This is a genomic window from Halomonas urmiana (assembly GCF_005780185.1).
GTDB lineage: Bacteria > Pseudomonadota > Gammaproteobacteria > Pseudomonadales > Halomonadaceae > Halomonas > Halomonas urmiana.
Genome location: NZ_VBUI01000015.1, coordinates 1 through 54,197 on the forward strand (window position 1 = coordinate 1; position 54,197 = coordinate 54,197).

The 54,197-nt window shown below is 68.7% G+C and carries 58 protein-coding genes and 1 other RNA gene (1 of these 59 running past the window's edge); 37 read left to right on the top strand and 22 right to left on the bottom strand.

Annotated features, from left to right (window positions below; all coding sequences use genetic code 11):
* Together FEI13_RS10535 and FEI13_RS10540 are read left to right on the top strand one after the other, a co-directional pair.
* On the top strand, positions 1-642 hold a 642-nt coding region (locus tag FEI13_RS10535; protein WP_138181498.1), incomplete at its 5' end, for an aldehyde dehydrogenase family protein.
* Between the two features lie 155 nt (positions 643-797).
* Positions 798-968: a DUF6435 family protein gene (locus tag FEI13_RS10540; RefSeq protein WP_138181499.1), complete on the top strand. Its 171-nt coding sequence runs from the start codon at positions 798-800 to the stop codon at positions 966-968.
* A 9-nt stretch (positions 969-977) separates the two neighbouring features.
* On the opposite strand, the gene FEI13_RS10545 is transcribed toward FEI13_RS10540, so the two are convergent.
* From FEI13_RS10545 to gatC, 4 genes are read right to left on the bottom strand one after another with little or no spacing between them, the layout of a single operon-like run.
* Positions 978-1,529, bottom strand: coding sequence for a cupin domain-containing protein (locus FEI13_RS10545; RefSeq protein ID WP_138181500.1), 552 nt, complete (start codon positions 1,527-1,529; stop codon positions 978-980).
* Positions 1,530-1,577: 48 nt separating this feature from the next.
* Positions 1,578-3,032: an Asp-tRNA(Asn)/Glu-tRNA(Gln) amidotransferase subunit GatB gene (gene gatB, locus FEI13_RS10550; RefSeq protein WP_138181501.1), complete on the bottom strand. Its 1,455-nt coding sequence runs from the start codon at positions 3,030-3,032 to the stop codon at positions 1,578-1,580.
* Entirely contained in the window at positions 3,032-4,507 is a 1,476-nt protein-coding gene (gatA, locus tag FEI13_RS10555) for an Asp-tRNA(Asn)/Glu-tRNA(Gln) amidotransferase subunit GatA (RefSeq protein ID WP_138181502.1), read from the bottom strand. Before gatA ends, gatB begins: the two co-directional genes overlap by 1 nt.
* 51 nt (positions 4,508-4,558) lie before the next feature.
* Complete coding sequence (gene gatC, locus FEI13_RS10560; RefSeq protein ID WP_138181503.1) at positions 4,559-4,846, bottom strand: Asp-tRNA(Asn)/Glu-tRNA(Gln) amidotransferase subunit GatC; 288 nt, start codon at positions 4,844-4,846, stop codon at positions 4,559-4,561.
* A gap of 182 nt (positions 4,847-5,028) precedes the next feature.
* Here gatC and FEI13_RS10565 point away from each other — a divergent pair, with 182 nt between their 5' ends.
* The 7 genes from FEI13_RS10565 to tldD all read left to right on the top strand — a co-directional run bounded on the left by FEI13_RS10565 (position 5,029) and on the right by tldD (position 14,975).
* Positions 5,029-6,066 carry a rod shape-determining protein gene (locus tag FEI13_RS10565; protein ID WP_138181504.1) on the top strand — a complete coding sequence of 346 codons (1,038 nt, stop codon included), beginning with the start codon at positions 5,029-5,031 and terminating at the stop codon, positions 6,064-6,066.
* A gap of 74 nt (positions 6,067-6,140) precedes the next feature.
* Entirely contained in the window at positions 6,141-7,013 is an 873-nt protein-coding gene (gene mreC, locus FEI13_RS10570; protein ID WP_138181505.1) for a rod shape-determining protein MreC, read from the top strand.
* Complete coding sequence (gene mreD / locus FEI13_RS10575) at positions 7,013-7,501, top strand: rod shape-determining protein MreD (RefSeq protein ID WP_138181506.1); 489 nt, start codon at positions 7,013-7,015, stop codon at positions 7,499-7,501. Before mreC ends, mreD begins: the two co-directional genes overlap by 1 nt.
* Positions 7,502-7,542: 41 nt before the next feature.
* Positions 7,543-8,127, top strand: coding sequence for a Maf family protein (locus FEI13_RS10580; RefSeq protein ID WP_138181507.1), 585 nt, complete (start codon positions 7,543-7,545; stop codon positions 8,125-8,127).
* 83 nt (positions 8,128-8,210) lie between these two features.
* Positions 8,211-9,674, top strand: coding sequence for a ribonuclease G (gene rng, locus FEI13_RS10585; RefSeq protein ID WP_138181508.1), 1,464 nt, complete (start codon positions 8,211-8,213; stop codon positions 9,672-9,674).
* Positions 9,675-9,678: 4 nt separating this feature from the next.
* Complete coding sequence (locus FEI13_RS10590) at positions 9,679-13,524, top strand: YhdP family phospholipid transporter (protein WP_138181509.1); 3,846 nt, start codon at positions 9,679-9,681, stop codon at positions 13,522-13,524.
* Positions 13,521-14,975, top strand: a complete 1,455-nt coding sequence (gene tldD / locus FEI13_RS10595) for a metalloprotease TldD (RefSeq protein ID WP_138181510.1) — start codon at positions 13,521-13,523, stop codon at positions 14,973-14,975. The genes FEI13_RS10590 and tldD overlap by 4 nt, the downstream gene beginning before the upstream one ends.
* Before the next feature lie 89 nt (positions 14,976-15,064).
* On the opposite strand, the gene yjgA is transcribed toward tldD, so the two are convergent.
* Positions 15,065-15,571, bottom strand: a complete 507-nt coding sequence (gene yjgA / locus FEI13_RS10600; RefSeq protein ID WP_138181511.1) for a ribosome biogenesis factor YjgA — start codon at positions 15,569-15,571, stop codon at positions 15,065-15,067.
* A 118-nt stretch (positions 15,572-15,689) separates the two neighbouring features.
* On the opposite strand from yjgA, the gene pmbA reads away from it, so the two are divergent.
* Entirely contained in the window at positions 15,690-17,030 is a 1,341-nt protein-coding gene (gene pmbA / locus FEI13_RS10605; RefSeq protein ID WP_138181512.1) for a metalloprotease PmbA, read from the top strand.
* Between the two features lie 190 nt (positions 17,031-17,220).
* On the opposite strand, the gene FEI13_RS10610 is transcribed toward pmbA, so the two are convergent.
* The 11 genes from FEI13_RS10610 to FEI13_RS10660 all read right to left on the bottom strand — a co-directional run bounded on the left by FEI13_RS10610 (position 17,221) and on the right by FEI13_RS10660 (position 25,434).
* Positions 17,221-17,490 (bottom strand): HPr family phosphocarrier protein, encoded by a 270-nt coding sequence (locus FEI13_RS10610; RefSeq protein WP_138181513.1) that lies wholly within the window; start codon positions 17,488-17,490, stop codon positions 17,221-17,223.
* A 3-nt stretch (positions 17,491-17,493) separates the two neighbouring features.
* Positions 17,494-18,414: an RNase adapter RapZ gene (rapZ, locus tag FEI13_RS10615; protein ID WP_138181514.1), complete on the bottom strand. Its 921-nt coding sequence runs from the start codon at positions 18,412-18,414 to the stop codon at positions 17,494-17,496.
* A gap of 48 nt (positions 18,415-18,462) precedes the next feature.
* Positions 18,463-18,948, bottom strand: coding sequence for a PTS sugar transporter subunit IIA (locus tag FEI13_RS10620; protein WP_138181515.1), 486 nt, complete (start codon positions 18,946-18,948; stop codon positions 18,463-18,465).
* A gap of 7 nt (positions 18,949-18,955) precedes the next feature.
* Positions 18,956-19,264, bottom strand: a complete 309-nt coding sequence (gene hpf / locus FEI13_RS10625) for a ribosome hibernation-promoting factor, HPF/YfiA family (protein ID WP_138181516.1) — start codon at positions 19,262-19,264, stop codon at positions 18,956-18,958.
* Between the two features lie 169 nt (positions 19,265-19,433).
* Positions 19,434-20,849 carry an RNA polymerase factor sigma-54 gene (locus tag FEI13_RS10630; protein ID WP_138181517.1) on the bottom strand — a complete coding sequence of 472 codons (1,416 nt, stop codon included), beginning with the start codon at positions 20,847-20,849 and terminating at the stop codon, positions 19,434-19,436.
* 154 nt (positions 20,850-21,003) lie between these two features.
* Positions 21,004-21,729, bottom strand: coding sequence for an LPS export ABC transporter ATP-binding protein (gene lptB, locus FEI13_RS10635; RefSeq protein ID WP_138181518.1), 726 nt, complete (start codon positions 21,727-21,729; stop codon positions 21,004-21,006).
* The gene (gene lptA / locus FEI13_RS10640) at positions 21,729-22,256 is read right to left on the bottom strand and encodes a lipopolysaccharide transport periplasmic protein LptA (protein WP_138181595.1); all 528 of its coding nucleotides are present in this window, start codon (positions 22,254-22,256) and stop codon (positions 21,729-21,731) included. The genes lptB and lptA overlap by 1 nt, the downstream gene beginning before the upstream one ends.
* Positions 22,256-22,840, bottom strand: a complete 585-nt coding sequence (gene lptC / locus FEI13_RS10645; RefSeq protein WP_138181519.1) for an LPS export ABC transporter periplasmic protein LptC — start codon at positions 22,838-22,840, stop codon at positions 22,256-22,258. Before lptC ends, lptA begins: the two co-directional genes overlap by 1 nt.
* Positions 22,841-22,843: 3 nt before the next feature.
* Positions 22,844-23,401, bottom strand: coding sequence for a KdsC family phosphatase (locus FEI13_RS10650; protein ID WP_138181520.1), 558 nt, complete (start codon positions 23,399-23,401; stop codon positions 22,844-22,846).
* A gap of 46 nt (positions 23,402-23,447) precedes the next feature.
* Entirely contained in the window at positions 23,448-24,443 is a 996-nt protein-coding gene (locus FEI13_RS10655; RefSeq protein ID WP_138181521.1) for a KpsF/GutQ family sugar-phosphate isomerase, read from the bottom strand.
* 40 nt (positions 24,444-24,483) lie between these two features.
* Positions 24,484-25,434, bottom strand: a complete 951-nt coding sequence (locus FEI13_RS10660; protein WP_138181522.1) for a calcium/sodium antiporter — start codon at positions 25,432-25,434, stop codon at positions 24,484-24,486.
* A gap of 157 nt (positions 25,435-25,591) precedes the next feature.
* Here FEI13_RS10660 and FEI13_RS10665 point away from each other — a divergent pair, with 157 nt between their 5' ends.
* The 9 genes from FEI13_RS10665 to hisD all read left to right on the top strand — a co-directional run bounded on the left by FEI13_RS10665 (position 25,592) and on the right by hisD (position 32,437).
* The gene (locus tag FEI13_RS10665; protein ID WP_138181523.1) at positions 25,592-26,404 is read left to right on the top strand and encodes an ABC transporter ATP-binding protein; all 813 of its coding nucleotides are present in this window, start codon (positions 25,592-25,594) and stop codon (positions 26,402-26,404) included.
* Positions 26,401-27,183: a lipid asymmetry maintenance ABC transporter permease subunit MlaE gene (mlaE, locus tag FEI13_RS10670; protein ID WP_138181524.1), complete on the top strand. Its 783-nt coding sequence runs from the start codon at positions 26,401-26,403 to the stop codon at positions 27,181-27,183. Before FEI13_RS10665 ends, mlaE begins: the two co-directional genes overlap by 4 nt.
* Positions 27,184-27,199: 16 nt before the next feature.
* A complete protein-coding gene (mlaD, locus tag FEI13_RS10675) occupies positions 27,200-27,664 on the top strand; it encodes an outer membrane lipid asymmetry maintenance protein MlaD (RefSeq protein WP_138181525.1) in 465 nt (154 codons plus the stop codon).
* Between the two features lie 13 nt (positions 27,665-27,677).
* Positions 27,678-28,319 carry an MlaC/ttg2D family ABC transporter substrate-binding protein gene (locus FEI13_RS10680; RefSeq protein ID WP_138181596.1) on the top strand — a complete coding sequence of 214 codons (642 nt, stop codon included), beginning with the start codon at positions 27,678-27,680 and terminating at the stop codon, positions 28,317-28,319.
* The gene (locus tag FEI13_RS10685) at positions 28,316-28,654 is read left to right on the top strand and encodes an STAS domain-containing protein (protein ID WP_138181526.1); all 339 of its coding nucleotides are present in this window, start codon (positions 28,316-28,318) and stop codon (positions 28,652-28,654) included. Before FEI13_RS10680 ends, FEI13_RS10685 begins: the two co-directional genes overlap by 4 nt.
* 150 nt (positions 28,655-28,804) lie before the next feature.
* Entirely contained in the window at positions 28,805-29,059 is a 255-nt protein-coding gene (locus FEI13_RS10690) for a BolA family protein (RefSeq protein WP_138181527.1), read from the top strand.
* Between the two features lie 12 nt (positions 29,060-29,071).
* Complete coding sequence (murA, locus tag FEI13_RS10695) at positions 29,072-30,334, top strand: UDP-N-acetylglucosamine 1-carboxyvinyltransferase (protein WP_138181528.1); 1,263 nt, start codon at positions 29,072-29,074, stop codon at positions 30,332-30,334.
* A 20-nt stretch (positions 30,335-30,354) separates the two neighbouring features.
* A complete protein-coding gene (gene hisG / locus FEI13_RS10700; protein ID WP_138181529.1) occupies positions 30,355-31,017 on the top strand; it encodes an ATP phosphoribosyltransferase in 663 nt (220 codons plus the stop codon).
* A gap of 97 nt (positions 31,018-31,114) precedes the next feature.
* Positions 31,115-32,437, top strand: a complete 1,323-nt coding sequence (gene hisD / locus FEI13_RS10705; RefSeq protein ID WP_138181530.1) for a histidinol dehydrogenase — start codon at positions 31,115-31,117, stop codon at positions 32,435-32,437.
* Positions 32,438-32,546: 109 nt separating this feature from the next.
* Here the strand turns inward: hisD and FEI13_RS10710 are convergent, their stop codons facing one another.
* Positions 32,547-33,767 (bottom strand): S1C family serine protease, encoded by a 1,221-nt coding sequence (locus FEI13_RS10710; RefSeq protein ID WP_138181531.1) that lies wholly within the window; start codon positions 33,765-33,767, stop codon positions 32,547-32,549.
* A 103-nt stretch (positions 33,768-33,870) separates the two neighbouring features.
* Here FEI13_RS10710 and FEI13_RS10715 point away from each other — a divergent pair, with 103 nt between their 5' ends.
* On the top strand, positions 33,871-34,632 hold the full coding sequence (locus FEI13_RS10715) for a Nif3-like dinuclear metal center hexameric protein (protein ID WP_138181532.1): 762 nt from the start codon (positions 33,871-33,873) through the stop codon (positions 34,630-34,632).
* 65 nt (positions 34,633-34,697) lie between these two features.
* Here FEI13_RS10715 and FEI13_RS10720 read toward each other — a convergent pair whose 3' ends face one another.
* A complete protein-coding gene (locus FEI13_RS10720) occupies positions 34,698-35,141 on the bottom strand; it encodes a Z-ring associated ZapG family protein (protein ID WP_158294540.1) in 444 nt (147 codons plus the stop codon).
* Between the two features lie 197 nt (positions 35,142-35,338).
* Here FEI13_RS10720 and zapE point away from each other — a divergent pair, with 197 nt between their 5' ends.
* The 8 genes from zapE to FEI13_RS10760 all read left to right on the top strand — a co-directional run bounded on the left by zapE (position 35,339) and on the right by FEI13_RS10760 (position 41,649).
* A complete protein-coding gene (gene zapE, locus FEI13_RS10725; protein ID WP_138181534.1) occupies positions 35,339-36,529 on the top strand; it encodes a cell division protein ZapE in 1,191 nt (396 codons plus the stop codon).
* Between the two features lie 154 nt (positions 36,530-36,683).
* Positions 36,684-37,112 carry a 50S ribosomal protein L13 gene (gene rplM, locus FEI13_RS10730; RefSeq protein WP_138181535.1) on the top strand — a complete coding sequence of 143 codons (429 nt, stop codon included), beginning with the start codon at positions 36,684-36,686 and terminating at the stop codon, positions 37,110-37,112.
* Between the two features lie 13 nt (positions 37,113-37,125).
* Positions 37,126-37,515: a 30S ribosomal protein S9 gene (gene rpsI, locus FEI13_RS10735; protein ID WP_138181536.1), complete on the top strand. Its 390-nt coding sequence runs from the start codon at positions 37,126-37,128 to the stop codon at positions 37,513-37,515.
* Between the two features lie 218 nt (positions 37,516-37,733).
* The gene (petA, locus tag FEI13_RS10740; RefSeq protein WP_138181537.1) at positions 37,734-38,327 is read left to right on the top strand and encodes a ubiquinol-cytochrome c reductase iron-sulfur subunit; all 594 of its coding nucleotides are present in this window, start codon (positions 37,734-37,736) and stop codon (positions 38,325-38,327) included.
* On the top strand, positions 38,327-39,586 hold the full coding sequence (locus tag FEI13_RS10745; RefSeq protein ID WP_138181538.1) for a cytochrome b: 1,260 nt from the start codon (positions 38,327-38,329) through the stop codon (positions 39,584-39,586). The genes petA and FEI13_RS10745 overlap by 1 nt, the downstream gene beginning before the upstream one ends.
* Positions 39,586-40,356: a cytochrome c1 gene (locus tag FEI13_RS10750; protein ID WP_138181539.1), complete on the top strand. Its 771-nt coding sequence runs from the start codon at positions 39,586-39,588 to the stop codon at positions 40,354-40,356. Before FEI13_RS10745 ends, FEI13_RS10750 begins: the two co-directional genes overlap by 1 nt.
* Before the next feature lie 145 nt (positions 40,357-40,501).
* Positions 40,502-41,128, top strand: a complete 627-nt coding sequence (sspA, locus tag FEI13_RS10755) for a stringent starvation protein SspA (RefSeq protein ID WP_138181540.1) — start codon at positions 40,502-40,504, stop codon at positions 41,126-41,128.
* A 53-nt stretch (positions 41,129-41,181) separates the two neighbouring features.
* Positions 41,182-41,649 carry a ClpXP protease specificity-enhancing factor gene (locus FEI13_RS10760; RefSeq protein WP_138181541.1) on the top strand — a complete coding sequence of 156 codons (468 nt, stop codon included), beginning with the start codon at positions 41,182-41,184 and terminating at the stop codon, positions 41,647-41,649.
* 152 nt (positions 41,650-41,801) lie between these two features.
* On the opposite strand, the gene FEI13_RS10765 is transcribed toward FEI13_RS10760, so the two are convergent.
* The 4 genes from FEI13_RS10765 to FEI13_RS10780 are packed head-to-tail and all read right to left on the bottom strand — an operon-like array spanning position 41,802 to position 45,119.
* On the bottom strand, positions 41,802-42,380 hold the full coding sequence (locus FEI13_RS10765; protein WP_138181542.1) for a BON domain-containing protein: 579 nt from the start codon (positions 42,378-42,380) through the stop codon (positions 41,802-41,804).
* Positions 42,381-42,384: 4 nt separating this feature from the next.
* On the bottom strand, positions 42,385-42,978 hold the full coding sequence (locus FEI13_RS10770) for a phosphoheptose isomerase (protein ID WP_071941788.1): 594 nt from the start codon (positions 42,976-42,978) through the stop codon (positions 42,385-42,387).
* Positions 42,979-43,015: 37 nt separating this feature from the next.
* Entirely contained in the window at positions 43,016-43,384 is a 369-nt protein-coding gene (locus tag FEI13_RS10775; protein WP_138181543.1) for a YraN family protein, read from the bottom strand.
* Positions 43,368-45,119, bottom strand: coding sequence for a penicillin-binding protein activator (locus FEI13_RS10780; RefSeq protein WP_138181544.1), 1,752 nt, complete (start codon positions 45,117-45,119; stop codon positions 43,368-43,370). The genes FEI13_RS10775 and FEI13_RS10780 overlap by 17 nt, the downstream gene beginning before the upstream one ends.
* A 54-nt stretch (positions 45,120-45,173) precedes the next feature.
* Between FEI13_RS10780 and rsmI the strand changes: the two genes are divergently transcribed.
* The 9 genes from rsmI to murD all read left to right on the top strand — a co-directional run.
* Positions 45,174-46,031: a 16S rRNA (cytidine(1402)-2'-O)-methyltransferase gene (rsmI, locus tag FEI13_RS10785; RefSeq protein ID WP_138181545.1), complete on the top strand. Its 858-nt coding sequence runs from the start codon at positions 45,174-45,176 to the stop codon at positions 46,029-46,031.
* A 32-nt stretch (positions 46,032-46,063) separates the two neighbouring features.
* An RNA gene (gene rnpB, locus FEI13_RS10790) (RNase P RNA component class A) lies at positions 46,064-46,429 on the top strand.
* A 52-nt stretch (positions 46,430-46,481) separates the two neighbouring features.
* The gene (gene rsmH, locus FEI13_RS10795; protein ID WP_138181546.1) at positions 46,482-47,438 is read left to right on the top strand and encodes a 16S rRNA (cytosine(1402)-N(4))-methyltransferase RsmH; all 957 of its coding nucleotides are present in this window, start codon (positions 46,482-46,484) and stop codon (positions 47,436-47,438) included.
* An 8-nt stretch (positions 47,439-47,446) separates the two neighbouring features.
* Positions 47,447-47,773 carry a cell division protein FtsL gene (gene ftsL / locus FEI13_RS10800; RefSeq protein ID WP_138181547.1) on the top strand — a complete coding sequence of 109 codons (327 nt, stop codon included), beginning with the start codon at positions 47,447-47,449 and terminating at the stop codon, positions 47,771-47,773.
* Positions 47,770-49,485, top strand: coding sequence for a peptidoglycan D,D-transpeptidase FtsI family protein (locus tag FEI13_RS10805; protein ID WP_138181548.1), 1,716 nt, complete (start codon positions 47,770-47,772; stop codon positions 49,483-49,485). Before ftsL ends, FEI13_RS10805 begins: the two co-directional genes overlap by 4 nt.
* A 22-nt stretch (positions 49,486-49,507) precedes the next feature.
* Positions 49,508-51,016 carry a UDP-N-acetylmuramoyl-L-alanyl-D-glutamate--2,6-diaminopimelate ligase gene (locus FEI13_RS10810; RefSeq protein WP_138181549.1) on the top strand — a complete coding sequence of 503 codons (1,509 nt, stop codon included), beginning with the start codon at positions 49,508-49,510 and terminating at the stop codon, positions 51,014-51,016.
* Entirely contained in the window at positions 51,013-52,380 is a 1,368-nt protein-coding gene (locus FEI13_RS10815) for a UDP-N-acetylmuramoyl-tripeptide--D-alanyl-D-alanine ligase (RefSeq protein ID WP_138181550.1), read from the top strand. The genes FEI13_RS10810 and FEI13_RS10815 overlap by 4 nt, the downstream gene beginning before the upstream one ends.
* 9 nt (positions 52,381-52,389) lie before the next feature.
* Entirely contained in the window at positions 52,390-53,472 is a 1,083-nt protein-coding gene (mraY, locus tag FEI13_RS10820; protein ID WP_138181551.1) for a phospho-N-acetylmuramoyl-pentapeptide-transferase, read from the top strand.
* Positions 53,473-53,509: 37 nt separating this feature from the next.
* Positions 53,510-54,197, top strand: the 5' portion of a protein-coding gene (murD, locus tag FEI13_RS10825; RefSeq protein WP_138181552.1) for a UDP-N-acetylmuramoyl-L-alanine--D-glutamate ligase. It continues 689 nt past the right edge of the window; 688 of the gene's 1,377 nt are visible here — the first part of the coding sequence; the start codon lies at positions 53,510-53,512; the stop codon falls past the right edge of the window.

A 54,197-nucleotide genomic window follows, 5' to 3' on the forward strand; every position in this document is an offset into this window, starting at 1 on the left:
GCCCAGCACGCCGCCGCGGCGATCTTCCACAACCAGGGCGAGGTGTGCATCGCCGGCTCCCGGCTGCTGGTCGAGAATTCGATCCGCGAGGCCTTCGTCGATAAGGTGCTGGCCGCCGCCGAGGCCATGCAGCCCGGCGACCCGCTGGACCCGAACAGCTTCATGGGCGCCATGGTCGATCGCGCCCAGTACGAGCGGGTGCTCGACTACATCCGTCGCGGCGTGGAGGAGGGCGCGACCCTGCGCACCGGGGGTGAGGCGACCGAGGTCGAGGGCAAGGGGCTCTTTATCCCGCCGACGGTGTTCGACGGCGTCACCGAGACCATGGCCATCGGCCGCGAGGAGATCTTCGGCCCGGTGCTCGCGGTGTTCGGCTTCGATAGCGAAGAAGAGGCCGTGCGGCTCGCCAACGCCAGCGACTACGGCCTGGCCGCCGGGCTGTGGAGCCAGGACATCGATCGCATCATGCGCGTCACGCGCCGGCTGCGCTCGGGCCAGGTGTTCGTCAACAACTGGGCGGACATGGACCAGACGGTGCCCTTCGGCGGGGTCAAGCAGTCGGGCAACGGCCGTGACAAGTCCCACCACTCGCTGGAGGAGTACTCCGACCTGAAGAGCGTATGGATGACGCTTTCGATCTGATCCGCTTTCCTCTGCACGACAGCAGCGAGGTCGGCCCCAGGGGTGTCGGCCTCGCTATTATCATTTACGAACATTTCTATATGTAAAGCTTTTGTATAGCTATTTTGCGTCAGGGGGGGTAGCCTGAAGAGACATTCCTGGCAGGAGAAAGGCACATGTTCGGACTCTTCAAGACCGACCCGCAGAAGAAACTGCAGAAGCAGTACGAGCAGAAGCTCGAGCAGGCGATGCTGGCCGCCCGCAATGGCGACATGCGCGCCAACGCCTCGCTGACCGAGGAGGCGGAGACGCTGCGTGAGGAGATCGAGAAGCTGAAGAACGCTTGAGCCGGCGGCTCAGAAGGTCCGCGCTGGGGTGGCGCAGCTGACCAGGCGACAGGGCTCGCTGCCGGGATTACGGAAGCGATGGGGCACGTTGGTGTCGAAGTAGTAGGCCTCGCCGACCGTGAGCAGGCGTGTCTCGGCGCCGATGGTGATCTCGATCTGCCCCTCCAGTACCACACCGGCTTCCTCGCCCTGGTGGGCGATCATCTCGCGGCCGGTGTCGGCGTCGGGCGGGTAGGTCTCGATCATGAAGGCCAGCGCGCGACTGGCGCGGTTGGCGCCCACCAGCTTGTAGATGACATCCCCGGTGCCCACGTCGGCCAGCTCGTCGGTCGAATAGAACACCTGGTTGCGGCTCTCCAGGTCCATGGTGAAGAAGTCCCCGACGCTCATCGGAATGGCGTCGAGGATCTTCTTCAGCGAGCTCACCGAGGGCGAGACCTTGCCCTGCTCGATCAGTGACAGGCTGGAGTGGGTGACCCCGCAGCGCTTGGCCAGCTCGCGCTGGGAAATGCCTCTCAGGGTGCGCAGGGCACGCAGGCGCGCGCCGACATCATCTGCCATGGGTCGTCCTCTGAAATCGAGGGGTGGGCGCGAGGCCCGCCCCGGTGCTCAGCACAGGGCGTCGAGCTTTTCCTTGAGCAGGCCGTTGACCTGCTGGGGGTTGGCGGTGCCCCGCGAGGCCTTCATCACCTGGCCGACGAAGTAGCCGATCATCTTGCCGCGCTTGTCGGGCTCGGCGTCACGGTACTGGGCCACCTGGGCGGGGCTGTCGGCGATCACCTGGTCGATCATCGCCTCGATGGCGCCGGTGTCGGTGACCTGCTTGAGTCCCTTGGCCTCGATCACCTCGTCGGCGCTGCCGCCCTCGCCGTTCCACAGTGCCTGGAAGACCTGCTTGGCGGCCTTGCCGTTGATGGTGTCATCGATGACCCGGGCAACCAATTCGCCGAGTTGAGGCGCCGAGACCGGGCTGTTCTGGATCGGCAGGCCCTCGCGGTTCAGGGCGCCTGCGAGTTCGCCCTGCACCCAGTTGGCGGCCTGCTTGGCATCGCCGCAGACGTCCTTGACCTGCTCGAAGAACTCGGCCATCTCGCGGCTCGCCGAGAGCACGCCGGCGTCATAGGCCGAGAGGCCCAGTGCCTTCTGGAAGCGGGCGCGCTTGTCGGCGGGCAGCTCCGGGAGGTTGTCACGCAGGTGGTCGACGTAGGCCTGGTCGAGCATCACCGGCAGCAGGTCGGGGCAGGGGAAGTAGCGGTAGTCGTTGGCCTGCTCCTTGGTGCGCATGCTGCGGGTCTCGTCGCGCTCGGGATCGAACAGGCGCGTCTCCTGGACCACTTCGCCGCCGTCCTCGAGCAGTTCGACCTGGCGCTCCACCTCGAAGGCGATGGCGCGCTCGACGAAGCGAAAGGAGTTGACGTTCTTGATCTCGGCGCGGGTGCCGAAGGCCTCCTGACCCTTGGGGCGCACCGAGACGTTGACGTCGCAGCGCATCGAGCCCTCGGCCATGTTGCCGTCGCTGATGCCGAGGTAGGTGACGATGGAGTGGATCGCCTTGAGGTAGGCCGCGGCCTCTTTGGCCGAGCGCATGTCCGGCTCGGAGACGATCTCCAGCAGCGGCGTGCCGGCACGGTTCAGGTCGATGCCGGTCATGCCGTGGAAATCCTCGTGGAGCGACTTGCCGGCGTCCTCCTCGAGGTGGGCGTGATGCACCCGAATGGCCTTGATGCTGCCGTCGTCCAGGGTGATCTCCACCTCGCCGGGGCCGACGATGGGGTGATACATCTGGCTGGTCTGGTAGCCCTTGGGCAGATCAGGATAGAAGTAGTTCTTGCGGTCGAACACCGAGACCTCGGGGATCTCGGCGTGGATGCCCAGGCCGAACTGAACGGCCATGGCCACGGCGGCCTCGTTGAGCACCGGCAGCACGCCGGGCATGCCCAGGTCGACGGCGCAGGCCTGGCTGTTGGGTTCGGCGCCGAAGGCGGTCGAGGCGCCGGAGAAGATCTTAGAGCGGGTGGCGAGCTGGACGTGGACCTCCAGCCCGATCACGGTTTCCCATTGCATCACAGGGACTCCTCGGCGAGAGCGGGACGACGCAGGTGCCAGTCGGTGGCCTGCTGGAACTGGTGGGCGACGTTGAGCAGTCGCGCCTCGGCGAAGTGGGTGCCGAGGATCTGCAGGCCCACGGGGCGGCCTTCCGCGGGGCGGCCGCCGACGATGCCGGCCGGCACGCTGATGCCGGGGATGCCCGCCAAGTTGATGGCGATGGTGTAGATGTCCTGCAGGTACATTGAGACCGGATCCTTCTTCGCCCCCAGGTCGAAGGCCGGGGTCGGCGAGGCCGGGCCCATCAGCACGTCGACCTCGTCGAAGGCGTCGAGGAAGTCCTGGCGAATCAGTCGGCGGACCTGCTGGGCCTTCTTATAGTAGGCATCGAAGAAGCCCTCAGAGAGGGTGTGGGTGCCCATCAGGATGCGTCGCTGGACCTCCTCGCCGAAGCCCTCGGCGCGGCTGCGCTTGTAGAGGTCGGTCAGGTCGGCGGGGGCGTCGCAGCGATGGCCGAAGCGCACGCCGTCATAGCGGGCCAGGTTGGAGGAGGCTTCCGCCGGGGCGATGACGTAGTAGGCCGGGATGGCGTAGTGGGTGTGCGGCAGGCTCACCTCGCGCACCGTGGCGCCCAGCGACTCGTAGACGCGGATCGCCTCGCGTACGGCCCGCTCCACGTCGGGGTCGAGGCCCTCGCCGAAGTACTCCTTCGGCAGGCCGATCTTGAGGCCGGAGAGCGGCGCCTCGAGCTCGGCGGTGTAGTCCGGCACGCCGCGCGCCACGCTGGTGGAATCGCGCAGGTCGTGGCCGGCGATGGCGCCGAGCAGGTGGGCGCAGTCGGCGGCCGTGCGTGCCATGGGGCCGGCCTGGTCGAGGCTCGAGGCGTAGGCGATGATGCCGTAGCGCGAGACGCGGCCGTAGGTGGGTTTCAGGCCGGTGATGCCGCAGAAGGCGGCCGGCTGGCGGATCGAGCCGCCGGTATCGGTGCCCATGGCGGCGGGCACCAGGCCCGCGGCTACGGCGGCGGCGCTGCCGCCGGAGGAGCCTCCGGGCACGGCGGCGCCGTCCCAGGGGTTCTTCACCGGGCCATAGAAGCTGTTCTCGTTGGACGAGCCCATGGCGAACTCGTCCATGTTGGTCTTGCCCAGGCTCACGGTACCGGCGGCCTGGAGCTTCTCGACCACGGTGGCGTCGTAGGGGGCCACGAAGTTGTCGAGCATCTTCGAGCCGGCGCTGGTCCTGACGCCGGTGGTGCAGAAGATGTCCTTGAGCGCCAGCGGCAGGCCGGTGAGCGGACCGGCCTCACCCCGGGCGCGGGCGGCGTCGGCGGCGTCGGCGGCGGCCAGCGCCTGCTCCGGCGTCACGGTGATGAAGCTGTTGAGGTCGCCGTCGAGGCGCTCGATGCGCGCGAGCAGGCTCTCGGTGAGCTCGCGGCTGGAGAACTCGCCGGCCGCGAGGCCGGCGGCGAGCTCTGTCAGTGTCTTGTCATGCATGGGCCCTGGGCTCCGTGATGGCTTGCCGGTAACGGATGGGGGGGACGCGGATCATTCGACGACCCGGGGGACCAGGTAGAGCCCCTGTTCCACGGCGGGGGCGCAGCGCTGGAAGGTCTCGCGCCGGTCGGGCTCGGTGACCTCGTCGGCGCGCAGCCGTTGGGTAGTTTCCAGGGGGTGGGCCAGGGGGGCGACGCCCTCGGTGTCCAGGGTCTGGAGCTGGTCGACCATCGCCAGGATGCGGCCGAGGTCGTCCAGATAGTGGGCGGCCTCGTCGTCGTTCAGGCCGAGCCGTGCCAGATGGGCGGCCCTGAGAACGTCTGCGTGTTCAAGCGCCATGATCGGATGTCCTCGAGAGGGGGTGGGTCATGGAAATGACCGCAGAAGGTACCACATCCGCCGCCCGGCTGGCAGGCCCAAGAAAGCCGGGGCACGCGGGGGGTTCCGCTTGCTGCTGGGGGGGCTCGGTGATACCGTTTGCGTCCGCACAGGGTTCCCGGACTGCACTAGGTAACGACTCCATGTTCAAACGCTTGAGGGGGCTGTTTTCCAGCGATCTATCGATCGACTTGGGGACGGCCAATACGCTGATTTATGTCCGCGGCCGCGGCATCGTGCTCGATGAACCGTCGGTGGTGGCGATTCGCCAGTCCGGCAACATGCGCAGCGTGGCGGCGGTGGGTGCCGATGCCAAGCGCATGCTGGGTCGGACCCCCGGCAACATCACCGCCATTCGCCCGATGAAGGACGGCGTCATCGCCGACTTCACCGTCACCGAGCAGATGCTGCAGTACTTCATCCGCAAGGTCCATCAGAGCACTTTCCTGACGCCGAGCCCCCGCGTGCTGGTCTGCGTGCCTTGCATGTCGACCCAGGTCGAGCGGCGCGCCATCAAGGAGTCCGCCGAGGGCGCCGGGGCCCGCGAGGTGTTCCTGATCGAGGAGCCCATGGCCGCGGCCATCGGCGCCGGCCTGCCGGTGGAGGAAGCCCAGGGCTCCATGGTGGTCGACATCGGCGGCGGCACCAGCGAGATCGCCATCATCTCGCTCAACGGCGTGGTCTACTCCGAATCCATCCGCGTCGGCGGCGACCGCTTCGACGAGGCGATCACCGCCTACGTGCGCCGCCACTACGGCAGCCTGATCGGCGAGGCCACTGCCGAGCGCATCAAGGAAGAGATCGGCTGCGCCTACCCCGGCGGCGAGCTGCGCGAGATCGACGTGCGCGGCCGCAACCTGGCCGAGGGCATCCCGCGCAGCTTCACGCTGAATTCCCACGAGATCCTCGATGCCCTCCAGGAGACCCTGAGCTCCATCGTCGCCGCGGTGAAGAGCGCCCTGGAACAGTCGCCCCCCGAGCTCGCCTCCGACATCGCCGAGCGCGGCCTGGTGCTGACCGGTGGCGGTGCGCTGCTGCGCGACCTCGACAAGCTGATCGCCGAGGAGACCGGCCTGCCGGTGATCGTCGCCGAGGACCCGCTGACTTGCGTGGCCCGGGGCGGCGGCAAGGCCCTGGAAATGATCGACCAGCACACCTTCGAGCTGCTCTCCAGCGACTGACGGAGGCGCTGGCCTGATGCAGGGGGTCGCTCATTAAACCGCTGTTCTCGCACGGACCGCTTCCGGGCTATCGCATGGTGCTGTGTGCGATGCTGGCCGCGGCGCTGATGTACGCCGATGCGCGCTTTACTCGCATGGAACCCGTGCGGGCCCAGCTGTCGACCCTGGTGGCGCCGATCCAGTGGGTGGTCAGCCTGCCCAGCGACGTCCTCAACTGGGGGGCGCTGGCGCTCTCCGAACAGCGCGCCCTGGTGGACGAGAATCGTCGCCTGCGCGAGCAGATCCTGACGCTCTCGCACCGGGTGCAGCGCATGGCCAGCCTGACGGCCGAGAACGTGAGGCTTCGCGAGTTGCTGGCGGCCACCCGCGAGCGCGACATTCCCTACATCACCGCCGAGCTGCTGTCGCTGGATCCCGATCCCTTCACCCATCAGATGGTGATCGATCGTGGCCGCCGCGACGGCGCCTACGTGGGTCAGCCGGTGCTGGACGCCTCGGGACTGGTCGGCCAGGTCACCGCGATCTCGGCCTACTCCAGCCGGGTGCTGCTGCTGGCCGATGCCAGCCATGCCCTGCCGGTGCAGATCAACCGCAACGGGCTGCGCTTCGTCGTCCAGGGGGTGGGTAGCTACGAGGCCCTCAACGTCCAGCACGCCCCCGACACGGCCGATATCCGCGAGGGCGACCTGCTGACCACCTCGGGGCTTGGCGGTCGCTTCCCGCCGGGCTACCCGGTGGCGCGGGTCTCGTCGGTGATCCACGATCCGGGCGAGCCCTTCGCTCGGGTCACCGCCGCGCCGGTGGCTCAGCTGCAGCGCTCGCGCCACTTCCTGCTGCTCTTTCCCCCCGCCATGCCCATCGCCCCGCCGGAGGGTGAGCTGGCCGCCCCGGCCCTCGAGGCGGCCCGGGCCGTGAGCGGTGCCTTGGTCAACGAGGAGACGCGCTGATGGCCAGGTCCTCGCCCGCCAACCTGCTGTGGGTCTGGTTCACCCTGCTGCTGGCGCTGTGCCTGCAGGTGATGCCGCTGGCCGACGGCTGGCAGGTCTGGCGCCCCGATTGGCTCGGCCTGATGCTGATCTACTGGTGCATGCGCGACCCGCTGCGGGTCGGTGTCCTGCACGGCTTCGTGCTGGGGCTGCTGGTGGATCTCATCGAGGGCGCGCCGCTGGGACAGAACGCGCTGCTGCTGTCGCTGCTGGCCTTCCTCTGCGCGCTGGTCTACTCACGCTTCCGGGCCTACTCGCTGGTCCAGCAGGCGGTGCTGATCTTCGTGCTGCTGGGCATGGTCCAGCTGGCCGAGCAGTGGCTGCGCACCCTGTTCGGGCCCTTCCAGATGCACCTCTCCTTCTTGGTGCCGGCGCTGATCGGGGCGCTGCTATGGCCTTGGCTCACCACCCTGTTCGAGGCGCTGGGCCGGCGACACGCCCGCGACTGATCCTTCTTCACTCGCCCTCTGTCCCTTGCTCTGGAGCTGCCATGACCCACGACCCCGTGCTCTGCCTGGCCTCGGCCTCCCCGCGCCGTCGCGACCTGCTGGCCTCGATCGGCGTGACGGTGGACGTGCGTCCGGTGGACATCAACGAGACGCCAAGGCCCGAGGAGTCGGCGGACGACTATGTGGTGCGCCTGGCGCGAGAGAAGGCCTTGGCCGGCGCGCGGCTGAGCACACTGCCGACCCTGGGCTCGGATACCGCCGTGGTGCGAGACGGCGAGATCCTCGGCAAGCCGGCGAGCCGCGAGCAGGCCGCGGCCATGCTGCGCTCGCTCTCCGGCCGGTGCCACGAGGTCCTCACCGGGGTGGCGGTCACCGGTCCCGCCGGCGTGCTGAGCGCCTGCGTGACCACCCGGGTCTTCATGCGTGAGCTCGAGGAGCAGGAACTCGCCTCCTACTGGGCCACCGGCGAACCCGCCGACAAGGCCGGCGGCTACGCCATCCAGGGGCTGGCCGCGGTGTTCGTCGAGCACATCGAGGGCAGCCACTCGGCGGTGGTGGGCCTGCCGCTCTTCGAAACCGCGGCGCTGCTGGCGCGCCAGGGCGTGCCGCTGTGGTACACGGCCTAGCCCCGGGACGTTGACCGCGGCGCAGGACGGCGTGGCGCGCTATGTCATAATGGCGCCAGATCTTTCCGGACAAGGATATCCGCATGAGCGGTGAAGTACTCATCAACCTGACACCGATGGAGACCCGCGTCGCCGTCGTCGAGAACGGCGTGCTGCAGGAGGCCTTCATCGAGCGGGCACGGCGACGCGGCATCGTCGGCAATATCTACAAGGGCAAGGTAGTGCGGGTGCTGCCGGGCATGCAGGCGGCCTTCATCGACATCGGCCTCGACCGCGCCGCCTTCATTCATGCCCACGAGGTGATGCCGCCGGGCACGCCGGCCGACGAGCAGGTCTCCATCGCCCAGCTGCTCCACGAGGGACAGGCGTTGGTAGTGCAGGTCACCAAGGATCCCATCGGCTCCAAGGGGGCGCGGCTGACCACCCATCTCTCGGTGCCCTCGCGCTATCTGGTCTACATGCCCGACTCGCCCCATCACGGGGTCTCCCAACGCATCGAGGACGAGACCGAGCGCGAGCGGCTGCGCGGCTTGGTCGAGGCGGCTGCAGGCGAGCAGCAGCTGGAGGTCGCCGGTGGCTTCATCGTGCGCACCGCCGCCGAGGGCGTTACCCTCGGGGAGCTCTCCGCCGACATGCACTTCCTGCTGCGCCTGTGGCGGCGGGTCGGCGAGCGCAAGGTCACGGCGGCGGCGCCCAGCGTGGTCTACGACGACCTGCCGCTGTTCATGCGCACCCTGCGCGACGTGATGCGCGACGATATCGAGAAGGTGCGCATCGACTCGCGGGAGAACTACGTCAAGCTGATCGAGTTCGCCAAGGAGTTCATGCCGACGGCGGTGGAGCGCATCGAGCACTATGCCGGCGAGCGACCGATCTTCGATCTATTCAGCGTCGAGGACGAGATCCAGAAGGCGCTCGGCCGCAAGGTGCAGCTCAAGTCGGGCGGGTATCTGGTCATCGATCCCACCGAGGCGATGACCACCATCGACGTCAACACCGGCGGCTACGTGGGGCATCGCAACCTCGAGGAGACGATCTTCAAGACCAATCTCGAGGCCGCCACCGCGATCGCCCGCCAGCTCAGGCTCCGCAACCTTGGCGGCATCATCATCATCGACTTCATCGACATGGACGAGCCCGAGCACCAGCGCCAGGTGCTGCGCATGCTCGAGAAGTCGCTTGAGCGCGACCACGCCAAGACCAAGTGCACTGGCGTCACCGAGCTGGGGCTCGTCCAGCTGACCCGCAAGCGTACCCGGGAGAGCCTGGAGCAGACGCTCTGCGAGGCCTGCCCGACCTGTGCCGGGCGGGGCACCCTGAAGACACCGGAGTCGGTCTGCTACGAGATCTTCCGCGAAATACTGCGCGAGGAACGGGCCTACAGCGCCGAGACCTATGCGGTGTTGGCCTCCCAGTCGGTGGTCGACCGCCTGCTCGACGAGGAGTCCGCCGCCGTGGCCGACCTCGAGGAGTTCATCGGCAAGACCATCCGCTTCCAGGTCGAGATTCACTACTCCCAGGAGCAGTACGACATCGTGCTGATGTGAGCCCATGACCGCGGCGCGCCTGATCATTCGCTGGCTGTTGACCCTGGTGGCGGTGCCGCTGGGGCTGCTGGCGGTGCTGGTCGTGGTGCTGCGGCTACTGCCGGTCCTGCTGGACGATCAGACCGCCTCCCTGGAGCGGCTGCTCTCGATGCGCTTCAATGCCGAGGTGGCGCTCGACGACGTGACGGCAGGCCTCGCCCGGCTGGATCCGTATCTCGAGGTCGAGGGCCTCAACATCCGCTCCCGCGAGGGGCTCGGCCGCGTCCCGCTGCTCCAGGTGGAGCGGGCCAAGCTGCGCCTGGACAGCGGCGGCAGCCTCGCCTCCGGCCTGCCGCGGGTGGCAGCGGCCCGGGTCCAGGGCGTGACCGTGCACCTCTACCAGGATCCGGCCGGGCGCTGGCAGTGGCCAAAGCCCGCACAGCTGCCCCCCGAACTGATCCCCGAGAGCACCTTCGATCTCGACCGGCTCGACTTCTGGGTCGGCATGCTGCTGCGCCAGAGCGCCTGGGTCGAGGACGTCAACCTGGTGCTGCACGGTCGCAAGCAGCGCGCCGTGCTGAAGGCGCCCCGCCTGGTGATGACCGGCGATGAGCATCGCACCCACCTCGAGGGGGAGGTGTTCGTCGAGGGGCAGGAGGCACAGGCCATCCGCGTGGTGATGGAGCTTCAGCCCGGGCCGTCGGGGCTCGGGGATTTCAGCGCCGCACTGCAGGCCGACATGCGCCTCCAGAGCCTGCTGGGACTCTCCGAGGTGCTGGGCTACGGGCGCGCCCTGCGCCTGGAGACCGCCAGTGGCGAGGCGCGGCTCTGGGGGCGCTGGCATCGGGGTGCCCTGGCCGACCTGCGCCTCGACCTGGAGGCGCCTCTGCTGGCCCTGCGCCAGCCGACATCGAGCGTCGAGGAGGTGCCCCAGGCCATCGTGCTCAAGCAGGCGGCGGCGAGCGCCCAGTGGCTGCGCGAGGAAGCGGGTTGGCAGGCGTGGATCGAGATCGATGCGCAGAGCGCCGACTGGGCCCGCCCCGAGGGGCAGCGTGAAGACGCCGGGCCGGCGGTGCCGCGTTACTGGCAGATGCGTAGCCGCGACGACGGCTGGTGGCTCACCACCAGCGAGTTTGACCTGGGGGCCCTGGTCGCCTGGCGCGACCGGCTGCCGCTGCCGGAGGCCTTGGCACGGGTGATCGATAGCCTGGACCCCCGGGGGCGGGTCACTGCGCTGGGGCTGGGTCGCGAGGACGGCCACTGGCGGGCCCGGGCGGCGGCCACCGAGGTGGCCGTATCGCCTTGGGAGCAGGCGCCCGGCGGCGGGCCGCTGGACGTTTGGGTGGAGTCCGAGGACCTGTCGGGGCACGTCGAGTTCGTCGGCCGCGACGCTCGGCTGCACTTCCCGGCAGTGTTTGGCGCGCCGATGGCGCTCACCCGCGCCCGCGGCATGATCGACTGGGCCTACGACGGCCCGCGCAGCTTCGTCAGCGGCCGGGACCTCGAGGTGGAGTGGAACGGGGCGCGGATCGAGGGTGGCTTCGGGCTCTCGATCGGCGGCGAGCGGCGCGGCGGCTTCGGGCTGCAGCTCGACTTCGCGGACGTGGATGCCGTCGACACCCCGCTGCTCGACTGGCTGCCCGTGGGCGTGCTGCCCCCTGTGCTGACCGAGTGGCTGGCCGACGGCGTCGCCGGCCGGGTGCCCAAGGGCGCGCTGCGTCTGCACGTGCCGCTCGCACGCGAGGGGGCGTCCATCGACCCCGCGCTTCAACTCGATCTCGACGTCGTCGAAGGGCGCCTGCCCATCGCGCCTGGCTGGCCGCTCCTCGAGGGGATCAGTGGCCACCTGGCGATGGTCGACGAGACGCTAACGGCTCGTGTCGACGCGGCCGAGAGCCTCGGGATCGAGGCCTCGGCGGGGCAGGTGTCCCTCGAGGAGCAGCGGCTGGCGGTCACCGGCGAGCTCGGGGCTTCCGCGAGCGCCCTGCGCCGCTATCTGCTGGCGCTGCCCGTCGAGGGCATGGAGGCGCTGGAGGCGTGGCGGGCCGAGGGCCGGGCGAGCGGTACCCTCGACCTGGCCCTGCGTCTCGACGACCCCGCGTCCCTGACGCTGGATATCGAGACCGAGGCGGTGTTCCCGCGTCTCGTCCACGCGCCCCTCGAACTCGCCTTCGAGCGTATCGAGGGCTCGCTCGCCTGGCGCCAGCGCGGCGAGGAGGGCGGTCTGGAGGGGCGAGTGAGTGGCCGGGCGCTGGGCGGGCCCGTGGTCGCCGAGATCGATACGCTGGCCGGTGGGCTCGATCTCTCCGGCACGGCCGAGGCCACGTCCCTGACCGAGTGGAGCGACGTGCCGGCCCTCGACACCCTGATCGACGGTCGGCTGCCCTGGCAGGGGCGGCTGTCGATCGGCGACGCGGGCGCTTCGTTGCGCCTCGACAGCCGGCTGGAGGGCTTGGCCATCGACCTGCCGGCGCCCCTCGGCAAGTCCCGCGAGGCCCTCCGCCCCCTGCGGTTGACCGTCGACCTGACCGAGGGGCGGCTCGAGGGCCGCCTGGGCGACCGCCTGGGGCTGCGCTGGCGGGCCCCCGCCGGCGCCGGCCAAGGCCGGGGGCAGCTGTGGCTGGGGCACCTGACGCCGCCTGACTGGGCCGGCCGGCCGGGCTGGGCGGTGGCGGCCTACCTGCCGCGCCTGGCGGCGGCGCCCTGGGGGCGCGCCCTGTCGCCGCTGCTGGCGGGTGTCGAGCCCTCCTCGGCTGGCTCCCCCTCGACCGCGCTCTCCGCGCTCACCCTCGAGACCGACTGCCTGCGGGTCGACGAGCGCTGTCTGGGCTCGCTGGCCGTGGAGGGCAGCGCCGGCGACGGCGGCTGGCGGCTCGCCGTGAATGGCAGCCTCGCCGGCGGGCGCATCACCTATCGGCCCGCCCTGGCGGAGCCGCTGGACATCGCGCTGGATCGGCTCTCGCTGGATGCTCTGGTGCCCCCGGCGACCGACGGCGGCCAGCTGCTCGATGAAGTGGCGCTGTCCGTCGAGGCGGCCCCGTTGCCGGCGGGACTGGCGGCGCTGCCGGACGGGCGACTGAGCGTCGCCGACATCGCCTGGCGCGGCGCGCGGCTCGGCCCCTTCGACGGGCGCTGGCACTCGACGAGCGATCGCCTGGTGATCGATCCCCTGTCGCTTGCACTCGCGGAGATCGACGCCCGCGGCCAACTGATCTGGGAGGCGAGCGGCAGCGGCGATAGCCTGACCCGCGCCCGGCTCGACCTGGAGGGCGGCGACCTGGGCAGCGCCCTGGCGGTGCTCGACCAGCCGGTCGCCGTGCGCAGCGCCGAGACCCGGGTGGGGAGCCAGCTCGCCTGGCCGGGGGCGCCCTGGCAATTCGCCCTGCCGCGCTCCCGGGGCAGCCTCGAGGTGATGATGCGCGACGGACGCTTCGTCAATCTCGAATCGCCCTCGGCGCGGGTCGTCGGGCTGCTCAACGTCGACAACCTGCTGCGGCGTCTGCGCCTGGATTTCTCCGATGTCACCGGCCGCGGCACCGCCTTCGATCGTGTCAGCGGTGCCGCCACCCTGTATGGTGGGGTACTCGAAACCCGTGGTCCGGTGGAGATCGAGGGGCCGGCGACCCACTTCACCCTGAACGGCAGCGTCGACCTGGTGCGCCGGGAACTCGATCAGCGTCTGTCGGTCACTGTGCCTGTCAGCAACAATCTGCCGCTGGCGGCGGTGCTGGCCGGTGCTCCGATGGTCGGCGGCGCCCTGTTCATCGCCGACAAGCTGTTCGGGGATGCCATCGACCGCGTGACCCGAATCCACTATCGCGTGCAGGGCCCCTGGACCTCGCCGCGGATCGCTCTGGAAAGTGCCGAATGACATCACAGACTCACGACATGCTCGACGACGCTTCTGACCTGCTGCTGACGCCGGGCGACCTCGATCTAGCGGCCCTGGATGCCGGACTCGGTCATGCCATGGGCCGGGGCATCGACTATGCCGATCTCTACTTCCAGCGTACCTGGCACGAGGGCTGGGTGCTGGAGGATGGCGAGGTCAAGGAGGCCAGCTACAACATCGACGGCGGCGTCGGCGTGCGGGCCCTGGCCGGCGAGAAGACCGGGTTCGCCTACTCCAACCAGATCACCGCCGACGCCCTGGCCGAGACCGGCCGCACCGCCGCCGGGATCGTGCGCTCTGGCGAGCGCCAGCGGGTGGCGCCGGGCGTGGCCATCGCCCCCGCGGCCCGCTATGCCGGGATCGATCCGCTCTCCGGGCTCAGTGCCGAGGACAAGATCGCCATGCTCAAGCTGGCCGATCGCGTGGCGCGGGCGGCGGATCCCTCGGTGGCCCAGGTCAGCGCCTCGCTCACCGGCGTCCATGAGGTGGTGCTGGTGCGGGCCAGCGACGGCACCCTGGCGGCGGATATCCGCCCGCTGGTGCGCTTCAACGTCAGCGTGATCGCGGTCAAGAACGGCCGCCGCGAGCGCGGCAGCGCCGGCGGCGGCGGCCGCTTCGCCATGGCCCGGCTGCGCGACGACAATGTCGCCGAGCGCTATGCCAGGGAGGCCGTGCGCCAGGCACTGGTCAACCTGGAGGCCGTCGACGCCCCGGCCGGGCAGATGCCGGTGGTGCTGGGGCCGGGCTGGCCGGGCATCCTGCTCCACGAGGCGGTGGGGCACGGCCTGGAGGGCGACTTCAACCGCAAGGGCAGCTCGGCCTTCGCCGGGCGCATCGGCGAGCGGGTCGCCTCGAAGGGGGTCACGGTGGTCGACGATGCCACCCTGGCCGACCGCCGCGGCTCGATGTCGGTCGACGACGAGGGCACGCCGGGCCAGTGCACCCCGCTGATCGAGGACGGCATCCTGACCGGCTACATGCAGGACAAGCTCAACGCCCGGCTGATGGGCATGGCACCCACCGGCAATGCCCGCCGCGAGTCCTTCGCCCACCTGCCGATGCCGCGCATGACCAACACCTACATGCGGGCGGGCAGTGACGACCCCGCGGACATCCTGAAGAGCGTGCGCCGCGGGATCTACGCGGTGAGCTTCGGCGGCGGCCAGGTGGACATCACCTCGGGCAAGTTCGTCTTCTCGGCGAGCGAAGCCTACCTGATCGAGGACGGCAAGATCACCGCGCCGGTCAAGGGCGCGACCCTGATCGGCAACGGCCCCGAGGCCATGGGCCGCGTCTCGATGATCGGCCACGACATGGAACTCGACACCGGCATTGGCGTCTGCGGCAAGGAGGGGCAGGGTGTGCCGGTGGGCGTCGGCCAGCCGACGCTCAAGCTCGATGAGCTGACCGTGGGCGGCACCCAATCATGAAGCTCGAAGCTGGAAGAGCGCCGCTTCGCGGCTGGAAGCTGGAAGAGGTGGTGTGGTGACTTCCAGCTTCAGGCTTCAAGCTTCCAGCTTTAAAGGTCGGCGGTGTCGCGGATCAGCTTGAACAGCCGGCGCGCGCTGGTCGGTGGCTTGCCCTGATCGCGCTCGCGGCGGGCGTTGCGGATCAGCTGGCGCAGGGCCTGGCGCTCGACGTCGGGAAATTCGACCAAGAAGGCCTCGACGGTGTCGTCGCCTTCGTCGATCAGCCGGTCGCGCCACTTCTCGAGGCGATGGAAGGCATGATCGCGGCGTAGCTTCTCGTTCTCGATCTCGTCGAACACCGCCTGGATGCCCTCGAGGTCTTCGCCGCGCATCAGCTTGCCGACGTACTGCATGTGGCGTCGGCGAGCCTCGCGAGCCTTGATGCGCCCGGTCTCCTCGACGGCGGCCAGCAGGTCGTCGGAGAGGGGGAAGCGCGCACGCTGGGCATCGCTCATGGCGATGATCTGCTCGCCGAGCTGCTGCAGCGACTGCATCTCGCGCTTGAGCTGGGACTTGCTGGGCCGCTCGTCGGCCGGGGAGAGGTCATCTTGGGTCATGCCGGTTCCACTTCGTCGGGGGTCGAATCGCGCCAGTATATCAGCCCGCGGCACAGGGCTGGACAATGCACCATCTTGAGGGCCGGCGACAGGCCGGCCGAGTTAAGGAGAGACGTTCATGACACAGGCTTTCGATGCCGCCGCCCAGCAGGACCTGCTGGAGAGTCGCACCCGGGTGGCCCTGGACCTGGCTCGCCAGCTCGGGGCCGAGGCCTGCGAGGTGGGGGCCAGCGTCGATCAGGGCGTCGGCGTCAGCGTTCGCGAGGGCGAGGTGGAAACGGTCGAGCTGTCCCGGGACCAGGGGATCGCCGTTACCGTCTACGTGGGGCAGCGCAAGGGCAGTGCCTCCTCCAGCGATGCCGGCGAGGCCTCGGTGCGCGCCGCGGTCGAGAAGGCGCTGGCCATCGCCCGCCATACCGGCGAGGATCCGGCCTCGGGCCTGGCCGAGGCGGCGCTGATGGCGACCGACTTGCCCGACCTCGAGGTCCACCACCCCTGGCCGCTTTCCATCGACGAGGCCACCGAGCTCGCCCTGCGCTGCGAGGCGGCCGGGCGCGGCGTGACGGGGATCAAGAGCTCCGACGGGGCGAGCCTTTCCAGCGGCGAGGGAGTGCGTGTCTACGCTAACAGCCACGGCTTCCTGGGCAGCCAGCGTGGCAGCCGTCACTCGCTCTCCTGCATGCTGATCGCCGAGGACGAGAACGGCATGCAGCGCGATTACGACTATACCAGCGCCCGCGATCCCCGCGACCTGCTCGCCGCCGAGGCGGTGGGCGAGAGCGCCGCGCGGCGGACCCTGAGCCGCCTCGGCGCTCAGCGCCCGGCCACCGGGCGCATGCCCGTGCTCTTCGACCCGACCCTGGCCAGCGGCCTGGTCGGCCACCTGATGAGCGCCATCGCCGGCGGGGCGCTGTTCCGCGAGGCCTCGTTCCTCTGCGATCGCCTGGGCGATCCGCTCTTCCCCGAGTGGTTCAGCCTCGGCGAGCGTCCCATGGAGGTCGGCGCCATGGCGAGCTCGCCCTTCGACAACGATGGCGTGCAGACCCGCGACAACGTCTTCATCCAGGATGGCCGCCTGGCCAGCTACATGCTCTCGGCCTACAGCGCGCGGCGACTGGGGCTTGCGACCACCGGCAATGCCGGCGGCGCCCGCAACCTGCGCATCACCGCGCCGCTCGAGCGCCGCGAGGCGCTGCTCGAGCGCATGGGGCGCGGCGTGCTAGTCACCGAGCTGATGGGGCAGGGCGTCAATGGCGTGACCGGTGACTACTCCCGCGGGGCGGCCGGCTTCTGGGTCGAGGACGGCAAGATCCAGCATCCGGTAGAGGAATTCACCATCGCCGGCAATCTCGAGACGATGTTCCAGGGACTCGTCGGCGTGGGGAGCGATACCGACACCCGCGGCAGCATCCATACCGGCAGCTGGCTGATCGACGAGATGATGGTGGCCGGCGGCTGAGCCGGGCTTCGCCCGCCACGAGCATGAAGATCGCCCGCTTCGCGGGCGTAAGCCTGAAGCTGGAAGAAAGGACTTGACCCCCAAGGTAGCAAGAACAAGCTGCCTTCCAGCTTCCAGCTTCCAGCTTCCAGCTTCCAGCTTCCAGCTTCCAGCTTCCAGCTTCCAGCTTCCAGCTTCCAGCTTTCAGCTTTCAGCCGTCTTCCTCGAAGCGGGCCTCGAAGAGCGCGGAGATGGCCTCGAGGACCGCCTCGGCCTCCTCGCCCTGGGTGTGCACCTCCAGCTCGGTGCCGCAGGGCGCGGCGAGGACCAGCAGCGACATGATGTTGGCGGCATCGGCCTGCTGGCTGCCCCGCTGCACGGTGACCCGCGCATCGAAGGGCTGGCAGCACTGCACGAGCTTGGTGGCGGCGCGGGCATGCAGGCCGCGTCGGTTGGTCAGGGTCAGCTTGCGGCTCGGCACGCCTCAGGCTCCTTCCTGCGGCGCGTCGGTATCCATCGATGCCTGCGCGTCCGGGAGGTTGACCTGCACGCCCAGCTCGCGATGGCGTAGCCTGATGCCGGCGTGTCGCTCGGCCAGGTGGGCGGCCAGTCGCTCGGCCAGGTAGACCGAGCGATGCTGGCCCCCCGTGCAGCCGACGGCCACGGTCAGGTAGCTGCGTTGGCTGGTGCGATAGCGCGGTAGCCAGCGCTCCACCCAGGCGAGGATGTCGTCGTGCATCTCGGCGACGACCGGGTAGCCGTCGAGGAACGCGATGATACTGGCGTCACGCCCCGTGGCATCGCGCAGGGCCGGGTCCCAGTAAGGGTTGGGCAGGCAGCGAGCGTCGAAGACGATATCGGCATCCAGCGGCACGCCACGCTTGAAGCCGAAGGACTCCACGGTCAGGGTCATCTGCTCGGCCCGATGTCCCGCCACTTGATCGGTGATGCGCCCGCGCAGCTCGTGCACCGAGAGCCGGGTGGTGTCGATCACCAGGTCGGCGAGGTCGCGAATCTCCGAGAGCGCCTGCTCCTCGGTATCGATGGCCTCGGCCAGGGTCATGTCGCTATCGCGAGTGAGCGGATGGCGGCGGCGAGTGTGGGAGTAGCGTTCCAGCAGGATCCGCGCATCGGTGGTCAGGTAGACCACCTGGCAGGCGAGATCGCGGGTGCGCAAGTCGTTGAGGAGCTCCGGGAAGCGCGCCAGGGCGTCGGGCAGGTTGCGTGCATCGATGCTGACGGCGATGGAGGAGCGCGCGCTGCGTCCCTGCTGGAGCTCGTCCACCAGCGGCCCGAGCAGCATGGCCGGCAGGTTGTCGATGGCGTAATAGCTCAGGTCTTCCAGCGCCTGCAGCGCGATCGATTTGCCGGAACCCGACCGGCCACTGATGATCACGAGCTGCATGCGGGTCTCCTGGTCGAGAAAGGGGGGCGGGCGGCGCCCCGGGAGGGGTCAGCCGCCCTGGCGGTCGCTCGGGGCCTGTTGTCGTATCGCCTCCATGAGATGCTCATGAAGCTCGCGCTGGCTGCGGCTGTGGCGCAAACGCCCGCGGGTGTCGGCGTCATTCATGACGCCGGCGACCTGCCCCAGCAGGGCGAGGTGCGCCTCGTCGGCTTCCTCGGGGACCAGCAGCACGAAGACCAGGTCTACCGGTTCCCCGTCGATGGCATCGAAATCCACCGGCTCGGCCAACTTGAGAAAGCCGGCGATGGGCGCCTTGCAGTGCGGGTTTCGGGCATGCGGAATGGCGACCCCGTGACCGATGCCGGTGCTGCCCAGCCGCTCGCGGCCGATCAGCCGGCTGAACACCTCCTGGCTGTCGAGGCTGGGCGTGTTCTGAGCGATGAAGGTGCTGAAGAACTCCAGCACCCGCTTCTTGCTTCCCCCGGGCACATCGAAGAGGGTGCGCTCGGGGGGCAGGATGGCGTCCAGTGTCATGACGGAGTCAGCGCGCGCCGGCGCCCTGGGCGCGGGCCTGGGCCTTTTCCTTGTGCTTGACCAGCTGTCGGTCGAGCTTGTCGGCCAGGTCATCGATGGCGGCGTACATGTCGTTCTCCATGGCTTCGGCATGGAGGTCGGCACCGGCAGCATGCAGGGTGCAAGCGGCCTGCTGGCGCTCCTTCTCCACGGAGAGGGTGACCTGCACGTTGGTGATGTTGTCGTAATGACGCTCGATGCGGGTCAGTTTTTCCTGCACATAGTCACGCAGTGCGTCGGTCAGTTCCACATGATGGCCGGTGATGTTGACTTGCATGACACGCTCCTTGCTCTGTCGGGTTATGGGTCGATTGTAACCCTTTTTAGCGTCCTGCATACCCCCTCGATCGGGGGCCGCAAGACGCTCGTCGAACGGCGTCAATTCAACCGCTTGCGCGTGCATCGACGGCTAGCATTCGGGCGCGTCGAAACGCCATTCGTGGCGTTCAACGCAGGTGCTTGCGCTCGCTGGAGGAGGGGATGCCCATCCCCTCGCGATATTTCGCGACCGTGCGTCGCGCCACACTGATACCGGCCTCGTCGAGCAGGGCGACCAGCCTGCTGTCCGAGAGGGGCTTGCGGGGCGGCTCGTCCTGGATCAGCTTGCGGATGCGCGCGCGAATGGCGGTGCTGGAGTGGGCGTCGCCCTCGCCACTGCCGCCCACCTGGCTCGAGAAGAAGTACTTGAGCTCGAACATGCCGCGCGGGGTGTGGATGAACTTCTGGGTGGTGACCCGCGAGATGGTTGATTCGTGCATCTCCACGACCTGGGCGATATCGGCCAGGATCAGCGGCTTCATGGCCTCCTCGCCGCGCTCCAGGAAGTCGAGCTGGCGCACCATGATCTCGCGACCCACCCGCAGCAGGGTGTCGTTGCGGCTGGAGAGACTCTTCATCAGCCAGCGCGCCTCCTGCAGGTGATCCTTGAGGAACTGGTTGTCCGCGCTCTTGTCGGCGCGACGGATCAAGGCGGCATAGTCCGGCTGGATGCGCAGGCGCGGCATGGCCTCGGGGTTGAGTTCCACCTGCCAGCCCTCGCGGGTATGGCGGGCCACGAGGTCGGGAATCACGTAGTCGCTGTCGCCCTCGCCGAAGGCGCTGCCGGGGCGCGGGTCCAGCGAGCGCACCAGGCCGATCGCCGTGTCGAGGGCCTCGTCGTCGAGGCCGAGGCGGCGCTTGAGCAGGCGGCGATCGTCGCCGGCCAGCGCCTCGAGGAACTGGCGCACCAGGCGGCGGGCCTGGGGCAGTAACGGGGTGTCGTCGGGCAGCGTGGCGAGCTGCAGCATCAGGCACTCGCGCAGGTCGCGGGCGAAGACACCGGTGGGCTCGAACTGTTGGAGGCGCAGCAGCACCTGCTCGACTTCCCGGCTCCTGAGCCCCGCCAGGCCCTGGGCCTTGAGCCCGTCGCGGATCTCTTCCAGGGGCGGGGTGAGATAGCCGTCGCCATTGATGCCATCGATCAGGCTCTCGGCGATGCGCATCTGGCGCTCGTCCAGGTCGGTCATCGCCAGCTGCCAGGCCAGGTGACCCTGGAGGCTCTGGCCGGCGGCCTGGCGTTCGAAGTCGGGCGCCTCGCCGCCGGCGGGTGAGCTGCCCAGATCCTGATAGGTGTCGGACCAGTCGCTGTCGGTGGTGAGTTCGGTGGGGATCTCGCTGGCCCAATCATCGTCGGGCGTCTCACTCACCGCCTGTTCGCCGAACTCTTCCTCGACGTCCAGCAGGGGGTTGGATTCCAGCGCCTGCTGGATCTCCTGGCGCAGGTCCAGGGTCGAGAGCTGCAGCAGGGCGATGGCCTGCTGCAGTTGGGGGGTCATGGTCAGCTGGGTGCCGACGCGAAGCTGCAGGGAAGCCTTCATGGCCATGTGAGGAGTTCCCTCGACGTGCCGAAAATTTCCACCCTAGCCGCTGGGCGCGGGGGGTGCAACCAAAGAATTAGCAACAATCGTGCCAGGCGCAAGCAGCATGCCGTCGGCGAATAACGATATTTATATCAGCGTATTACGATAGAGAAGGCGATCAGAGGCGGAAGTCCTGGCCCAGGTAGACGTCGCGGACGCGCTGGTTGGCCAGTATCGCCTCGGCATCCCCCTCGGCGATGATCCGACCGTCGCCGACGATGTAGGCGGTGTCGCAGATGTCCAGGGTCTCGCGGACGTTGTGGTCGGTAATCAGTACGCCGATGTCGCGCGCCTTGAGCTGGCGGATGATGCCCTTGATCTCGCCCACCGAGATCGGATCGACCCCGGCGAAGGGCTCGTCGAGCAGGATGAAGGCGGGCTCGGTGGCCAGCGCCCGGGCGATCTCGACCCGCCGCCGCTCGCCCCCGGAGAGGCTCATGCCGAGGTTGTCGCGAATGTGGCTCACGTGGAAGTCCTCGAGCAGCTCCTCGAGACGCCGCACGCGGCCCTGGCGGTCGAGGTCGCGGCGCGTCTCGAGGATCGCCATGATGTTGTCGGCGACCGACAGCTTGCGAAAGATCGAGGCCTCCTGAGGCAGGTAGCCGATACCGGCCCGGGCGCGCTCGTGCATGGCCGCCGTCGACAGGTCAAGCTCGTCGATATGCACCGCGCCGGCATCGGCGCGCACCAGGCCGACGATCATGTAGAAGGAGGTGGTCTTGCCGGCCCCGTTGGGTCCGAGTAGGCCGACGATCCGGCCCTGCTCGATGGAGAGGCTGATGTCCTGCACCACCCGGCGCCGCTTGTAGCTCTTGGCCAGGTGTTCGGCCCTCAGAGTCTTCATCACGGGCCGTCCTGCTGTTCGGGCTCGAGGGTCATCCGCACGCGCTGGCTTTCCTCGACACCCTGCGCATTGGAACGCGCCTGGACGACGCGACGATCGAGGAAGTATTCGAGGTAGCCGCCGTCGAAGGTGTCGCCGCCCTGGTGGAGCTCGGCGCGGTCGATCAGCTCGATGCGCCGTTCGGCGACATGATAGACCACGGTGCGTCCCCAGCCGCGCACCAAGGGCTCGTCCTGGGCGGGCTTTTGCTCGATGTAAGCACGCTCGCCGGTGGCGGTGGCGAGGGTGAGCTGGCCCTGGTCGTTGCGGCGGATCTCCACCCGCGTGCCGGTCAGCTGCATGCTGCCCTGGCGGATCTCCACGTCGCCGGTGTAGACGGCGGTACCGGCGCGATCGTCGAGGTCGAGGCGGTCGGCCTCCACCTGGATCGGGGCGCTGGCATCTCCCTCCAGGGCCAGGGCCGGGGCGCTGCCGAGCAGCAGGCCGATGACGCCGAGGGTCAGCAGGGGGGCGAAGGGAGCTCGCATCATGACTCGGGGGCCTCGCGGGTGTCGGGCGGGTGGTGGCCGCGCACATTGTCGGTTAGTCGAGCGCGGTTGTCATCGATCCAGGCATCGAAGCGCTCGCCGCGCATCCGCTGGGGCGGCTGGCGCAGCAGCGCCGGTGTCTCGCTCCAGGCATGGCCGCTGACGGCGTCGAAGTGCAGTATCTCGGTGTCCAGCTGCCAGCGCTCGGCCGGGGCCAGCAGGCGCGCATCACCAGTCAGGGTCAGCGGGTTGCCGCCCGCGCCCAGGGTGCCGTGATCGCCGCTGGCCAGCCAGACCCGGCCCGACGTGTCGTAGAGCCGTCCCTTTGGTTGCTCGAGGCGGGTGACGTCGTCATGGGGGGTGTGGGACAGGCGCGGCGTGTCGAGGCGCTGATGAGGCTGGCCCGCCGCGTCGAAGCGCGTCAGGCGGGCGTCCTCCAGGTAGTAGTCGGGCTCGCCCGATGCGTCGCCCGGCACCGGGCCGGGCAGCGGCGCCTCCTGCAGGTCGAGCAGGGCCAATCCGCCGCCCAGAGCGAGCAGCAGCAGCAGCAATCCGGTGCGAAAGCCGGGTCGCGGCAGGCCCATGGATCAGGTCGTGCCGTGCAGGTAGGTGTCGAGTACGGCGTCCCAGTGCCCTTGGGCCTGCAGCAGGGTGTCGCAGATCTCCCGCACCGCGCCATGGCCGCCTACGGCCTCGGTGACCCAGTCGGCATGCTTGCGGATATAGGACGGCGCGCCGGGCACGCTGATGCCGACCCCGGCGCGCCGGATGGCGGCCACGTCGGGCATGTCGTCACCGCAGTAGGCGACCTGATCGAGCTCCATCTCCAGGCGAGCGCACAGCTCGCGCAGCACGGTCAGCTTCTTCTCGGCGCCCTGGAAGACGTGTTGGATGCCCAGCGCGGCGGCGCGACGGCTGACCATCGGCGAGTCGCGCCCGGTGATCAGGGCCACCACGATGCCGGCGCGCTGGAGGAGCTTGATGCCGTGGCCGTCGAGGGTGTGAAAGGCCTTGATCTCGACGCCATCGGTCTGGAAGTAGAGGCGTCCGTCGGTGAGTACGCCGTCCACGTCGAGGGCCAGCAGGCGCACGCGCCGCAGGCGGTCGACGAGCTGGCTGTCGAGCAGGGGGGGGTCGAGGCTCATGGTATCTCCGGTCGAGGGTCGGGCGATAGCGGATGGTCGCAAGGGGTCAGATGACGCCGCTCGCGAGCAGGTCGTGCATGTGCAGGGCGCCGATCGGGCGACCGTCGGCGTCGACCACGGCCAGCGCCGAGATGCGCCCGTCCTCCATCAGGCGGACCGCCTCGGCGGCCAGGGTATCGGGGGCGATGCGCTTGCCGGGGCGGGTCATGACGTCGTCGACGGTGAGCCCCGAGAGATCGCTGTGCTGGTCGAGGGTGCGGCGCAGGTCGCCGTCGGTGTAGACCCCGGCCAGGCGGCCGTCCTCGCCCACCACGCAGGTAAAGCCCAGCCCCTGGCGAGTGATCTCCAGCAGCGCATCGCGCAGGGGGCTGCCCAGCGGCACCGCGGGCAGCCGATTGCCCTGGTGCATCAGGTCGACGACCCGCAGCAGCAGGCGCTTGCCGAGGCTGCCGCCGGGGTGAGACAGCGCGAAGTCCTCGGCGGTGAAGCCGCGTGACTCGAGCAGTGCCACGGCCAGGGCATCGCCCAGCGCGAGGGCGGCCGTGGTGGATGAGGTCGGTGCCAGGTCCAGCGGGCAGGCCTCGCGTTCGACGCCGGCATCCAGGTGGGCGTCGGCATGGCGCCCCAGGGTCGAGCCTGGGCGGCCGGTCATGCTGATCAGCGGCGTGCCCATGCGCTTGAGCAGGGGCAGCAGGGCGGTGACCTCGGCGGTCTCGCCGGAGTAGGAGAGCGCCAGCACCACGTCGCCCGGGGTGATCATGCCCAGATCGCCGTGGCTGGCCTCGCCGGGATGCACGAAGAAGGCCGGGGTGCCGGTGCTGGCTAGTGTCGCGGCGATCTTGCCGGCGATGTGGCCCGACTTGCCCATGCCGGTGACCACCACGCGGCCGCGACAGGCCAGGATCAGTCGGCAGGCATGGTCGAAGGCCTCGTCGAGGCGTTCGGACAGGGCCGCCACGGCCTGCTGTTCCAGTTCCAGGGTGCGGCGGGCACTGTCGCGCAGGAGGGAAATGCCGGCCGCGGAAGGGGTGTCATTGGTCATGGCAGTGATTGTTGCCCGTTGTGAGGTTTCACTCAAGGGGTCAGGCCGCGGGGGAGAGGCTAGTGCTCCCCAACCAGGCGAGATAGGCGAGGTAGCCAAGCAGCAGCAGGGCCCCGGGCAGTCGTCCCAGGTGGCCGCGCCGATTCCACAGCAGCAGCGCCCCCAGCGCCAGGGTCAGCAGTAGCATCACGGGGTAGTCGCGGCCGGCCGCGGCGGGGTCGGTGGCGCCTGGCGCCAGCAGGGCGGGAACGGGCAGCACGGTCAGCATGTTGAACAGGTTGGAGCCGATGACGTTGCCGATCGCCAGGTCATGGTGGCGCTTGATGGCGCTGGCGACGCAGGCGGCGAGTTCCGGCAGGCTGGTGCCGATGGCCACCACGGTCAGGCCGATCGTCAGCTCGCTGACGCCGAGTCCGCGGGCCAGTTCGCTGGCGCCCCATACCAGGGCGCGGGAGCTGGCGATCATGATCACCAGGGTGCCGGCCAGCCAGGCCAGGGCCTGGCCCAGCGGCATGCCGGGAATCTCGCCACCGGTCTCATCGTCCGGGGTGTCGGCGCGAAACAGCCACCACAGGCTGAACACCAGCAGCACCAGCAGCAGCACGCCGTCGAGGCGGTCGAGGTGGCCGTTGGCCAGCGCGTAGCCGGCCAGGCCAGTGGCGCCGAGCAGCAGCGGCAGCTCGCGACGCACGATGGAGAAGCGCACCGGGATCGGCACCACCAGGGCGGTCACGCCCAGCACCAGGGCGATGTTGGCGATGTTGGAGCCCAGCGCATTGCCGATGGCCAGGTCCGGCGCGCCATCCAGGGAGGCCATCACCGAGACCACGATCTCCGGGGCCGAGGTGCCCAGCGAGACGATGGTCATGCCCACCAACAGGGTACTCATGCCGGCCCGCCAGGCGGTGGCGGCGGCGGCTCCGACGAAGCGGTCGGCGCTCCACAGCAGGCCGATGAAACCGAGCGACACGATCAGCAGGGGAACCAGCATGGCGAGATCCGGAGCGGGAATGAAGGGCGCACATTGAACATGCCGGGCACCGGCGGTGCAAGGGGCCCCTCGAGGCGCTGGCGCGCCAGGGCATAGTTAGGATACGATGTTCGACAATTTTGCGAAGGATGCTGATTTTGCGAAGGAAGCTGATGCAATGACGGACTCCCCCTTCGTGGAAGTGGAGAGCCTGCACTTCTCCCGCGGCGAGAAGGAGATCTTCCGCGGCGTCGATCTGGCGATCCCGCGAGGGCGGATCACCGCCATCATGGGCCCCAGCGGCACCGGCAAGACCACCCTGCTCAAGATGATCGGCGGCCAACTCACGCCCGATGCCGGTCGTGTGTGCATCGATGGCCAGGATGTCCATGCGCTGTCTCGCCGGGACCTGTTCGGCTTGCGCCGGCGGATGGGCATGCTCTTCCAGAGCGGGGCACTGTTCTCGGACCTGGATGTCTACGAGAACGTGGCCTTTCCGCTGCGCGTGCATACCGATCTGCCCGAGGCGATGATCCGCGATCTGGTGCTGATGAAACTGCAGGCGGTGGGGCTGCGCGGGGCCCGTGGGCTGATGCCGTCGGAACTCTCCGGCGGCATGGCGAGGCGCGTGGCGCTGGCCCGTGCGATCGCCCTGGACCCGGAGCTGATCCTCTATGACGAGCCCTTCGCGGGGCAGGATCCCATCTCCATGGGTGTGCTCGTGCAGCTGGTCAAGCGCCTGAACGAGGCGCTAGGGCTGACGGCGGTGGTGGTCTCCCACGACATCAAGGAGACCCTGAGCATCGCCGATTACGTCTACGTGATCTCCGACGGCCAGGTGATGGCTCACGGCACCCCGGCGAGCCTCGACGCGGACCGCGACCCGCGGGTCAGCCAGTTCATGCACGGCGAGCCGGACGGTCCGGTGCCGTTCCACTACCCGGCGATGGACTTTCACGCCGACATCCTGGGCACCGGGGGGCCGCAATGATCGAGCGAATTCACCGCCTGGGACGACGCGGCTGTGACGTAATGGAGTCCCTGGGGCGGGCCGGGATCTTCCTCGGACAATCGGCGGTGGGCGTGCCGAGCCGCGAGGGCCTGCGTCTGTGGGTGAGCCAGATGCACTTCGTCGGCGTGATGTCGCTGGCCATCGTGCTGGTCTCGGGGCTGTTCATCGGCATGGTGCTGGCCCTGCAGGGCTACACCATCCTGGTCGATTTCGGCGCCGAGCAGGCGCTGGGGCAGATGGTGGCCCTGTCACTCCTGCGCGAGCTGGGTCCGGTGGTGGCGGCGCTGCTTTTCGCCGGGCGAGCCGGCTCCGCCCTGACCGCCGAGATCGGCCTGATGAAGGCCACCGAGCAGCTCACCAGCATGGAGATGATCGGTGTCGACCCGCTGCGTCGCGTGATCGCGCCGCGGCTCTGGGCCGGCTTCGTGGCCCTGCCGCTGCTGACCATCGGCTTCAGCGCCGTAGGGGTCTGGGGCGGTCAGCTGGTCGGCGTCGAGTGGCTGGGGGTGTTCGAGGGCTCCTACTGGGGGAACATGCAGGCCAGTGTCGAATTCTTCGATGACGTCGGCAACGGCCTGATCAAGAGCGTGGTATTTGCCCTGGTGGTGACCTGGATCGCGGTCTTCCAGGGCTACGACCTGATTCCCACCTCGGAAGGCATCTCGCGTGCCACCACCCGCACGGTGGTCTATTCCTCTCTGGCGGTACTGGGCCTGGATTTCCTGCTCACCGCCCTGATGTTCGGAGAGCTTTCCTGATGTTCGGAGCAAACGGATGAAGCGCAGCAAGACGATGGAGCTCGGGGTCGGCCTATTCATGTTGGCCGGTATCCTGGGCCTGGTGTTCCTGGGGCTCCGAGTCAGCGGGCTCAGCCTGAGCGTGCCCAGCGAGACCTTCCGGCTCGAGGCCAACTTCGCCAACATCGGCGGCCTCAAGCCGCGGGCGCGGGTCACCATGGCCGGGGTCACCGTGGGGCGGGTCGAGAGCATCGAGCTGGACACCGACTGGTACGATGCGCGGGTGGTGATGGAGCTCGACGGTGAACTGGAAGGGCAACTGCCCGAGGACAGCACCGCCGCCATCCTCACCGCGGGCCTGCTGGGCGAGCAGTACATCGGCCTCTCGGTGGGCGGCGCCCCCGAGACCCTTGGCGACGGAGACACCTTGCGCGACACCCAGTCGGCCCTGGTACTGGAAGAGCTTATCCAGCAGTTCGTGACCAGCATGGTCAAGGAGTAACGACATGAAGACGATGCACCTACGTGCCCTGTTCGCCGGGCTCTGCCTGATGCTGGTGGCCCTGCCACTGATGGCTGCCCCGTCCGACCCGCGTCCCGAGCAGATGATTCGCGACAGCATCGACGACCTGATGACGCGCATCGAAGGGCGCGAGGCCTACTTTGCCGATCACCTCGATGAGCTCGAGGCCATCGTCGACGATAGCCTCGAGGACGTGGCCGACTTTCGCTATATCGGCGCCAGCGTGATGGGTCGCTACTTCGGCAACGCCACGCCGCAGCAGCGCTCGCGCTTCGTCCAGACCTTCCGCAAGACGTTGATCGACACCTATGCCAAGGGGCTGGTGACCTTCGACTACCGCGAGATTCGCGTGCTCGACAACCAGCAGGCCTCGCGCTATGAGGACCAGGCCAGCGTGGCCATGGAGGTGGTGGCCAACGACGGCACCGTCTATCCCGTCAGCTACTCCCTGCGTCTGGACGACGGGCAGTGGAAGGTGGTCAACGTGATCGTCAACGGCATCAACCTGGGGCTGACCTTTCGCAACCAGTTCGATCAGGCCATGCGCGATCACAACCGCGACTACGGCGCGGTGATCGAGGGCTGGTCGCCCGACCTCGCTGTCGAGGAGCTGGAGCAGGGCGGTAGCGCATGAGTGTGCTGCTCGAGCAGCACGGCTCGCGCCTGGAGGCCGATGAGCGTCGCCTGGCGGTGACCGGGGAGGTTGACTTCGGGGTGGCCTCGGCGATGGCCGAGGCCGGCCGTGACTGGCTGGCGGCCCGGCCGACGGGCAGCGAGGTGACCTTCGACCTGAGCGGCGTCGGCCGCGTCAGCAGCGCCGCCCTGAGCGTGCTGCTGGAGTGGACGCGCCGGGCCCGCCAGGCGGGCGTGCGGGTCGCGTGCGTACGCCTCTCGCCGCCCCTCGAGCGGCTGACCCGGGTCGCGGGGCTCGACACCCTGCTGCCGTTGGGGGCCGCCGAGGCCGCCTGATGGCGGTCCGCGCCTCCCTGTCGTCACCCCATCGCCAAGCGCGGTGCTTTTCTTTACCATGTTCTGCCATGACGGGACGCCCCGGCCTGCTATCACGGGCCCGGCGGGCGTTTCCGCGACGATTCGATGAACCACAGGAGTACCGGTTCCATGCAACCCAGTGACGTCAAGGCGCTGCTCGAGAACCGACTCGACGGCTGCGAGTTTCACATCCAGGGCGAAGGCTGCAATTTCCAGGTGGTCGCCGTGGGCGAGGTCTTCGAAGGGCTCTCGCCCGTCAAGCGTCAGCAGATGATCTACGGCGCCCTGACCGAGGAGATCGCCTCCGGCGCCCTGCACGCCGTGAGCATCAAGACCTACACGCCGCAGCAGTGGCAGGCCGCCACTGACCAGCAGGGGGCCTGAAGGCGAGCGCCCATGGATAAGCTGATCATTACCGGCAACGGCCCCGTCGACGGCGAGGTCTGGGTCAGCGGCGCCAAGAACGCCGCCCTACCGATCCTCTGTGCGACCCTGCTGGCCGACGAGCCGGTGACCATCGGCAACCTGCCGCACCTGCAGGACATCACCACTACCCTGGAGCTGCTCGGCCATATGGGCGTGGAGCCGGTGATGGGCGACAAGATGTGCATTCAGCTCGATGGCTCCCAGGTGACCGACTGTCACGCGCCCTACGAGCTGGTCAAGAAGATGCGCGCCTCGATCCTGGTGCTCGGGCCGCTGCTGGCCCACTTCGGCCATGCGGACGTCTCGCTGCCCGGCGGCTGCGCCATCGGTTCGCGCCCGGTGGACCTGCATATCCACGGCCTGCAGGCCATGGGGGCCGAGATCAGCGTCGAGGGCGGCTACATCCGCGCTCGGGTCGATGGTCGGCTGCACGGCGCCACCATCTTCTTCGATACGGTCACCGTGACCGGCACCGAGAACCTGCTGATGGCGGCCACCCTGGCCCAGGGCACCACGGTGCTCGAGAACGCGGCGAAGGAGCCCGAGGTGGTCGACCTCGCCGAGTGCCTGATCAAGATGGGCGCGAACATCCGCGGCCACGGCACCGACACCATCGTCATCGAGGGCGTCGAGCGCCTGCACGGTGCCTACCATGACGTGATGCCGGATCGCATCGAGACCGGCACCTTCCTGGTCGCCGCGGCGCTCTCCCGGGGGCGGGTCAGGGTGCGTCGGACCCGCGCCGACATCCTCGATGCGGTGCTGGCCAAGCTCGAGGAGGCCGGCGCCACCATCACCACTGGTGATGACTGGATCGAGCTCGACATGCAGGGGCGGCGGCCGAAGGCGGTCAACCTGCGCACGGCGCCCTACCCGGCCTTTCCCACCGACATGCAGGCCCAGTTCGTGGCCATGAACGCCGTCGCCGAAGGTACCGCCCGGGTGGTCGAGACCATCTTCGAGAACCGCTTCATGCACGTGCAGGAGCTCAATCGCATGGGCGCCGACATCGCCCTGGAGGGTAACACGGCGGTGATCACCGGCGTGGAGGCGCTCTCCGGCGCGCCGGTGATGGCCACCGATCTGCGGGCCTCGGCCTCGCTGGTGATCGCGGCGATGATGGCCGAGGGCGAGACCCTGGTCGATCGCATCTACCACATCGACCGTGGCTACGAATGCATCGAGGAAAAACTGCAGCTGCTGGGCGCGCGCATCCGGCGCGTTCCCGGCTGAGCCGACAACAGGCGAGACCCATGAGCAAGCAACTGATCCTGGCCCTCTCGAAGGGCCGCATACTCGACGAGACCCTGCCCCTGCTGGCCGACGCCGGCATCACCCCGGCCGAGGACCTGGGCAAGAGCCGCAAGCTGCTGTTCGACACCAACCTCCCGGACGTCAAGCTGGTGGTGATCCGCGCCACCGACGTGCCGACCTACGTGCAGCTCGGGGCGGCGGATCTCGGCGTGGCCGGCAAGGACGTGCTGCTCGAACATGGCGTCGAGGGGCTCTATGAGCCCCTCGACCTGGAGATCGCCCGCTGCAAGCTGATGACCGCCGGCATCACCGGGGCCGAGCCGGCCCGGGCGCGGCGTCGGGTGGCCACCAAGTTCGTCAACGTGGCGCGCCGCTACTACGCCGAGCAGGGCATCCAGGCCGAGGTGATCAAACTCTATGGCGCCATGGAGCTGGCGCCGCTGATGAACCTGGCCGACGAGATCGTCGATATCGTCGATAGCGGCAATACGCTGCGGGCCAACGGCATGGAGCCGCGTGAGCTGATCGCCCCGGTCAGCACCCGGCTGGTGGTCAACAAGGCCGCGATGACCATGAAGCACGCCCGGCTCAAGCCGCTGCTGGCCCGGCTCAATGAGGCCGTGGCGGCGCGTCGCGACGACGCGGCGCTGTCGGCGTCGTAGCTCGCCCGGCCTGGCCCGCGGCGAACCGCCGCGGGCGTCCCTTTTTTGACGACGAACCCTGATGCGACGAACCTTGATGCGAGAGGAAGCCACTGCCATGAGCGAATCCCCCACCGACGGCGTCGACATCGCCCGGCTGTCGACCGAGCAGGACGACTTCGATGCCCGGCTGGACCACCTGCTGGCCTGGGAGGGGGTTTCCGACGCCGCGATCCAGCAGCGCGTCGACGAGATCCTCGCCGAGGTGAGGGCGCGGGGCGATGCGGCGTTGGTCGAGTACTCCAATCGCTTCGACCGCCTGAGCGTCGCCTCCATGGCCGAGCTGACGCTGTGCGAGCCTCGCCTGCGCGAGGCCTACGAGGGCCTACCGACGCATCAGCGCGAGGCGCTCGCGGCGGCCGCCGAACGCATCCGGGTCTACCACGAGCACCAGAAGCCGGCCTCCTGGCAGTACACCGAGGCGGACGGCACCGTGCTCGGCCAGCAGGTCACGCCGCTGGATCGTGCCGGCATCTACGTGCCGGGCGGCAAGGCGGCCTATCCCTCCTCGGTGCTGATGAACGCCATTCCCGCCCACGTGGCCGGGGTGCGCGAGATCGTCATGGTGGTGCCGACCCCCGACGGCGTGCTCAACGAGCTGGTGCTGGCGGCGGCCTATCTGGCCGGCGTCGATCATGTCTTCACCCTCGGCGGGGCTCAGGCGGTGGCGGCGCTGGCCTACGGCACCGAGACGGTGCCGCGGGTCGACAAGATCGTCGGGCCGGGCAATATCTACGTCGCCACCGCCAAGCGGGCGGTGTTCGGTCAGGTGGGCATCGACATGATCGCCGGCCCCTCGGAGATCCTGGTGGTCTCGGACGGCGGCACCGACCCCGACTGGCTGGCCATGGACCTCTTCTCCCAGGCCGAGCACGACGAGGATGCCCAGGCGATCCTGGTGAGCTGGGACGGGGCGCACCTGGCGGCGGTGGAGGCCTCCATCGCCCGGCTGCTGCCGACCCTGGAGCGGGCGGGTATCGTGCGCGAGTCGCTGTCGCGTCGCGGCGTGCTGGTCCACTGCCGGGACCGCAACGAGGCCGCGGCGTTGATCAACCGCATCGCTCCGGAGCACCTGGAGCTCTCGGTGGCCAATCCGGAGGGGTGGCTTCCCGAGGTGCGCCACGCCGGCGCCATCTTCATGGGGCGCTACACCGCCGAGGCGCTGGGCGACTACTGCGCCGGCCCCAACCACGTGCTGCCGACCTCGGGTACGGCGCGCTTCTCCTCGCCGCTCGGGGTCTACGACTTCCAGAAGCGCTCCTCGATCATCCACTGCTCCGCGGAGGGCGCCGGCGAGCTTGGCAAGATTGCCTCGACCCTGGCGCGGGGCGAATCGCTGACCGCCCATGCGCGCTCCGCGGAGTATCGCCTGAAGCCCTAGCAGGGAAGGGGGCAAGACGCGGCCTCTCGAGATCGGCACAGCAACGACCCAGGATCAACGAAAGGGCCCCGCCGGATGGCGGGGCCCTTCGTGATGTCGGCCTGTCGCCTCAGCGCGGCCCGGGCCGGGGCAGCGCCGGCGTTGGCCGCTCGCCCAGCTCGATGGTCACCTCGCGGCGCTCGCCGCCGCGCACCACCGTCAGCGGCAGGCGGGTGCCGGGCTCCACCGCGGCGATGTCGCTCATGGTCTGTCGGGGATCCAGCACCGGCTCGCCATCCACCTCCAGCAGCACGTCGCCGGGCTGCAGGCCGGCTCGGTCGCCGGGCCCCTCGGGCACCACGCCGGCGATCACCACGCCGATGGGGTTCTTGAGGCCGAAGGAGGCGGCGAGCTCCTGGTTGAGCTCCTGGGCCTCGATGCCCATCCAGCCGCGGATGACTCGCCCCTTGACGACCAGCTCCTCGAGGATGCTGCGGGCCAGGTTGGCGGGAATCGCGAAGCCGATGCCCTGGGAGCCGCCTGAGCGCGAGAAGATCGCGGTATTGATGCCGATCAGTGCGCCCTCGGCGTTGACCAGGGCGCCGCCAGAGTTGCCGGGGTTGATGGCGGCATCGGTCTGGATGAAGTCCTCGTAGGCGTTGAGCCCCAGGTGGCTACGGCCGGTGGCGCTGATGATGCCCATGGTGACCGTCTGGCCGACCCCGAAAGGGTTGCCGATGGCCAGCGACACGTCGCCGATGGCGATCTGGGTGGTGTCGGTCAGCTCGATCACCGGCAGCGAGGCGAGTTCGATGCGCAGCACGGCGAGATCGCTCTCCGGATCGGTGCCGATCACCTCGGCAAGGGTCTCGCGTCCGTCGCGCAGCGCGACCTGGATCTGGTCGGCCCCGCGGATCACGTGATGGTTGGTCAGCACGTAGCCGTCCTCGCTGACGATCACCCCAGAGCCGAGGCTCGACAGCATGCGCTGTCGGCGGGGCGTCTCGTCGCCGAAGAACTGGCGAAAGAAGGGATCGGACATCAGCGGGTGCTCCTCCCGCTCGACCACTCGCGACGAGTAGATGTTGACGACGGCCGGTGCGGCGCGTGCCACCGCCTGCGCATAGCTCACCGGTCCCTGCTGTCGCGTCAGTGGCTCGGCCTGGCGCACTTCGGGGGCATCGCGGGATTCGGCCGGCTCCTCGGGGGCACCCGGGGCGATCTCATAGGGTGCGGAAGAGGGCGCAGGGGCCTGACGCCCGATCAGCTGCGGGAAGGCGTTGAGCAGCACGATGGCCCCCAGCACGCCGATGAGCACGGGCCAGAGGTAAGGGAGCAGGGTGCGTCGCATGCGGCGGGAGTCCTTGTCGACGATGCTGGGTCGCGGGGCATCCGCCCGCTGGTTACACTGTGCGGATTGTAACATTGCCAACCCGACCGCGCCTGGAGGCTGAATGACGAATCGAGACGACCTGGTCGCCGCCTGTGATCGCCTGCTCGAGCCCGAGCGTTTCAAGGACTACACCCTGAATGGCCTGCAGGTGGCCGGTCGCGATCGGGTGGCTCGGGTGATGAGTGGCGTGACGGCCTGCCAGGCGCTGCTCGACGAGGCCGTGGCCTGGCAGGCGGACCTGCTGCTGGTCCATCACGGCTACTTCTGGAAGAATGAGCCGGTCGCCATCACCGGCATGAAGCGCCGGCGCCTCGCGACGCTGCTGGCCCACGACATCAACCTGCTAGCCTACCACCTGCCACTGGATGCCCACTCCGAGCTTGGCAACAACGCCGAGCTCGGCCGGCGGCTGGGCTTCACCGTCACCGGCTGCGCCGACGGGGCGCTCGGCGAGGGGCTGGTGTGGCTCGGCGCGCCGTCGCCCGGCCTCGATGCCGCGGGGCTGGCCCGGCGCGTGGGCGAGTGCCTGGAGCGCGAGCCGCTGCTGATCGAAGCACCGGGTGGCGGCGAGATCCGTCGGGTCGCCTGGTGTACCGGCGGCGCCCAGGACATGATCGCTACCGCCTGCGAGGCGGGGGCCGACGCCTTCATCTCCGGGGAGATCTCCGAGCGCACCACCCATCTGGCCCGCGAGATGGGCATCCACTACCTGGCGGCGGGCCACCATGCTACCGAGCGCTACGGGGTGCAGGCGCTGGGCGAGCGACTGGCCGCCGAGTGCGAGATCGAGCACCGCTTCGTCGATATCGATAATCCGGCTTGATCTGCCGGTCATAACGACGACGCCCCGGCAATGGGCCGGGGCGTGTGATGGGATGGCGCGGCGGCTCAGTAGCGTGGCGGCTGCGGCGTTGCGCCTTCCTCGCTCTGCTTGAGGCCGAAGTCCTCGGAGAGGGTGCCGCGGTTGCCGTCGGCATAGTCGCGGGGCACGGCCGGCGCGTCGGCCTCCTCGGCGGGCGCGGGGGTGGCGGCATCCATGGCCTGGCGGCGCAGCGAAGGGGCCCCCAGGGTGGTGCTGGCCGTCGCGGCCTCCTGCTCGAGGTTCTGGCACTCCCGGCGTAGGCTCTCGGCCAGCTGGCCGATTCGCTCCAGGCTGTCGCCTAGGCCATCCTTGAGCTCGGCTAGGGCTCGCTCGCGCTCGGCAAGACGCTGGCGCAAGCGCTGAGTATTCCCGGCGCTGGCGTTGAGCAGGTGGTAGCCCAGCGCCCCGATCCCGATGCCGGCCAGCAGGCAGGCGGCAGCCAGCAACCAGCTGATGTTGGTCTCATCCACGTTGTACGTCTCCCTGGAGCAATGGCCCTGTGGCGTGCCGGCCGCCAGTGCCGTCGTGAGGCCGCTTCTGGCCGGGGATTCCATTATAGAGGCGAGCCCGTGTGCCGGGTCAATGCGGGAGGACGCACATGCCAATGACCGACGGGATGCGTATAATGCCGACGCCAAAGCCCGAGGACAGGCCATCAGGAATCCCCATGAGCGAGACGCACTCCCCCGCGGCCTCCCGCGAGTCACGCCGGCCCGAGACGCCGATGAGCCGCTACCAAGCCGATCTCGAGCGTCGTGACTTCCAGCACGATGCCGCCCAGGAGCAGGCGGTGGCGCACCTGCAGCGCCTCTTTGATGACCTGGTGAACACCCCGCCCTCGCGGGTGGCGCCGCCGAGACGCGGCGGCGGGCTCGCCTCGCGGGTGGCGGGCTTGTTGGGGCGGAGCAGGAGCGACGCGCTCGCCGAGCCGGCGCTGCCTGCCGTCAACGGGCTCTACTTCTGGGGCGGCGTGGGGCGCGGCAAGACCTACCTGATGGACACCTTCTTCGAGACGCTGCCCTTTCCCGAGAAGATGCGCACCCACTTCCACCGCTTCATGCAGCGGGTGCACAACGAGCTGGAGCATTACAAGGGCGAGAAGAATCCGCTCTCGCTGATCGCCGCCAAGTTCGCCGCTGAGGCCCGGGTGATCTGCTTCGACGAGTTCTTCGTCAAGGACATCACCGATGCGATGATCCTGGCCAACCTGCTCGAATCGCTCTTCGATCACGGGGTGGTGCTGGTGGCGACCTCCAACATCGTCCCCGGGGAGCTCTACAAGGATGGCCTGCAGCGGGCGCGATTCCTGCCGGCCATCGATCTACTCGAACGTCACTGCGAGGTGGTCAACGTCGACTCGGGCGTCGACTACCGGCTGCGCGTGCTGGAGCGCGCCGAGATCTTCCACGCCCCGCTCGATGCCGAAGCCGAGGCGGAGCTCGCCCGCAGCTTTCGCGAGATCGCCGGCCACGAGGGCGAGGTGGGCGCGCCCCTCGAGATCAATCACCGCGTGCTGCATACCCGCCGGCTTCATGACGACGTGGTGTGGTTCGAGTTTAGTGAACTCTGCGACGGGCCGCGCAGCCAGAACGACTACATCGAGCTGGCGCGGGAATTCCACAGCGTGCTGGTCTCCAACGTCACCCGCATGAGCGGAACCACCGACGACCGCACGCGGCGCTTCATCAACATGGTCGACGAGTTCTACGATCGTGGCGTCAAGCTGCTGATGTCCGCAGAGGTACCGGCCGAGGAGCTCTATCGTGACGGGCGGCTGGAGTTCGAGTTCCAGCGCACGCTCTCGCGCCTGCAGGAGATGCAGTCTCACGATTACCTGGCGCTGCCTCACAAGCCCTGATGCCACTTCCCCTCCAGCGCGCAGGTCGTGTAGAATGCGCGCTCGCTCGACCGTTGCATCGTCCCCTCGGGGCGTGGCAACCAAGAAGAATAGGGACGGTTCGATGCCGGAGCTCCGGCAATAGAACCCAATACATCCTAATGGTGATTCACCCATGAAGACGTTCACTGCCAAGCCGCAGTCCGTCCAGCGCGACTGGTTCGTCGTCGACGCTGCGGACAAGACACTCGGTCGCCTGGCCACCGAGATCGCTCGCCGCCTGCGTGGCAAGCACAAGCCGGAGTTCACCCCGCATGTCGATACCGGCGATTACATCGTCGTGATCAATGCCGAGAAGGTGAAGGTCACCGGCAACAAGGTCAACGCCAAGACCTACTACCGCCACACCGGTTATCCGGGCGGCCTGCGTTCCATGAATTTCGAGAAGATGATCGCCCACGCACCGGAGCGTGTCATCGAGTCCGCCGTCAAGGGCATGCTGCCGAAGGGTCCCCTGGGTCGTGCCATGTACTCGAAGCTCAAGGTCTACGCCGGCACCGAGCATCCGCACGCTGCCCAGCAGCCGCAAGCACTGAACATCTGAGGGAGTCTTCGCCATGACACAGCAGTATTACGGTACCGGGCGCCGCAAGACCTCTACCGCGCGCGTCTTCCTGAAGCCGGGCACCGGCAAGATCACCGTCAACAGCCGCGACCTGGACCAGTACTTTGGTCGCGTCACCGGCCGCATGGTGGTTCGTCAGCCCCTCGAGCTGACCGAGACCGTCGGCCAGTTTGACGTCTACGTCACCGTCAAGGGCGGCGGCGGCAGCGCCCAGGCCGGCGCCATCCGTCACGGCATCACCCGTGCCCTGTTGGACTACAACGAGGACTTCCGCGGTCAGCTGCGCGAAGCCGGGTATGTCACGCGTGACGCCCGTAAGGTCGAGCGTAAGAAGATCGGCCTGCGCAAGGCGCGTCGTCGCCCGCAGTTCTCCAAGCGCTGATACGCACGTATTGCCGCTCGAAAACGCCCAGGTCCTGCGACCTGGGCGTTTCTTGTTTCGGATCAAGAATTTGTCGTCGGATTGCTCCGCGCACAGGGAACCTTTCCTTGTGCGGGGCGACGCGATTTTTTAACATAGTGCGCATTTGATATCCGTGGTCGCGGGGGATTCACTGCTCGTGATGGAACAGCGGGTAAGTCGATGGGAGAAATCTGAAAATGGCAGATAACGGCGTAAACAAGGGTCGGCGCCGTTTCCTCGTAGGTGCCACCACCGTCGTGGGTGCGGTGGGTGCCGTCGGGGTTGCGGTCCCCTTTGTAGCTTCCTGGCAGCCGAGCGCCAGGGCGAGAGCGGCGGGCGCGCCCGTTCAGGCGGATGTGTCGAAGCTCGAGCCCGGGCAGCGCATGACCGTCGAATGGCGCGGCAAGCCAGTGTGGATCCTCAACCGCTCGCCGGAGATGATCGAGCGCACCGAGGCGATCGCGCCCTCGGAGCTGGCTGATCCGGATTCCAACGTGCCGCAGCAGCCGGACTACGTGGAGGGGACCCTACGCTCCATCAAGCCTGAGATCGGCGTGCTGATCGGCATCTGCACCCACCTGGGCTGCTCGCCGCTGTTCCGGCCCGAGCCAGGCAGCGTGGATGTCGAGGACTGGCCCGGCGGCTTCTTCTGCCCCTGCCACGGCTCACGCTTCGACCTGGCCGGACGCGTCTTCGCCAACGTGCCGGCGCCGACCAATCTCGAAGTGCCACCTTACCGCTTCGACAGCGATGTACTGATCACTGTCGGCGAAGATGAGGAGTCTGCCTGATGGGTAATCCGAACAAGGCCAAGGCGGATCGTGGCGTGATGCGCTGGGTCGATGACCGCTTCCCCGCCACTCAGATGTGGCAGGAGCACCTGTCCAAGTACTACGCGCCGAAGAACTTCAACTTCTGGTATTTTTTCGGCTCGCTGGCCCTGCTGGTGCTGGTCAACCAGATCCTCACCGGTGTCTGGCTGACCATGAGCTACAACCCCTCCGCCGAGGGCGCCTTCGCCTCGGTCGAGTACATCATGCGCGACGTGGAGTGGGGCTGGCTGATCCGCTACATGCACTCCACGGGGGCCTCGGCCTTCTTCGTCGTGGTCTATCTGCACATGTTCCGCGGCCTGCTCTACGGCTCCTACAAGGCGCCCCGTGAGCTGGTGTGGATCTTCGGCATGGCCATCTACCTGGCGCTCATGGCCGAGGCCTTCATGGGCTACCTGTTGCCCTGGGGCCAGATGTCCTACTGGGGTGCCCAGGTCATCATCTCACTGTTCTCCGCCATTCCGGCCATCGGCCCGGATCTGGCGCAGTGGGTGCGCGGTGACTTCCTGATCTCCGGCATCACCCTGAACCGCTTCTTCGCTCTGCACGTGGTGGCGCTGCCCATCGTGATTCTGGCGCTGGTGGTGCTGCACATCATCGCCCTGCACGAGGTCGGCTCCAACAACCCCGACGGCATCGACATCAAGAAGAAGAAAGACGAGACCGGCAAGCCGCTGGACGGCATTCCCTTCCATCCGTACTACACGGTGAAGGATATCGTCGGCGTGGCCGTGTTCCTGTTCGTCTTCGCGGTGGTGATCTTCTACTTCCCGGAGGGCGGCGGCTACTTCATCGAGAAGCCGAACTTCGAGCCGGCCAACCCGCTGAAGACGCCGGATCACATCGCGCCGGTGTGGTACTTCACGCCCTTCTACGCGATGCTGCGGGCGATCACCTTCAGCCTGTTCGGTCTGGATGCCAAGTTCCTCGGGGTCATCGTGATGGGGGCGGCGATCGCCATCCTCTTCGTGCTGCCCTGGCTGGACAAGAGCCCGGTGCGCTCCATGCGCTACAAGGGGTGGATCTCCAAGGTGATGCTGCTGCTGTTCGCCATCAGCTTCGTGATCCTCGGCGTGCTCGGCGTGCTGCCGACCACCGAGACGCGCACCCTGGTCGCCCAGCTGTGCACCGCGCTCTACTTCGCCTTCTTCCTGCTGATGCCGATCTACACCCGGCTGGAGAAGACCAAACCCGTTCCGGAAAGGGTGACTGGCTAATGAAAAAGCAACTGTTCGCACTGCTCTTCGCGCTGGTGCCGATGATCGGGTTCGCCGCCGGAGGCGGAGGCGTCCATCTGGAGGAGATGAATCCGGACCTCGAGGACAAGGCGTCGCTGCAGAATGGCATGAAGCTCTTCGTGAACTACTGCATGGGCTGCCACTCCATGGAGCATCAGCGCTTTTCTCGCGCGGCCCAGGATCTGGATATGCCCCAGGGGCTGGTCGAGGACAACCTGATCTTCTCGGACGCCCTGAAGTTCAATGACCAGATGCACATCGCCATGGATAGCGGCGATGCCGAGAGCTGGTTCGGCGCGCCGCCGCCCGACCTGACCCTCGAGGCACGCCTGCGCGGCACGGACTGGATCTATACTTACCTGCTGAGCTTCTACAAGGACCCGGAGCGACCCACCGGTGTCAACAACGCGGTCTTCCCGCTGGTGGCCATGCCCAACGTGCTGGAGCCGCTGCAGGGCGTGCAGGAGAAGGTCTGTGCCGCCACGGACAAGCCGGTCGAAGGGGCCGAGCTCGATCCGCTGACCGGCAAGTACCAGTCCTGCGAGACGCTGCAGGTGACAAAGCCCGGCCAGATGGAGCCCGAGGAGTTCGAGGAGGCGATCTACGACCTCACCAACTTCCTGGCCTATGCCGGTGAGCCGTCCAAGCTGCAAGCCCAGTCGCTGGGGCCCAAGGTGCTGATCTTCATCTTCATCTTCGGTGTCATCGGCTATTTGCTCAAGCGTGAGTACTGGCGCGACATTCACTGATCCGCCAGCGACAGTGCACCGCGGGGCGCATGGCCACAGGCCCTGCGCCCCGATGCTTTTTGCCCGATACCGGGCCGCACGATCGCCCTCAAGACGGGGGCGGTCGTGTTATCATCTCGGCACGAACTGATGCGAGGATTGTTTCATGGGTGTAGTGGCCAAGCGGTCGTCGATGATCTTCTACTCCGGAGGGGATGACCATTTCAGTCATCGTGTGCGCATCGTGCTCGCCGAAAAAGGCGTGGCCGTAGACATCGTCGAGGTGAGCGACGAGCAGCGCCCGGAGGAGCTTGCCGACCTCAATCCCTACAACAGCGTGCCCACGCTGCTCGATCGCGACCTGGTGCTCTACGAATCCAAGGTGATGATGGAGTACCTGGACGAGCGCTTCCCGCATCCGCCGCTATTGCCGGTCTATCCCGTGGCCCGTGCCAAGAGCCGGCTGTGGATGCATCGCATCGAGCGCGAGTGGTGCCCGCTGGTCGAACAGATCCAGGGCGGCGCCAAGAAGGACGTGGAGAAGGCACGCAAGGAGTTGCGCGAGAGCCTGGTCGGCATCTCGCCGATCTTCGAGGACATGCCCTACTTCATGAGCGACGAGTTCACGCTGGTGGACTGCTGCCTGGCGCCGATTCTCTGGCGCCTGCCGGTGCTCGGCATCGAGCTGCCCGAGAAGCAGGTCAAGCCGCTGCTGGGCTACATGGAGCGGCTGTTCGATCGCGACGGCTTCAAGGCAGCCCTCAGCGAGAACGAGCGCGAGATGCGCACCTGATCTACCCTGTATCCCCCGGCGCGTCCGGGGGCCTACCCCCAGGAGGGCCAAATATGCAGTCGAGCCGTCCCTATATGGCCAGGGCCCTGTACCAGTGGCTGCTGGACAACGAACTGACGCCCTATATCGTCGTCGATGCCGAGCAGGCGGGCGTCGAGGTGCCGCGACAGTTCGTCCAGAACGGTCAGATCGTGCTGAACCTGGCGCCGAGCGCCATCCGCGACTTTGCCATGGAGAACGCGGCGGTCAGCTTTTCGGCACGCTTCGGCGGACAGCCCATGCAGGTGATGGTGCCCATGGAGGCACTGATCGCCATCTATGCCCGGGAGAACGGCGTGGGCATGGTGTTCGGCCATGAGCCGGTGATGCCGCTCGAGGGCGACGAGGCGGAGGATGCATCGCCCCTCAGCGAAGTGGAGAGTTCGGTCGAGACCGGCGAAGAGGAAGGCGTCGACCCGGCCGAGCAGGATGACGGCTCCCGGCCGCGCAAGGGGCGTCCCTCCCTGCGTGTCGTCAAGTAAGCCGACCGTCCACGCGCAGCGGGTGATGCGTCGGCACACGCGCAGCGGGTGATGCGTCGGCACAAGCAGAGCCTCTAGAGAAAGTCGGAAGCGCGACCACGACGCAAGACGGCAGGCCCATGGGCCTGCCGTCTTGCGTTGCAGGAGGGCGCTCAGTCGAGGTAGTCGAAGACCTTGACGATGCGCTGCATGCCGCCCAGGCCCGCGACGGAACGCACGATGCGCTCGGCCTCGCTGCGGGTGACGATGCCCATCAGGTAGACGCTGTCGTTCTCGGTGATCACCTGGACGCGGCCCGAATCGATCTCTTGGTTGGCCACCAGGTGGGAGTTGATGCGGGTGCGTAACCAGGTGTCGGCGAGGCGCTGGCTGGCCGGCAGGTTGGCGGCGATGGCGAGTTCGTTGTGCACCTCGCGCACGTTGCGCACCGCGCCGGCGACTCGCTCGGCCTCGCTCTTGAGCTCTTCGCTGGGCACCTGGCCGGTGAGCAGCACCACGCCGTTGAAGCTGTCCACGTTGATGCGGGCATCGGCCAGGCGGGCATCGGTGCGGCCCAGGTTGTGGGCGATCTTGGTCTCGATGCTCTGGTCCTCGACCTGGGTGCCGAAGGTGCGCTCCCCGTAGTTCTCGTCGATGGTGCCGGGGTTGGTGACGCCGGTCACGGTGGTGCAGCCGGCAAGCCCGAGAACCAGGCTGAGCAGCAGGGGGGTGAGCAGGGAGGTCTTGGTCATGGTGTCACTCGCTTGTGCCGAAGAGTTGCTCGTCGATCAGGTCGCAGAGGCAGTGGATGGCCAGCAGGTGGACCTCCTGGATGCGCGCCGTGGAGGTCGCCGGGACGCGGATCTCGCAGTCGTCCTGGCCCAGCAGCGAGGCCATGTCGCCGCCGTCGCGGCCGGTCAGGGCGATCACCGTCATGTCGCGGTCATGGGCGGCCTGGATGGCCTGGATGACGTTGGCGGAGTTGCCGCTGGTGGAGATCGCCAGCAGAATGTCGCCGGGCTGGCCCAAGGCGCGAATCTGCTTGGAGAAGACCTCGTTGTAGCTGTAGTCGTTGGCGATGGAGGTCAGCGTCGAGGTGTCGGTGGTCAACGCCAGGGCCGGCAGGCTGGGACGCTCGCGTTCGAAGCGGTTGAGCAGCTCCGAGGAGAAGTGCTGGCTGTCGCCGGCGCTGCCGCCGTTGCCGCAGGCCAGGATCTTGCCTTCGTTGACCAGGCACTGGACCATCATCTGGCTGGCGACCTCGATGAAGGGGGGGAGCACTTCGCTGGCGTAGGTCTTGGTGTCGATGCTGGCGTTGAAGTGGCCGAGTATGCGCTGCTGGAAATCCATGCGGGTTCCGGGTCCTTTGGCAGAGTGGCTTGACCGGTCAGGGCGCTTCGAAGGCGTTCGCGACCCAGTCGATCTCGAGGTCGGGCGGCGTGCCGGTCACGGCCAGCACGTCGAAGCGGCAGGCACATGATAGCCGGTTGCGCTGGAGATAAAAACGCGCCGCCCGGATCAGGCGGCGCTGCTTGGTAGGGGTGATGGTCTCGAGCGGATGCCCATGGCGGCTGTCGGCCCGGTGGCGCACCTCGACGAACACCAGGACCTCGCCGTCGCGCATCACCAGGTCGATTTCGCCGCCCTTGGCATGCTGGTTGCACGCCTCGAGGGTCAGCCCGCGCTCGCCGAGCCAGCGGGCGGCGAGGCGCTCGATGGCAGCGCCGCGAGCGCGGGCGTCACGGGGTCCGATCATCGCCGAACACGCCCGGGCTCAGTACCGGTTGGGGCACCCCGTCGACGAAGCGCGCCCAGGGCAGGCGACGCTGGATGCGGCCGTCCTCTTCCGCGCTCAGCGTACCGGTGGCGCCGAACAATTCGGTCCCGCCGATGGCCTGCAGCTGCGGCATGCGCAGGGCGAGCTCATAGGCGTCCACGCCCATGGCCATCAGGCGAAACATCGTCGAGTTGGACTCGTCGCGCAGCTCGCGGTAGCTGGCGAGGAAGGGCAGGGCTTCCACGCCGCCCACCGCCGCGTCGGGAATCTGCCAGGGGATGTCGGCGAACATCACGTCGTTCAGGTCGGCGTCCAGGCGCGGCTGCAGGCGCCCCTCGAAGAGGTGCGAGGTGGCGTAGATCGGCAGGTCGCCGCTGTAGGCGTAGTCCAGGTTGGGCGGCACCTGCCGGGCGTAGTCGGGCAGGGCCAGCAGGAACAGCATATCCGGCTTGGGGTTCGTAGCCGCCCGCTTGGCGCTCTCGGTGGCCGGCGCCCCGGGGTTGTAGCGGATGGCATTGGCAACCTCGCCGCCCAGGTCGCGCCAGGCGTCCCAGAAGGCCTCGCCCACGCGGCGTCCCCAGCCGTTGTCCGGGACCAGCAGGGAGGCCAGGCGGTGGCCGTCGTTGAAGGCGCGTTGCGCGGCCTGGCGGGCCTCGTCCTCCGCGGACAGGCCGTACTGGAAGAGGCCCTTGGCCCGGTTGCGCTCGCCGCGACCATAGTTGAGCGCGAGGGTCGGCATCGGCACTCGGTCGCGCTGTTCGAGTCGGCTGACGATATCCTTGTCCAGCGGGCCGATCACCACCTGGGCGCCGAGGGCGGCGGCTTCCTGATAGAGGGCCTCCATGTTGCCGCTGCTGCTGTCGATGAAGCTCAGCTGGGCGCCGCTGTCGAGGCCCGCCAGATGATGGGTGCGGATGCCCTGGCGCGTCGCCTCGGCGATGCTCGACAGGGGGCCGGACTCTGGGAGCAGGACGGCGATATGATCGACGCGCTGGCCGCGCAGCTCGCCCAGGGCGGTGATCTCGCCAGGCAGGCGCCGGGCCGCCGGATGGCCGCGATAGCGCTCGCGCCAGTCGTCGAGGCGCGCGAACAGGCGCTGGATGTCGCTACCGGTGGAGCGCACCAGCTCGGCCAGGGTAACCCAGCCCGCGCTCAGGTCGTCGCCATCGTCGCGCAGCGCACTCAGCTCGCGACGGTCCAGTCGGGTGAGCTGCGCCCAGATCGGGTCGTTGAGCGCCTCGCGCTCAGTCGCGGCCTGGACCCGGATCAGCGCCCGGGCGGCGGCGAGGGGCTCGTCGACCTCGGCAAGCGCCAGGCCGAGGCGTTCGCGCAGGGTCAGCGAGGCCTCGCGGGGCAGTTCGATCTCGTCGAACAGCTGGCCGGCCTGGATGACGGCCCAGGGATCGCCCTCGACCTCGCCCAGTTCGGAGAGCAGCAGGGCCCAGCGCACGCGGGCCTGGCGCTCCAGGCGGCTGTCATCGACCTGTTTGGCGACCTCCAGCGCCTGGGTGCGATCGCCTCGGCGTGCTAGGATGTCGGCCGCTTCCAGGCGGGACAGGGCCGCCTGCTCCGGGCTCTGCTGTTCGGCCTGCTCGAGCAGCCGCTCGGGATCGACATCGGGCTGTCGCTCGATGAGGCCCGGCTGGAAACCGCAGCCCGCAAGGAGCAGCGCCGTGAGCGCGACGGCCAGCGGGCCGCGTAACGAGATCTTCATGATTCCTTCCCTTGTTTCCATGACCCAGAACATCCCTTGCATCCAGGAGTCGAGATGTCCGATACGCCTGCCGGTTCATTGTACGTGGTCGCCACACCGATTGGGAATCTGGACGACCTGAGCCCGAGGGCCGCCCGGGTACTCGGCGAGGTGGCCCTGATCGCCGCCGAGGACACTCGCCACAGCGGCCGGCTGCTGCGCCACCTGGGCCTGTCGCGCCCGATGCTCTCACTGCACGAGCACAACGAGGCCGCGCGGGTCGATACCCTGGACGCTCGGCTGGCGGCCGGCGAGGATGTCGCCCTGATCTCGGATGCCGGCACGCCGCTGATCAGCGACCCGGGCTTCGTGCTGGTGCGCGAGCTTCGGGCGCGGGGGCGTCGTATCGTCCCGCTACCCGGTCCCTGTGCCCTGGTCGCGGCCCTCAGTGCCGCGGGCCTGCCCACCGACCGCTTCCTCTTCCAGGGCTTCTTGCCGGCCAGGGGCGGACCACGGCGCGCCAGGCTGGAGGCGCTCGCCGCCCGCGAGGAGACCCTGGTGTTCTACGAGTCGCCCCACCGGGTCCGCGACACCTTGGCCGACCTCGAAACCGTGCTCGGCGAGCGACGGGTGGTGCTGGCCCGGGAACTGACCAAGGCCTTCGAGACCTTCCTCGACGGCAGCGCCCGTGCGCTGCTCGCCCGCATGCAGGCGGACCCGGACCAGGCCCGCGGCGAGTTCGTGGTGATGGTGGCCGGTGCCGCCCGCCGCGACGATGCCGAGCAGTCGGCGGTGGAGGCCGATGCCCTGCTCGCGGCCCTGCTCGCCGAGGGGGTAGGGGTCAAGCAGGTCGCCGCGGTAGCGGCGCGGGTACTGGGCGGCGTGAAGAAGGAGTGGTACGCCAGGGCCCAGGCGCTCAAGGACGGTCATTGAGGCGGCGCCCGGGCGCTGGTATCCTTGCCGCGGGAGTTGGCCAGACAGTCGCCGCCGCCGCCGATCACGCATCGACGGCGGGGGAGGAAAGTCCGGGCTCCACAGGGCAGAGTGCCAGGTAACGCCTGGGCGGCGCGAGCCGACGGAAAGTGCAGCAGAGAGTAGACCGCCTACGTCTCCTTCGGGAGGCCGGTAAGGGTGAAAGGGTGCGGTAAGAGCGCACCGCGCGCCTGGCAACAGTGCGTGGCACGGTAAACCCCACTCGGAGCAAGACCAAATAGGAACCCTATGGCGTGGCCCGCGCTGGGTTCGGGTAGGTTGCTGGAGGGCCGTGGTGACGCGGCTCCTAGAGGAATGACTGTCCACGACAGAACCCGGCTTACCGGCCGACTCCCACTCCGAACATTGCCGTCGCGAACGGCCCTTCATATCCCTGCCATCGAGAAGCGCATGCCGCCATCCGCCCCTGAACAGCCCGTCCGCGGCTTTCGTCATGCCAGCGTGCTGCTCGATGGCGCCGTGGAGGCGCTGATCCACGATGCCGACGGCGTCTACCTCGACGGCACCTTCGGTCGCGGCGGCCACTCCCGCGCCATCCTCGAGCGTCTCGGTCCCGCCGGGCAGCTGCTGGCCATCGATCGTGACCCCCAGGCGATCGCCGAAGCCGGCGCCATCACCGATCCCCGCTTCGCCATCGAGCGCGGCGAGTTCGCCCGCCTCGACGAGATCAGTGAGCGCTGCGGCCTGCACGGCCGGCTCTCCGGGGTGCTGCTGGACGTCGGGGTTTCCTCGCCCCAGCTCGATGATCCCGAGCGCGGCTTCAGCTTCCTGCGTGACGGCCCGCTGGACATGCGCATGGATCCCGAGCACGGTGAGAGTGCTGCCGACTTCCTGGCCCGCGCCGGCGAGGCCGAGATCGTGCGGGTCTTCAAGAGCTATGGTGAGGAGCGCTTCGCCCGCCGCCTGGCCCGAGCCATCGTGGCACGCCGCGCCGAGTGCCCCTTCGAGCGCACCGCGGACCTCGCCGAGGTGGTCAAGGCCGCACATCCCGCCTGGGAGAAGGGCAAGCACCCCGCGACGCGCGTCTTTCAGGCGCTGCGCATCCAGGTCAACGGCGAGCTGGAGCAGCTCGATGCCGCCCTCGACGCGGCCCTCGAGGCCCTCGCCCCGGGCGGACACCTGGTGGTGATCAGCTTCCACTCGCTGGAGGATCGACGTGTCAAGCGCTTCATTCGCGACCACGTGCGCGGCGACACCGACCTGCCGCGAGGTATCCCGGTCCGCGACGATCAGCTGAAGCGGCGCCTCGAGTCGCTGGGCAAGGCGCGCCGGCCTTCCGCCGAGGAGGTGCAGGAGAATCCCCGGGCGCGCAGTGCGGTGATGCGTGTAGCGCGCAAGCGATACTGAGGTTCGCCATGGCACAGGGACGCTTTGCGGTAACCTCCTCCTTTGGTTGGCCCCTGCGCCTCGGCGCGTCGCGGGCGTTGTTGCTGGTCATGCTGCTGCTGGTAACCTGCCTGGCCTCGGCTCTGGGGGTGATCACCACCAGCCACCTGACTCGCGATCAGTACGCCCGCCTGCAGGAGCTCGAGCGCGAGCAGCAGCAGCTGCAGACGGAGTGGGGCCAGCTGCTCCTCGAGGAGAGCGCCTGGTCTTCCCCGGCGCGCATCGAGCGCCTGGCCCAGCAGCGCCTTGAGATGCGCCTGCCCGATATCGACGAGGTCGAGGTCATCCAGCCATGAGCGCCGACGCGCGCAGCGGCGTGACGCCACGTCGTCCCCCGCCCACGGCCCCCATGGGCAAGGCCCGCTACCGGCTGATAATGACCCTGGTGGTACTGGGTCTGGCGCTGCTGGTCGGGCGCATCGTCGATCTGCACGTCTTCGATCGCCCCTTCCTTCAAGGGCAGGGCGATGCCCGTACCCTGCGCACCGACACCATCCCCGCCCACCGCGGCATGATTACCGACCGCCACGGCGAGCCGTTGGCCATCTCCACGCCGGTGGTGACCCTCTGGGCCAATCCCCAGGACCTGCCGGATGACGATATCCAGCGCCTGATGCTGGCCAACGCCCTGGGGCAGGAACTCGATACCCTCAACGAGCGCATCGCGCGCTACGCCGAGCGCGAGTTCATGTACCTGCAGCGGCGCATGACCCCCGAGGCGGCCCAGCGGGTGCTCGCCCTGCGAGTGCCCGGCGTTCACGCCCGCGAGGAGTACAAGCGCTACTATCCGGCGGGCGAGGTGAGCGCTCAGCTGCTGGGGGTGACCAACATCGATGACCTGGGCCAGGAGGGGCTGGAGCTCGCCTACCAGCCCTACCTCGCCGGCGTGCCCGGCAAGCGCCGGGTACTCAAGGACCGTCGCGGTCGCTTGGTGCGTGACCTGGAGCTTCTGCAGGAGGCGCAGCCCGGTGGCGACCTGACCCTGGCACTGGATCAGCGCTTGCAGTACATGGCCTATCGCGAGCTCAAGGCCGCGGTCACCGAGCACGATGCCGACGGCGGCAGCGTGGTGATGCTCGACGCGCGCAGCGGGGAAGTGCTGGCCATGGCCAACCAGCCCTCGTACAACCCCAATGACCGAGCCGGACTCGATCCCCAGGGGCTGCGCAACCGGGCCATCGTCGATACCTATGAGCCGGGGTCGGTCGTCAAGCCCCTGGCCATGGCGGCGATGATCGAGCATGGCGCGGTCTCGCCGGGCACGGTGGTCGATACCGCGCCGGGATGGATGGTCATCGATCGCTTCACCATCAAGGACATCCGCAACTACGGTGACCTGGATCTGGCCGGTATCCTCAGGAAATCCTCGAACGTTGGCATGTCCAAGCTGGCCCTGCGCCTGGAGGAGCCGGTGATCCCGGCTACCTATCGCGCCCTGGGGCTGGGACAGAGCCCGGGCACCGGCTTCCCCGGTGAGGCCACCGGCAGCATTCCGGCTCCGGTGCGCTGGTCGAGCAGCCAGTGGGCGGCGCTCTCCTATGGCTACGGCCTGTCGGTCTCGGCACTGCAGCTGGCCAGCGCCTTCACGGCGATCGCCAACGAGGGGCAGCGCCTGCCGCCCTCGCTGCTCAAACTCGCCGAGCCACCGGTCGGCGAGCCGGTGATCGACCCGGACGTGGCCCGGCGGGTGCTCGGGATGATGGATCGGGTCGTCGCGCCGGGCACCGGCGCCCGCCGGGCCCTGGTGCCGGGCTACCGGGTTGCCGGCAAGACCGGTACCGTGCGCAAGACCGCCGCCGGCGGGTATCAGGAGAAGGCCTATCGCAGCCTGTTCGTCGGTATCGCCCCGGTCTCGGATCCGCGGATCGTCACCGTGGTGATGATCGACCACCCGCGGGGCGACAGCTACTACGGCGGGGCGGTGGCGGCCCCGGTGTTCTCGCGGGTCGCCGGCAACGCCCTGCGCCTGCTCGACGTGCCCCCGGATGCCCGGGCGCAGGATGAATGATGGCAACGCCAGGAGAGACGAGATGCAGCTGAGTGCCGAGCGACTCGAGGCGGGGCTGGTCGGCCTCTGGCCCGACTGCCGCCACGCCCTGGCAGGCCTTTGCCTGTCCGATCCCGTGAATCTGACCCTCGACAGTCGTGGCGTCGGCACGGGCGACGTCTTCGTCGCGGTGCCCGGCGTGGCCGTCGACGGACGCGACTTCATCGATCAGGCGCTGGCCGCCGGAGCGGCGCTGGTGCTGGCCCACGACGATGGCCGACCCGGGCCGCAGGACGATCGCGTGCTGTGGCTTCCGGGGCTGCGCGAGGCGCAGGGCGAGCTGGGCCGGGTGCTCTTCGACGTTCCCAAGACGCTGGCGCTGATCGGCGTGACCGGCACCAACGGCAAGAGCTCGGTGACCCACTACCTGACCGCGCTGAGCCAGGCTCTCGGCGTGGAGACCGGGCTGATCGGCACCCTCGGCCATGGCCGCCCCGGCGCCCTGACGGCGGGCAGCCTGACCACGCCCGGTCCCCTGGCGCTGCAGGCGGCGCTGGGTGAGCTGGCCGCCGACGGAGTGACGCGCGTCGCCATGGAGGCCTCCTCCCATGCCCTGGAGCAGGGGCGTCTCGACGGCGCGAGCGTGCGGGCGGCGGTGTTCACCAACCTGAGCCGTGATCACCTGGATTACCACGGCAGCATGGCGGCCTACGCCGCCGCCAAGGCGCGACTGTTCCGCCGCCATGAGCTCGAGCTCGCCGTGGTCAACGGCGACGATCCGCTGGCGCGACTGATGCTCGCCGGGATACACCGGGACGTGCGCGTGCTGGCGGTGGGCCAGGATGAGGCGGTGACCCTGCGTGTCGTCGACTGGCTCGCCCAGCCTGATGGCCAGCGCGCGCTGATCGCCACCCCCGATGGCGAGCGCGAGCTCGAACTTGCGCTGATGGGGCGCTTCACCCTGGATAACGTGCTGCTGGCCATCGCCACCCTGCATGGCCTGGGGCACCCCCTCGCGGCGCTCTTCGCGGCGGCGGCCAAGCTGGCCCCGGTGTCGGGGCGCATGGAGCCGCTCTCGCGCCCGGGCGCCCCCACCGTGGTCATCGACTACGCCCATACGCCGGCCGCGCTGGACAATGCCCTGGCGGCACTGCGCGCGCACCTGCCGGGCGAGGGGCGGCTGTGGTGCCTGTTCGGCTGCGGCGGCGACCGCGACAGCGGCAAGCGGCCGCTGATGGCCCAGGCCGCGGCGCGCCATGCCGACGTGCTGGTGGTCACCGACGACAACCCGCGTGGCGAGGCGCCGGCGGCGATTCGCGCTCAGATCCTCGCGGGCCTGAACGATGCGCCGTCATGCGAGGTGTTCGAGGTCGACGGTCGCGGCGCGGCCATCGCCCGAGTGCTCGCCGAGGCCGCACCGGACGACGTGATCCTGATCGCCGGCAAGGGCCATGAGGACTATCAGGAGGTGGCGGGCGTGAGGCACGCCTTCGCGGATCTCGCCGAGGCCGAGCGCGGCCTCGCCCGCCGGGCCGAGGAGGGAGCGCGATGAGCGCCGTCGGTCTGCGGAGCCTGGGCGAGGTCGCGGTGGCCCTGGGGTTGCCCGCGCCCGATGTGGATCCGGCCGTCGGCGCGATCGTCACCGACACCCGGCGCCTCGCTCCCGGCGCGCTGTTCGTGGCGCTCGTGGGCGAGCGCTTCGATGCCCACGACTTCGTGGTCCAGGCGCGCGAGGCCGGCGCCGTGGCGGCGCTGGTCGAGCGCCCGGTGGACGATCCGCTGCCCCAGCTGGTGGTGCCCGACACCCGGCTCGCCCTGGGGCTGCTCGCCCGGGCGCGCCGCCGGGCCTGGGGTGGGGATCTGGTCGCCGTCACCGGCAACAGCGGCAAGACCACGGTCAAGCAAATGCTAGCGACCCTGCTGGCGCGGCGTGGATCCACGCTCGCCACTCAGGGCAACCTCAACAACGACATCGGCGCGCCGCTGACGCTACTGGCCCTCGAATCCGGCCACCGCCAAGCGGTGGTGGAGCTCGGCGCCAATCACCTGGGCGAGATCGCCTGGACCACGGCCCTGGCTGCACCGCGGGTGGCGATCATCACCAACGTCACCGGCGCCCACGTCGGCGAGTTCGGCGGCACGGGGCGTATTGCCCAGGCCAAGGCCGAAATCCTCGCCGGCCTGCCAAGCGATGGCGTGGCGGTGCTCAATCGCGACGACGCCTTCTTCGCCGCCTGGGCGGGCCTCGCCGCGCCGCGGGAGGTGCTCGACTTCGGACTGGGTGCGCGGGCGCGCGTGCGCGCCGAGGCGCTGGCCTGCGACGCCCTCGGGCGCTATGCTTTCACGCTTGTCCGGGACGGCCGCGCCATCGGCCGGGTCCAACTGGCCCTGATGGGGCGTCACAACGTGGCCAACGCCCTGGCCGCCGCGGCCGCGGCCCTGGCCATGGGGCTCGAGGAGGCCGACGTGCTGGCCGGGCTCGAGGCAGTGGCGCCGATGCCGGGTCGGCTGAGCGCCGTGGAGGGCATCAGGTCCACACGGCTGCTCGACGATACGTACAATGCCAACCCCGGCGCGGTGAAGGCGGCGCTCGATGTCCTCGTGACGCTGCCCGGGCCGCACTGGTGCCTGCTCGGCGCCATGGGAGAACTGGGGGGTGAGTCCGACCGGCTGCATGCCGAGCTCGGGCACTACGCGTGGGAACGGGGAATCGACTTCCTGGGTACCCTGGGCGAGCCGGCACGACCGGCCAGCCAGGCCTTCGGTGAAGGCGGGACCCACTTCGACGATCGGGAGGCGCTGACGCGCCACGTCCTCCACCATCTACCGCCCGGGGCCAGCGTACTGGTCAAGGGTTCGCGCAGTGCCGGCATGGAACACATCGTGATCGCCCTGCGCGCGGATGCTTCAAGGTGAACGCAATACATGCTGCTCTTTCTGGCTGACTTCCTGGCGCAATTCCAGAGTGCCTTCAACGTTTTCGACTACCTGACCCTGCGCATGATCCTGGGGACCCTGACCGCCCTGGTGCTCTGCCTGTGGCTCGGTCCGCTGATGATCCGCCGCCTGGTGGAGCGCCAGATCGGCCAGGCGGTGCGCGACGATGGCCCCCAGTCCCACCTCTCCAAGGCCGGTACCCCGACCATGGGCGGCGCGATGATCCTGATGGCCATCGCGGTGAGCACCCTGCTGTGGGGCGATCTGACCAACCACTACGTGTGGTTGGTGCTGGGGGTGACGCTGGGCTTCGGGGCCATCGGCTGGGTCGACGACTTCCGCAAGGTGGTGGAGAAGAACCCACGGGGCCTACCGGCGCGCTGGAAGTATTTCTGGCAGTCGCTGATCGGCCTGTCGGCGGCCGTGCTGCTCTACGTCACGGCGGCCTCGCCGGTGGAGACCAGCCTGATCGTGCCGGTGTTCAAGGAGTTCGTGCTGCCGCTGGGCGTCTTCTACGTGGTGCTGACCTACCTGGTCATCGTCGGCAGCTCCAACGCGGTCAACCTCACCGACGGCCTCGATGGCCTGGCGATCATGCCCACGGTGCTGGTGGCCATGGGCCTGGCGGTGTTCGCCTATGCCAGCGGCAACACGGTGTTCGCCGACTATCTGCAGATCCCCTTCATTCCCGGTGCGGGCGAGCTGGCGGTGTTCTGTGCCACCATCGCCGGGGCCGGCCTGGGCTTCCTGTGGTTCAATACCTACCCGGCCCAGGTGTTCATGGGCGACGTGGGGGCCCTGGCACTGGGTGCGGCCCTGGGCGTGGTGGCGGTGATCGTGCGCCAGGAGATCGTGCTGTTCATCATGGGCGGTATCTTCGTCATGGAGACCGTTTCGGTGATCCTGCAGGTGGGCTCCTACAAGCTCACCGGGCGCCGCATCTTCCGCATGGCGCCGCTGCACCACCACTATGAGCTCAAGGGCTGGCCGGAGCCGCGGGTCATCGTGCGCTTCTGGATCATCACCGTGGTGCTGGTGCTGATCGGCCTGGCCACCCTCAAGGTCCGCTGATCGCCTCGGGCCGATCGCCATCCGCAAGGAGCGCAACATGCTCAAGGTGCCGAAGGGAGTGACGCTGGTGGTCGGGCTCGGGCTCTCCGGGCGCGCCATCTGTCGCCACCTCAGCCGGCTCGGCGTGCCCTTCATGGTCGCCGACACCCGCGCCGAGCCGCCCGGGCTCGAGGCGTTCCGCGCCGCCCACCCGGGCGTCGCGTTCCACGGCGGGCCGCTCACCGACCTCGACCTCAGCGACGCCGAGGAAGTGGTGCTGAGCCCGGGGGTCGACCCGGCGACGCCCGGGTTCGCCGCGCTGTCCGGGCGCACCCGCGAGGCCACCGGCGAACCGCTCGTGGTCGGCGAGATCGCGCTCTTCGTGCGCGCGGCCCGGGCGCCCATCGCCGCCATCACCGGCTCGAACGCCAAGTCCACGGTCACCACCCTGGTCGGCGAGATGGCCCGTGAGGCCGGATGTTGCGTCGCCGTGGGCGGCAACCTCGGCACCCCGGCCCTGGACCTGCTGGGCGAGGTGCCCGAGGCCGAGCTCTTCGTGCTGGAGCTCTCCAGCTTCCAGCTCGAGACCACACCCTCGCTGGGCGCCGAGACGGCGGCCTTCCTCAATCTCTCCGAGGACCACCTCGACCGCCACGGCGACATGGAAGGCTACCGCGACGCCAAGCGGGGCATCTTCCGCGGGGCCCGGCACGGCGTGGTCAATGCCGAGGACCCCATGACCTGGC

Coding starts and splice junctions, on each gene's coding strand:
- FEI13_RS10540 (WP_138181499.1), top strand. CDS start 798: ATGTTCGGACTCTTCAAGACCGACCCGCAGAAGAAACTGCAGAAGCAG.
- FEI13_RS10545 (WP_138181500.1), bottom strand. CDS start 1,529: ATGGCAGATGATGTCGGCGCGCGCCTGCGTGCCCTGCGCACCCTGAGA.
- gatB (WP_138181501.1), bottom strand. CDS start 3,032: ATGCAATGGGAAACCGTGATCGGGCTGGAGGTCCACGTCCAGCTCGCC.
- gatA (WP_138181502.1), bottom strand. CDS start 4,507: ATGCATGACAAGACACTGACAGAGCTCGCCGCCGGCCTCGCGGCCGGC.
- gatC (WP_138181503.1), bottom strand. CDS start 4,846: ATGGCGCTTGAACACGCAGACGTTCTCAGGGCCGCCCATCTGGCACGG.
- FEI13_RS10565 (WP_138181504.1), top strand. CDS start 5,029: ATGTTCAAACGCTTGAGGGGGCTGTTTTCCAGCGATCTATCGATCGAC.
- mreC (WP_138181505.1), top strand. CDS start 6,141: ATGGTGCTGTGTGCGATGCTGGCCGCGGCGCTGATGTACGCCGATGCG.
- mreD (WP_138181506.1), top strand. CDS start 7,013: ATGGCCAGGTCCTCGCCCGCCAACCTGCTGTGGGTCTGGTTCACCCTG.
- FEI13_RS10580 (WP_138181507.1), top strand. CDS start 7,543: ATGACCCACGACCCCGTGCTCTGCCTGGCCTCGGCCTCCCCGCGCCGT.
- rng (WP_138181508.1), top strand. CDS start 8,211: ATGAGCGGTGAAGTACTCATCAACCTGACACCGATGGAGACCCGCGTC.
- FEI13_RS10590 (WP_138181509.1), top strand. CDS start 9,679: ATGACCGCGGCGCGCCTGATCATTCGCTGGCTGTTGACCCTGGTGGCG.
- tldD (WP_138181510.1), top strand. CDS start 13,521: ATGACATCACAGACTCACGACATGCTCGACGACGCTTCTGACCTGCTG.
- yjgA (WP_138181511.1), bottom strand. CDS start 15,571: ATGACCCAAGATGACCTCTCCCCGGCCGACGAGCGGCCCAGCAAGTCC.
- pmbA (WP_138181512.1), top strand. CDS start 15,690: ATGACACAGGCTTTCGATGCCGCCGCCCAGCAGGACCTGCTGGAGAGT.
- rapZ (WP_138181514.1), bottom strand. CDS start 18,414: ATGCAGCTCGTGATCATCAGTGGCCGGTCGGGTTCCGGCAAATCGATC.
- FEI13_RS10620 (WP_138181515.1), bottom strand. CDS start 18,948: ATGACACTGGACGCCATCCTGCCCCCCGAGCGCACCCTCTTCGATGTG.
- hpf (WP_138181516.1), bottom strand. CDS start 19,264: ATGCAAGTCAACATCACCGGCCATCATGTGGAACTGACCGACGCACTG.
- FEI13_RS10630 (WP_138181517.1), bottom strand. CDS start 20,849: ATGGCCATGAAGGCTTCCCTGCAGCTTCGCGTCGGCACCCAGCTGACC.
- lptB (WP_138181518.1), bottom strand. CDS start 21,729: ATGAAGACTCTGAGGGCCGAACACCTGGCCAAGAGCTACAAGCGGCGC.
- lptA (WP_138181595.1), bottom strand. CDS start 22,256: ATGCGAGCTCCCTTCGCCCCCCTGCTGACCCTCGGCGTCATCGGCCTG.
- lptC (WP_138181519.1), bottom strand. CDS start 22,840: ATGGGCCTGCCGCGACCCGGCTTTCGCACCGGATTGCTGCTGCTGCTG.
- FEI13_RS10650 (WP_138181520.1), bottom strand. CDS start 23,401: ATGAGCCTCGACCCCCCCCTGCTCGACAGCCAGCTCGTCGACCGCCTG.
- FEI13_RS10655 (WP_138181521.1), bottom strand. CDS start 24,443: ATGACCAATGACACCCCTTCCGCGGCCGGCATTTCCCTCCTGCGCGAC.
- FEI13_RS10660 (WP_138181522.1), bottom strand. CDS start 25,434: ATGCTGGTTCCCCTGCTGATCGTGTCGCTCGGTTTCATCGGCCTGCTG.
- FEI13_RS10665 (WP_138181523.1), top strand. CDS start 25,592: ATGACGGACTCCCCCTTCGTGGAAGTGGAGAGCCTGCACTTCTCCCGC.
- mlaE (WP_138181524.1), top strand. CDS start 26,401: ATGATCGAGCGAATTCACCGCCTGGGACGACGCGGCTGTGACGTAATG.
- mlaD (WP_138181525.1), top strand. CDS start 27,200: ATGAAGCGCAGCAAGACGATGGAGCTCGGGGTCGGCCTATTCATGTTG.
- FEI13_RS10680 (WP_138181596.1), top strand. CDS start 27,678: ATGCACCTACGTGCCCTGTTCGCCGGGCTCTGCCTGATGCTGGTGGCC.
- FEI13_RS10685 (WP_138181526.1), top strand. CDS start 28,316: ATGAGTGTGCTGCTCGAGCAGCACGGCTCGCGCCTGGAGGCCGATGAG.
- FEI13_RS10690 (WP_138181527.1), top strand. CDS start 28,805: ATGCAACCCAGTGACGTCAAGGCGCTGCTCGAGAACCGACTCGACGGC.
- murA (WP_138181528.1), top strand. CDS start 29,072: ATGGATAAGCTGATCATTACCGGCAACGGCCCCGTCGACGGCGAGGTC.
- hisG (WP_138181529.1), top strand. CDS start 30,355: ATGAGCAAGCAACTGATCCTGGCCCTCTCGAAGGGCCGCATACTCGAC.
- hisD (WP_138181530.1), top strand. CDS start 31,115: ATGAGCGAATCCCCCACCGACGGCGTCGACATCGCCCGGCTGTCGACC.
- FEI13_RS10710 (WP_138181531.1), bottom strand. CDS start 33,767: ATGCGACGCACCCTGCTCCCTTACCTCTGGCCCGTGCTCATCGGCGTG.
- FEI13_RS10715 (WP_138181532.1), top strand. CDS start 33,871: ATGACGAATCGAGACGACCTGGTCGCCGCCTGTGATCGCCTGCTCGAG.
- zapE (WP_138181534.1), top strand. CDS start 35,339: ATGAGCGAGACGCACTCCCCCGCGGCCTCCCGCGAGTCACGCCGGCCC.
- rplM (WP_138181535.1), top strand. CDS start 36,684: ATGAAGACGTTCACTGCCAAGCCGCAGTCCGTCCAGCGCGACTGGTTC.
- rpsI (WP_138181536.1), top strand. CDS start 37,126: ATGACACAGCAGTATTACGGTACCGGGCGCCGCAAGACCTCTACCGCG.
- petA (WP_138181537.1), top strand. CDS start 37,734: ATGGCAGATAACGGCGTAAACAAGGGTCGGCGCCGTTTCCTCGTAGGT.
- FEI13_RS10745 (WP_138181538.1), top strand. CDS start 38,327: ATGGGTAATCCGAACAAGGCCAAGGCGGATCGTGGCGTGATGCGCTGG.
- FEI13_RS10750 (WP_138181539.1), top strand. CDS start 39,586: ATGAAAAAGCAACTGTTCGCACTGCTCTTCGCGCTGGTGCCGATGATC.
- sspA (WP_138181540.1), top strand. CDS start 40,502: ATGGGTGTAGTGGCCAAGCGGTCGTCGATGATCTTCTACTCCGGAGGG.
- FEI13_RS10760 (WP_138181541.1), top strand. CDS start 41,182: ATGCAGTCGAGCCGTCCCTATATGGCCAGGGCCCTGTACCAGTGGCTG.
- FEI13_RS10765 (WP_138181542.1), bottom strand. CDS start 42,380: ATGACCAAGACCTCCCTGCTCACCCCCCTGCTGCTCAGCCTGGTTCTC.
- FEI13_RS10770 (WP_071941788.1), bottom strand. CDS start 42,978: ATGGATTTCCAGCAGCGCATACTCGGCCACTTCAACGCCAGCATCGAC.
- FEI13_RS10775 (WP_138181543.1), bottom strand. CDS start 43,384: ATGATCGGACCCCGTGACGCCCGCGCTCGCGGCGCTGCCATCGAGCGC.
- FEI13_RS10780 (WP_138181544.1), bottom strand. CDS start 45,119: ATGAAGATCTCGTTACGCGGCCCGCTGGCCGTCGCGCTCACGGCGCTG.
- rsmI (WP_138181545.1), top strand. CDS start 45,174: ATGTCCGATACGCCTGCCGGTTCATTGTACGTGGTCGCCACACCGATT.
- rsmH (WP_138181546.1), top strand. CDS start 46,482: ATGCCGCCATCCGCCCCTGAACAGCCCGTCCGCGGCTTTCGTCATGCC.
- ftsL (WP_138181547.1), top strand. CDS start 47,447: ATGGCACAGGGACGCTTTGCGGTAACCTCCTCCTTTGGTTGGCCCCTG.
- FEI13_RS10805 (WP_138181548.1), top strand. CDS start 47,770: ATGAGCGCCGACGCGCGCAGCGGCGTGACGCCACGTCGTCCCCCGCCC.
- FEI13_RS10810 (WP_138181549.1), top strand. CDS start 49,508: ATGCAGCTGAGTGCCGAGCGACTCGAGGCGGGGCTGGTCGGCCTCTGG.
- FEI13_RS10815 (WP_138181550.1), top strand. CDS start 51,013: ATGAGCGCCGTCGGTCTGCGGAGCCTGGGCGAGGTCGCGGTGGCCCTG.
- mraY (WP_138181551.1), top strand. CDS start 52,390: ATGCTGCTCTTTCTGGCTGACTTCCTGGCGCAATTCCAGAGTGCCTTC.